The sequence below is a fragment of the Modestobacter caceresii genome (genome assembly GCF_000761485.1).
Classification (GTDB): domain Bacteria; phylum Actinomycetota; class Actinomycetes; order Mycobacteriales; family Geodermatophilaceae; genus Modestobacter; species Modestobacter caceresii.
This window is the reverse complement of the sequence record NZ_JPMX01000011.1, coordinates 1-57,671: the sequence shown is the minus strand read 5'-3', so window position 1 is coordinate 57,671 and position 57,671 is coordinate 1. Positions and strand designations below refer to the sequence as shown.

Sequence of the window (57,671 nt, the reverse complement as noted above, 5' to 3'; positions counted from 1 at the left end):
GAAACCGTCGGCCCGGTCCTCGGCGCCCAGCCAGCGGGGCACGGCCGGTCCGGCCCAGCCGGCCCCCGGACCCCAGGCCTGCACCCGGATCGCGGCGGGACCCCCGGTCAGCCGCACGGTGGCCGGGCCGTCGGGGGTGGTCGTCGTCCGCCAGACGCCGTCCTCGGCGTAGCGCAGCGTCGGGTCACCGGTACCGCGACGGTCCCGGGACAGCGTCCGGCGGACGTCCAGCGGCCAGTCCGGCGTCCAGACCTGGTCGTGGACCGGCGCGTCGACGACCAGCAGCCGCTCCCCCATGGCGTTCCCCCCAGCCTGCGCTGCCGTCAGCGGGGCGCCATCCGCAGCGCGCCGTCCATCCGGATGACCTCGCCGTTCAGGTAACCGTGCCGGACGACGTCCAGGGCCAGCTCGGCGAAGTCCTCGGGGCGGCCCAGCCGCTTGGGGAAGGGGATGCCGGCGGCGAGCGCCGTCCGGGCCTCCTCGGGCAGGGCGGCGAGCAGGGGCGTGTCGACCAGCCCCGGGGCGATGGTGCAGACCCGCACCCCCACCGAGGAGAGGTCGCGCGCCGCCGGCAGGGTCAGCCCGACGATGCCGCCCTTGGAGGCGGCGTAGGCGATCTGCCCGATCTGGCCGTCGTAGGCGGCGATCGAGGCCGTGTTGACGACCACGCCCCGCTCGCCGTCCTCGTCGGGCTCGGTACGCGCCATCGCAGCAGCCGCCAGGCGCAGCACGTTGAAGGTGCCGATCAGGTTGACGGTCACGGTGCGGCTGAACGGGGCCAGGTCGTGCGGGGAGCCGTCGCGGCCGAGCACCCGCTGCGCCCAGCCGATGCCGGCGCAGTTGACCGCGATCCGCAGCGGGCGGTCCTTGCCCGTCGCGTCCTCGATCGCCGCCTGCACCGACGCCTCGTCGGTGACGTCGGTGCGCACGAAGGTCGTGTGGCCACCCAGCTCGGCAGCCAGCGCCTGCCCGCGCTCCTCCTGCAGGTCCAGGACGGTGACCGCGACACCGGCCGCGGTCAGCGCACGGGTGGTGGCCTCACCGAGGCCGGAGGCCCCTCCGGTGACGACCGCGGCGACGTCGAGGTTCTTCATGCGCCCGAGGTTAACCAGGGTCGCCTGCCCGCGACTGCAGGAGCCGGGCCCACGAGCGTTCGGGAGGTCGGCGCCGTTCAGGCGGTCAGGCGGCCGAGCCCTGGGCTCGTGGCCCTGAGGGCTGTCTCCGGTCGGCGAGTCGCGCCTCCGCCTCGGTCAGGGCGACCGCACGGGCCAGCGTGACCATCCGCGCCTCCTGCTCCCGGAACCGGACGCCGGTACTGCCCACCAGGTAGATGAAGGCGAGCGCCAGTCCGTAGAGCATCAGGTCGGCACCGCGAGTGACACCCACGGCATCTGCCGCCCCCTGGAGGAGGTCGGGGAACAACACCGCGATCGCGCCGGCGACGACGGTCAACCCGGCCATGATCTTCCGCCGGGCCTGACCCCGCAGCGACGACCGCGCCCGCAACGACAGGACGACGGCCGCCACCAGCGCCGGGACGAGGAGCCACTTGATGATCACGTGCGCCGCCCGTGGCTGACCCGGTGGGCGAGGGTGTCGACCAGGATGTTGACGCTGTTGAGCAAGGGCTGGCCCTTCGAGCGCGAGTAGTCCGTGTAGAGGATGTGCACCGGGTACTCGATGATCTTGTTCTGCGGGCGGGTCAGGAAGTACTCGAGCTCCGACGCGTACGCCATGCCGGAGTGGGAGAGCTTGATCTGCGAGGCGATCTCCCGCGTGACGATGCGCAGCCCGTTGTGCGCGTCCGTCAGCCGCGTCCCGGCCCCACGGTTGAGGAGCTTCGTGGCCGTCCGCAGCATGATGCTGCGCAGCCAGCTCATCTCCGTCTTCCCGTCCAGGAAGCGGGAGCCGATGACGACGTCATGGCCTTCACGGATCAGCCGGATCATGCCCAGGAGGTCGTCGAGCTGGTGCTGACCGTCGGCGTCGAAGCAGGCCACGTAGCGGGCCTCCGTGAACCGGACCGCCGCCTCGTAACCGGTCTGGAGGGCGCCACCGGCGCCCAGGTTCACCGGGTGCGTCACGCGCAGCGCCCCGGTCTTGTCGATCTCGTCCGCGGACGCGTCCGTGGACGCGTCGTCGACGGCGATGACGGTGAGCCCGGCGGTGATCAGCTCGGCGATCACCCCGCCGACGACGGGCGCCTCGTTGAAGACGCGGACCACGACCACCGTGTCCGCCCACTCGGCGGAAGCGCCGTGCGGGGCCGCGAACTCCGCGACGGCCTCAGGACGCGCTTGGCTGGGGTTCATCGCCGCCGAATGTAGTACCGGGACGCGTCCGGACCGAAGACCCGCCACAGCACCCGCCTCGTGCACCACACCGTCAACTGAAGCCCCGGCCGCACCGCTCCTCCACCGTGGCCAGCAACTGCTTGACCCGCTCGGCGTCCCCGACCGGGCACACCATCGTCACGTCCGCGGTGTGCACGACCACGCTGTCCCGGACGCCGACCAGCGCGACCAGGTGGTCGGGGTCGTCACTGAGCACCACGTTGCCCGAGCTGTCCAGCAGGACGGTCAGCCCACGGGTCGCGTTGCCGGCGGCGTCGGTGCTGAGCGTGTGGGCCAAGGCCGGCCAGGAGCCGACGTCCAGCCAGTCGACGTCCAGGTCGACCACGGCCACCCGGCCCGGCTCGGCGGCCGCCGGCTCGAGGACGGCGTAGTCGACGCTGATCTTGGGCAGTGTCGGGAAGACCTCGGCGAGCACGGCCTCCCGCTCCGGGCCGGCCGGTGCGGCGACGATGCGCCCCAGGCCGGCGGCGGACTCCGGCAGGTGGTCGGCGAGCGCGTCCAGGACGGTCTGCGCCCGCCAGACGAACATCCCGGAGTTCCACACGTACTCGCCGCTGGCCAGGTACTGCTCGGCGGTGGCCCGGTCCGGCTTCTCCCGGAACGAGGCGGCCTCGCTCGCGCCGGCCACCTCGGTCGCCGCGCCCTTCTGCACGTACCCGAAGCCGGTGGCCGGCGACGTCGGGGTGACGCCCAGGGTCACCAGCGCCCGCGGCCGGACGGCGAGCAGGTCGTAGGCGGTGCGCAGCGCGTCGGCGAACCGCTCGACCGGCCGGATCACGTGGTCGGCGCTGACCACGGCCAGCTCGGCGTCCGGGTCGACGTCGGCGACGAGCGCCGCGGCCAGCCCGACGGCGTTGGCGGTGTCCCGGGCGACCGGCTCCAGCACCAGCCGGTCGGCGCGCAGCTCGGGCAGCGCAGCCCGGACCTGGTCGCCGTACCGGGCGGCGGTGCAGACCCATATCTGCTCGGCGGGCAGCACGGCCTGCAGCCGGGTGAACGCCTCGGCGAGCAGGCTGTGGGCCCCGGCGCCGTCGGCGACGACGTCGAGGAGCTGCTTGGGCCGGGCGGCCCGGGACAGCGGCCACAGCCGCGTGCCGGACCCGCCGGCCATGATCACCGCGTGCTGCACTGCTGACTCCAGTCCGTCGGGGAGGTCATCGTCTGCGCCACCGGCGGCGACCGGGCAGCTGCTCGGCGCGCTGCTGCGGCTGCGCGCCCGCACCGACCCGCGCACTGACGTAGGACGTCAGCATCCGGGCGCCGAGACCGCCGCGCAGCACCCAGCGCAGCGGCGCGTGCCGCCGGCGGGGGTACTGGCCGGACAGGTAGCGCAGGGCGCTGGTGTGGTGCACCCGCTGCATCCGGTGCGGCTCCCGGCGGGTGGCGTGGCCGCCCTCGTGCACCACCACCGCGGTGGGCACGTAGATGTGCAGGTAGCCGCGCCGGCCGAGCCGCTCGGCCAGGTCGACGTCCTCGAAGTACATGAAGTAGCCCGGGTCGAAACCGCCGACCGAGTGGAACGCCTCCAGGTCGACCAGCAGGCAGGACCCGGACAGCCAGCCCGCGGGGCGCTCCCGGGGCGCCTCCCGCTCGCGTCGGTAGCGGGCGGTCCACGGATTGCTGGGCCATGCCCAGCCCAGCAGGGCGTGACCGATCCCGGTCGAGAGCGAGGGCAGGTCCCGCGCCGAGGGGTACAGCGCCCCCTCCGGGGTGTGGATCGCCGGCCCCAGGGTCGCGGCCCGGGGCCAGCGGGCCGCCGCGGCGAGCAGCTCGTCGACCGCGCCGTCCTCGAAACGGACGTCGGGGTTGACCACCACCGCCCAGCCGGTGAGCAGGTCGGCCAACCCGGCGTTCGCGGCCGGGCCGTACCCGACGTTCCCGCCGATCGGCAGGAGCCGGACGTCGTCCGCACCGGCCGCGACCCGCTCGGGCCAGCCGTCGGTCGAGCCGTTGTCGGCGAGGACGACGTCCAGCGGTCGGGTCGTCGCCCGCCGCAGGCTGCTGAGGAGGCCCTCGATCGCCTCACCGGGCGAGTAGGTGACGGCGACGACGCGCAGCGGGCCGGTCACGCCGCGGCCGCCGCGGCGTAGGCAGTGAGGTGCGCCCGGGCACAGGCACGCCAGTCGAACGACGCCGCGCGGGCCCGGCCGGCGGCAGCCAGCTCGGCCCGGCGGACGGGGTCGGCCAGGAGGTCCCGGAGCGCCACGGTGATCGCCGGTGCGTCGGGCTCGGTGTAGGCCACGGCGTCGCCGCCGACCTCGGGGAGGGACAGCAGCCGGGTGGTCAGCACCGGCGCACCGGAGGCCATCGCCTCCAGCACCGGCAGGCCGAACCCCTCGCCCAGGCTGGGATAGGCGACCACCGTCGCCTCACCCAGGAAGCCGGCGAGCATCTCCAGCGGCAGGTAGCCCGGGCGCAGCAGCCGGTGCGTGTCCGGCACCTCGGCGGCCGCCCGGTCCACCTCCGCATCCCATCCCCGGCCCCCGGCCAGGACCAGGGCGGGCGGGTCGGTCAGCGCGCTCCACGCCCGGATGAGCGCCGGCACGTTCTTGCGCGGTTCCAGCGTGCCGAGGAAACCGACGTAGGGGCCGGGGAGGCCGAGGTGCTCCCGCACCGCCGCGCGTTCGGCGTCCGAGGGGACGTGGAACCGGGCAGCGTCCACCCCGAGGTGGGCGACGTCGACCCGGGCGGGGTCGGCACCGGCCACCCGCACCAGCTCCTGGCGCGTGGCGGCCGACGGCGTGATGCACCGGGCAGCCCGGGTCAGGGACACCCGGGTCCAGGTGGTGAAGAACCGGCGCTTGACCGCCAGGTGCAGCTCCGGGTGGGTGAAGAAGGTGGCGTCGTGCAGCGTCGTCACGACGGGCAGCCCTCCGGCCAGGGGCATCGTGTAGTGCGGGCAGTGCAGCACGTCGGCGCGGGCCCGCCGGGCCAGCAGCGGCAGGCCGACCTGCTCCCAGGCCAGCCGGGCCGGCCGCCGGCCGATCCCGGCGGGCGCGGCCAACAGCTCGACGCCGGGGAGCAGCCGCTGGTAGTGGGCGACGTCGTGCGCCTGACAGACGACGACCAGGTCCGCACCCTCGGTCTGCAGCGCCGGCAGCAGCTCGTCGACGTAGCGGCCCACCCCACCCCGGTCGGCGGGTACGGCGGTGGCGTCGACGAGCACGCGAGGTCGGTTGCTCAGGAGTGACTCCGGGGGCGGTCGAGGCGGGTGGGGGCTGTTCGAGACTACGAGAGGGCCGCTGCCGGACGTCGCCGATACGCTGACCCGATGCGAGGCATCATCCTGGCGGGCGGAAGTGGCACCCGGCTCTACCCGATCACCAAGGCCATCAGCAAGCAGCTGATGCCCATCTACGACAAGCCGATGATCTACTACCCCTTGTCGTTGCTGATGAACGCCGGGATCCGTGAGGTCCTGATCATCACCACCCCCGACGACCAGGCGCAGTTCCAGCGGCTGCTCGGCGACGGTTCCGACGTCGGCATCGAGATCAGCTACGCCGTCCAGCCGAAGCCCGAGGGGCTGGCCCAGGCCTTCGTCATCGGCGCGGAGTTCATCGGCGACCAGCCGGTGGCGCTCGTGCTCGGCGACAACATCTTCTACGGCACCGGCCTGGGCAAGAACCTCCGGGCCAACACCGACCCCATCGGTGGCCGCGTCTTCGCCTATCACGTGGCCAACCCCCGCGACTACGGCGTCGTGGAGTTCGACGCCGACGGCCGGGTCATCTCCATCGAGGAGAAGCCGGCCGTGCCCAAGAGCAACTACGCGGTGCCCGGCCTCTACTTCTACGACAACCGGGTCGTCGAGATCGCCTCGAAGATCACGCCCAGCGAGCGAGGCGAGCTGGAGATCACCGCGATCAACGACGAGTACCTGCGCCGCGGCGAGCTCACCGTCACCGTGCTGGAGCGTGGCACCGCGTGGCTGGACACCGGCACGCACGTCTCGATGATGCAGGCCTCGGAGTTCGTCCGGGTGGTCGAGGACCGGCAGGGCTGGAAGATCGGCTGCATCGAGGAGATCGCCTGGCGGCGGGGCTACATCGACGCCGGGCAGCTCGAGGCGCTCGCCAAGCCCCTGCAGAAGAGCGGCTACGGCGACTACCTCCTCAACCTCCTGGCCGAGCCCGGACTGGACTGAGGACGAGGTCCTCCCCGTCGACCCACCTCGGCCTCCGGCTCCGCAGGCCGAGGTGGGGACGGCGAGGGGCGCGGTCACGCGCCCCGGTCAGGCGGCCCGCACCCGGCAGACGAGGTCGTCGGTCCCGGTGTAGCCGACCTCCATGCCCTGCCCCTCGAGGACGGTCGCCAGTTCGACGAGTCCGGTGCGGTGGCACACCACGCCCACGTCCAACGTCGTCAGTGCCTCGGGAGCGCGCGCCAGGTCGGCGGGGTCCGTGCCTCCCTCGACCAGCCGCTGGAGCAGCAGACGCGTGGCGACCTGAGCTCCGGGCCGATCCGCGTACACCTCGAGGTACTCCCCGCGGGAGCTGACCGGACGGGCGTCGGGCTGGACCACCCCGAGCGCTGCGATCACGTCGACCGGCGCCAGCACACGCTCGCCGGACGCCTCGGCCGCCGCCCACCGCGCCGCGGCCAGCGGACCGGCCGGGAGCTCCCACGTGCCCGGCGCGGCGACGGTCGCCCCGTTCAGCGGGCTCCACAACGGGAGTCCTCCCACCAGCAGCGCGGCTGCCGCGCCCACGGCGACCACACCGCCCTTCACCAGGCCGGGCACCCCGCCGAGCAACGCGACGAGGGCCGGCACGGGGACGATCCAGGTCAGCCGCCACGCGATGGCATCGGTCCCCATCACCGTCCCGGCCAGGTCGTAGAGCGCCGGCACCGCGATGAGCAGGCCGGCGGCGACCGCCGCCAGCGCCGTCCAGCGAGCCCCGGGGGCGCAGGTCGCCCAGCGCTCCGGCAGGAGGCAGCCGGCAACGACGACGACGGCCGCCGCGAGGGCCACGACGGCCGGGAGACCGGTACCGAGCACCTTCTCCCAGGGGTCCTCACCGGCGGCGTTCGGGACGAAACCGCCCCGCCCGGTGCCCCCGGCGACGAGCATCACCACACCGGCGGCCAGTGCTGGGCCGGCGCCGATCGCCAGGAGCAGACCGACGTCGGCCCACCGGCGACGCAGTGCGCCGGGCACGCTGCCGGCCAGGACGACCCCGGGGACCACGAAGACGGCAGCCGGGGTGAGGCCGACGGCCGCCACGGACGCCAGCCCCACCACCGCGATCGCGGCCCGGCGCTCCCGCCCGGCCCTCGCGGCCCACAGCCAGGCGCACGCCGCGTAGAGCAACGGGACGACGATGGCGAGGAACAGGACCTTGCCCTGCCACATGCGGGCCAGGTGCAGGTTCCCCCACGACGCGTGCGTCGCACCCCCGAGCACGATGAAGAGGGTGGCGAGGAGCAGCCCGACCGCGGGGCGACGGACCCGCCACGCCCGGAGCAGCATCCAGAGCGCCCAGACCGCGCCCGCCGTGGCCAGCGGGGGCAGGAGGACGTAGGCCACGTCGCCCACGCTGAGACCGGTCACCCGGGAGACCCAGCCCAGGAGCGCCTCGATGGACGGGAGGTAGGGGGTCTGGGCCGGCAGTCCGGGCCACTGGCCACCGGAGAAGATGACGTCCCCGACCCGGACGTCGCCGTGCGCGGCGATCCACGTGGTGCGGACGACGTACGACGCGTCGTCCAGGTCAGGCCGGACGATGACGGCCGCGAGGCCCGCCAGGAGCGCCGACACCGCCAGCGGCACCCACGGCCCGGCCACCGGGGAGGCCGCGAGGGTGGGGGCCAGCGACCGCCGGACGGCGATCACGACCACCGGCACGAGGGCGACCCACCCCCAGAAGGCCCAGGCCGCCGGGATCGCACCGGCCAGGGCCAGGAGGTAGGCAGCGGTCCAGGCGGCGAAGAGGGCCAGCCCGGCCAGGACCGCGAGGTCGAGCGTGCGGGTGACCCGGCTCGCCGGACCGCCGGCTGCGAGACGCCCGGAGCCGGCCACGGCAGACGAGTCCGTGGCGGCGCGTTCCCGGACGGCGGAGTACGGCACGCGCGACGCTAACCCGCCGGCCACCGGCTCCCCGGCACGGTGCTGGCGAGTTCGCGACCGGCGCTGCACAGGCTGCCCACCCGCCCCAGGGTCCCCGACCTCAACCGCACAGCTCGGCGTACAGCTCCACCAGACGGTCGGCTGCCCGGTCCCAGGTCGCCGCGGCCGACACCTGTCGCCCGGCGGCCACCATCTCCGCCCGCGCCCCCGGCTCACCCACGACCTCGCCCAGCACCCGGGCCAACGCCGGCGCGTCGCCCACCGGCGCCGTCCGGGTCGCCCCGTCCCCCACCTCGAGCAACGCCGGGTCGTCGGAGGTGACCACCGGGACCCCGGCCGCCATCCCCTCCAGGACCGGCAGGCCGAACCCCTCGGCCCGGCTGGGCACCACCAGCACGGTCGCTCGGGCGAGGAGGACGGCCAGGTCCTCGTCGGTGACCCGCCCGAGGACCCGCACCCGGCCCGGGGGCAGCCCGAGCTCCGCAGCTCGCCGCAGCGGGTCGACGCCGCCCCATCCGGCCTGGCCGGCGACCAGGAGCGGCAGATCGGGGGCGCCGGGGAGGGCCAGCGCCGCCAGCAGCACGTCGAGCCCCTTGCGTGGCTCGAGGGTGGCGAGACTGAGCAGGTACCCGCCCGGGGGCAGCCCGAGCCGGTCGGCACGTGCCTCGGCGTCGGGGACGGGGCCGGTGAGGACGGCCGCGACGCCCTCACCCACGACCTCCACCCGGGGCAGCCGCACGTGCGGGCGCAGCGCCGCCTCCACCGCGCGGGTCGGGACGACGACGGCATCCGCCTGCTCTGCTGCGCGCTCGGCCATGGACCGGTGCCAGCGGACCCCCCGCGGGGTCAGAGTCTCGGGGTGCGTCCAGGGGACGGCGTCGTGGATGGTCACCACGAGCGGGCGACCGCGCCGCGGCGGGAACAGGAGGGTCGGCGCGTGGACCAGGTCCGCACGTCGCGGAGCGGGCCCGACGCCCCGCTCCCATGCCGCGACCAGGGGACGCCGGGCCAGGGGGAGCCGTCGCGGTCCCCGGACACCCGGGACCTGCGCAGCGGTGGTGTGCCGGTGCCAGGCGACCCAGCCACGGACGTCGATGCCCGGCGGGCGCACCAGCGAGCGGGCCAGTTCCGCGGAGTACCGGCCGGTTCCGCCGGGGACAGGGCTCAAGCACTGTTCCAGGACGACGGCCACCTCCACGGCCCCGACCCTAGGTCCCGGCACGGGAGCCGGCCGCCCCGGCCCGCGGGGCCCCGCCCCGTGAGACCATGTCGCCGGATGAAGATCGCCCTCGACGCCACCCCGCTGCTCGGCCGTAGCACCGGGGTCGGCACATACGTCCGCGGCCTCACGTCCGGGTTGGCGGAACTGCCCGGCCTGGACCTGCGGGCCGTGCCGTTCACGCTGCGTGGCGGGCGGCGTCCGGCCGAACTGCCCCCGGCGGTGCAGTGGCGGCATCTGCCGGTGCCCGCCCGAGCGCTGCAGGCCGCCTGGACGCGGGCTCCCCTCCCGCCGGTCGAGGCGTTCAGCGGCAGGGTCGACGTCTTCCACGCCACCAACTTCGTCGCGCCGCCGGCGCTGCGCACGGCGTCGGTCGTGACCGTGCACGACCTGACCTACCTCCGTTTCCCCGAGTGGGTGACCGACGCGGTGCTGCGCTACCGGGACCTGGTGCCCCGCGCGCTGGACCGGCTGGGCACCGTGGTCGTCACCCCGACCCGGGCGGTCGCCGACGAGGTGACCGCGGCCTACTCCCTGCCGGAGGACCGGGTCGTCGTGACCCCGCTCGGGGTGGACCCGGCCTGGTTCGGGGCCCACCCGGTCGACGATGCGTGGCTGGCGGCCCGGGGCCTGCCGGACGAGTTCCTGCTCTTCGTCGGGGCACGCGAGCCGCGGAAGAACCTCAGCACCCTGCTCGATGCACACCGGCGGGCGCGCGCGGAGGGCACGGTCCCCGACCTGGTGCTCGCCGGGCCGGCCGGCTGGGGGCCGGAGGCCGAGCAGGGCGCCGGAGTGCACGTGACCGGCTGGCTGAGCCAGTCCGAGCTGCACGGTGTGGTCGCCCGGGCCCGGGCCGTGCTCCTGCCGTCCCACTACGAGGGCTTCGGGTTGCCGCTGCTGGAGGCCATGGCCGCCGGCACCGCGGTGGTCGCCAGCGACGTCCCGGCACACCGGGAGGTCGCCGGCGGGCACGCCACCCTGGTCGCCCCGACGGACGTGGACGGCTGGGCCGAGGCGCTCACCACCGCTGCGCCCTCGGATGGACCACGCCGGGCCGAGGCTGCGGCCTGGGCACGACAGCACACGTGGCGGGCCTGCGCCGAGGCGACCGTCGACGCCTACCGACGGGCCGTCGGGTGAACGACACCCCGCGGCGTCCCGTGCTCACCGTCGTGATCGTCAGCTGGAACGGTCGGCACCTCCTCGACGACTGCCTCGCCGGCGTGGCCCGGCAGGATCTGGGTCGGCACCGTTTCGACGTGGTGGTGCTCGACAACGCCTCCACCGACGGGACCGTCGAGCACCTGGCCCGGCACCACCCCGACGTCCGGGTCCTGACCGCGCCGTACAACACCGGTTTCGCGGGAGGTGCGCACCGCGCCCTGGCGGAGGCGTCGACCCCGTACGCGGTGCTGCTGAACAACGACGCGGTCCCCGAGCCGGGCTTCCTGTCGGCGCTGCTGCGGGCGATCGAGGCGCCCGGGGCCGAGCGGGTGGCTGCCGTGACCGGCAAGGTGCTGCTCCGCCCGCGCTTCCGCCGGTTGCCGCCCGGCGCCCCGGCCGCCGAGGGCGACGTGGTGGCACCGACGGGCACCTACCGCCCGACCCCGGACGGCGACGTCGACCTGATCAACTCCACCGGCAACGAGGTGACCCGGTCGGGCTACGGCCGGGACCGCGGGTGGTTGCAGCCGGACGAGGGGCGGGAACCCCCTGCCGAGGTCTTCGCCTTCTGCGGGGCAGCGGTGTTGCTGCGCGCCGCCGCGCTGGCCGAGGTCGGCGACTTCGAGCCCCGGCTGTTCCTGTACTACGAGGACACCGACCTGTCGTGGCGGCTCCGCACGGCCGGGTGGACGATCCGGTACGAGCCGACGGCGGTCGTCCGGCACGAGCACGCTGCCAGCAGCGACGTCAGGTCGGCGCTGTTCCGCTTCCACGACGACCGGAACCGGCTCCTGGTGCTGACGCGGAACGCCCCCGGCCGGCTGGCCGTGCGGGCGGCCCTGCGGTACCCGGTGACCGTGCTGCACCTGACCCTGCGCCAAGGGCCCGCCGCGGCGATGACGGTCACCCGGCTGCGGGCGCTCGGCTCCTACCTGCGGTTGCTCCCCAGCGCCGTGCGGGTGCGCCGGGCGGCGGGCCGGTCCGCGCTCGTCCCGCGAGCGCAGACCGCGACCCACCTCGTCGCCGACTGAGGCCACCCGGCCGGCCAGGCGTCACCGGCAGCAGGCGTCACCGGAAGCGGGCGACCCCGTCGCGGACGTTCTTGCGGACCCGCCCGGCGACCCGACGACCCAGCTCACGCGGTCCGCCCTGCTGCAGGTACTCCCGGATCAACCCGAGGTCGCCACGCAGGTTCGGCTCGTACGACGTGTCGATGAGCCGCCCCTGGACGACCGCCTCGAGGTCCTTGCCGTTCGCGCCGGCGAGGTCGGGCGCCCGACGCGGGGCGCGGCAGAACTCCAGCAGCGGGCTGAGCGCCCGCTCCCACGCGTAGTCGTTGCGGACCCGGTCGACCGCGTCCCGGCAGGCAGCGGCGAACGGCTCGTCGTAGAGCGTCCGCTCCAGCCCGGCAGCCAGCGCGTCGACGTCCTGCTCGGGCACCGTCACACCGAGCCCCTGTGCCGAGATCAGATCGCCGAACGTGTCGCCGCCGGTGGCCACGATGGGCAGCTGTGCCCACAGGTAGTCCAGCATCCGGGTCCGGAAGGAGAACGTGGTCTCCACGTGCTCGAAGTGCGTGGACACGCCGACGTCCGCGTCCAGGAGGTAGTTCTCCCGGTCCCGGAAGTCGACCCACTCCTCGTTGAAGAACACGTGCTTGCCGGTGAGGCCCAGGGAGTCGGAGAGCTCTCGGGTCGCCGCGGCCATGCGCATCTCGGGCACGTGCGGGTTGGGGTTGCGCATGCCCAGGAAGAACATCCGCACATCGGGGTGGCGCTGGCGCAGCTGGTCGATCGCCCGGACCAGGGTCAGCGGGTCGAACCAGTTGTAGACGCCGCCGGCCCACAGCACGACCTTGTCGGTCTCGGCGATGCCGGGGACGACGCCCTTGATCGCCGGACGGGTGCGGCGAGGGGCCACCGAGCTCAGCCCGAAGGGGACGACGGCGAGCAGCTTGCTCATCGAGGAGTCCGCATCGTAGGTCGCCGGGTTGAGCCGGCCGACGGCGGCCATCTGCCCCAGCCAGAAGTGCCGCTGCTTCTCGCTCGCGCAGAGGAAGAAGTCACCGCGGCTGAGCTGCTGGTTCAGCACCGTGGTCGTGTTGGCGACGTCGCGCGTGCGCTGGCCGCCCTCCTGCCCGCGGGTCTGCTCCAGCTGCTCGAGGTGCATCGGGTCGTAGATGTCGCAGACGATGATCTTCTGCGAGCGGACCAGCCAGGGCGCCGCGGCCATGGCGAAGCCCTGGAAGACGATGATGTCGGCCCACGCCTCGTGCGGCTTGAGCTGGTCGGGCACCCCCACTGCGGAGACCTGGAAGCGCGGGTCGGAGATGCTCGCCCCGCTGGTCGAGACCAGGCGGACGTCGTGCTCGTCGGAGAGGTGCTCGGCGATCGCCCAGGCGCGCATCGCCGGGCCGGCCATCTTGGCCGCCAGCGGGTCGCCGGTGATCACCAGGATGCGCCGCCGGGTGGCGAAGAGGTCGGCGATGCCGAAGGACTCGACGAGCTCACCGTGCGCCTTGAGGTAGCGCGCCAGCGGGAACGCCGGCTCGATGGCCTGGCGGAACAGCGGCGCGAGCTCCAGGTCGTTGCGGGTGCGCTGCTCCTGCAGCCGCGCCCGGTCCGCCCACAGCCCGGCCACGTCCGTGGCGGCGTCGGCGATGGCCAGCACCCCGGCCATGGTGACCTTGGGGACGCTCATCTCGCCGATGTCGTCGCCGCCGGGTGAACGCTTCAGGTCCAGGGCGCCCGGGTCGATCTCGCCACGCTCAGCGGCCCGGCTGATGGCCAGCATGAGCGCCGGCGCCAACGTGCGCGACAGGGCGTCGTCCCCGTAGTTCTTGATCATGCTGAACAGCGCGTTGCGCTCCAGCAGGAACGTCTCCCGGTAGCTGCCGAACTTGTTCATCGACGCGTGGTGCTTGTGGAAGGCGATCGAGTCGGGCACGTAGCGCACCCGCCAGCCCAGCAGGTTCAGCCGCCAGCCCAGGTCGACGTCCTCGTAGAACATGAAGAAGCGCTCGTCGAAACCGCCGACGGTCTCGTAGACGTCCTTGCGGACGAACATCGCCGCGCCCGTGCCGAAGAGCACGTCCCGCGGGGTCTCCCACTCGCCGCTGTCGGGCCGTTCGACCTCGCGCTTGTAGCCCATGCCGAACCAGGTGAGGGACCCGTCGACGTAGTCGATGTGGGTGCCCTCCCAGTCCAGCACCTTGCTGGCGACCGAGGCGACCGAGCGGTCTCGCTGGAGGACGTCGACGGCGGCGCGCACCCACTGCGGGTCGGGGCGGGCGTCGTTGTTGATGAAACCGACGACCTCACCGCGGGCGTGGCGGACGCCGGTGTTGCACCCGCCGGCGAAGCCGCTGTTCTCACCCGCCTCGATGACGACGGCCCCGGGCACCTCGCGACGGATCCGGTCGACGTCGTCGCCCCCGGAGTCGTTGTCCACGACGATCAGCTCGAGCTGGTCCGCGGGCCAGTCCAGCTCGCCGAGGGACCGCAGGCAGGTGATGGTGTCCTCGGCGCCCTTGTAGTTGACGAGGACGACCGAGACCAGCGGTTCGGTGGGCATCAGACGGTGGCCTCCGAGGCGATTGAGGGAAGATCTGCGTTCCAACGACCACCGAGCGCGACCACTCCCCCGGACTCGCGCAGCTCACCGGTCTCGACGACGAACCGGTAGCAGTGGCGCAGGAAGTCGTAGGTGTGGGTGAGCGTGTGGTCCAGGATGCGGGCGCTGAGGTCGAACGTGTAGGGCTGCAGGGTGAGGCTGGGGATCGCGAGGTCGATGTGGCCCGACCCCTCGATGTAGGCGATGTCCAGCCCGCCGTCGCGGGTGTGGTGCGCCCAGATGCGCATGCCGTCGACGGTGTCCAGCGCCAGCGCGAAGGCCGGCCGCTCGACTCGCTCCGAGCACTCGTAGGAGATCCGGATGGTGGCCTGCTCGCCGGTCCGGAACCGGTTGGCCGGCAGTCCCTGGGCGTCCAGGACGGTGACGTCCGTCAGGATCGCCTCGCCGGACCCGATCCGCGTCTTGACCGGTGCGCCGTCGGGAGTGGCGCCGTCCGACGACGCCGGCGTGGCCGAGGACGAGGGGGCGACCTCCTTCTCGTGGCTCTTGTCGACGTAGCGGTCGACGATCTGGTCCGCCCGGCCGACCTCCACGAGAGAGCCGCGGTCGAGCCACGCGGCCTGGTCGCACAGCGTCCGCATGGACCCCATCGCGTGGCTGACGATGACCACCGTCTTGCCCGCGCGGCGGAAGTCGACGAACTTCTCCATGCACTTCTCCTGGAAGGCGGCGTCGCCGACGGCGAGCACCTCGTCGACCAGGAGCACGTCCGGGTCGACGTTGATCGCCACGGAGAAGCCCAGGCGCATGTACATGCCCGAGGAGTAGTTCTTGACCGGCTGGTCGATGAAGGCCTCGATGCCGGCGAAGTCGACGATCTCGTCGAACTTGCGCTCCAGCTCACGCTTGGTCATGCCCAGGATCGAGCCGTTGAGGAAGACGTTCTCCCGACCGGACAACTCGGGGTGGAAGCCCGACCCCAGCTCCAGCAGGGCGGCGACCGTGCCCTGGGTGCGGATGTCCCCCTTCTCCGGCTCCAGGATCCGGGCGATGCACTTGAGCAGGGTCGACTTGCCCGACCCGTTCTCGCCGATCAGCGCGAAGGTCGAGCCCTGCGGGATCTCGAAGGAGACGCCGCGCAGCGCCCAGTACTCGTCGTAGCTCGCCCGGCCCCCGCGCATGAGGGCCGCCTTGAGGGACTGGTTGCGCTCCTTGTACAGCCGGAACCGCTTCGAGACCTCGTCGACCACGACGGCCGGGGTGCTGCTCACAGTTCCTCCACGAGGCGGTGCTGACTCCGGTTGAACACCACGATGCCGATCACCAGGGAGCCGACTGCCGCCACGAGGCAGAAGAGCAGGTCTCCCCAGTACGGCATGACGTTGTCGTAGAGCATGGCCCGGAAGACGCTCACGAACCGCTCCAGCGGGTTGAGGCGGTAGATCGTCTCCAGCGGGAAGTCGTTCCCGGCCGCCCGCATGCGGGCGGCCTGGTCCTGGATGAGCTGGTACGGGTAGACGATCGGCGTCGCGTAGAACCACAGCTGCATGCCGATGGTGACGAAGTGCTGGGTGTCCCGGAAGTAGACGTTGGCGATCGACAGCAGCAGCGCGATGCCGAGGGCGAAGGCCGTCAGCAGGACGACGACGACGACCAGCAACGGGATCCACGGCAGCGGCATGCTGCCGAAGACCAGCAGCAGCACCACCAGCACGCCCAGCTCGATGGCGAAGGTGACGTTCAACGACAGGACCGTCGCGACCACCAGCGTCGGCCGCCAGAAGAAGACCTTGCGCAGCAGGTTGGCGTTGGCGATGAGCGAGCCCATGCCACTGCTCACCGCGTTGTTGAAGAAGTTCCACGGCAGCAGGGCACAGGCCAGGAAGAGGACGAACACCTGCAGGCCGCTGTCCTCGCCCACGGGCACCGGCACGCGGAGCACGAACCCGAAGACCAGGGTGTAGATCAGCAGGGTCGCGATCGGGTTGAGCAGCGACCACCCCTGACCGAGCAGGGTGCGCTTGTACTTGCCCCGGACCTCGCGGAGGGTCAGGTTGACCAGGAGCCCTCGGGAGTCCTTGAGGTCACTCACGACGCTCATGACTGTTGTTCTCGCATCGTGACGGAACCTTACCTCTCAGTACCTGGCGGAACGGCCGTCTCGAGCGACGCGCCGAGGGGAGCCGTCCCAGTGACCCCGGTGGTCACGGCCGGCCCCAGGGGTCACCGGACCCGGCGGCGGACGGCGTCCAGGACACCGCCGAGGACCGAGCGCCGGACCGAGCCACGGGGCACCACCCGGCCGGCGACGACCCGGCCACGAGACAGGGCGCGGTACCCGCCCGACTCCTTGATCCCGGTCAGCTCCTGCACCGTCACCTCGAGCGCGGCATGGGTGCGCGCCACCTCGTCGTGCAGCTGCGCCTCGAGCTGCCGGGCCTGCTCGGCCTCCGAACGCAGCTGCGCCACCTCGGCCCGCGCCTGGTCCCGCTCGGCGATGAGCGGGCCGAGCTTGGGGCGCAGCGGTGACATGGGGTGGTCCAGCAGCCCCTTGAGCTCACCCTCGGTGCGCTCGACCTCCGCTGCGAAGGCCTCGTCGTCGCGGCCACAGCGCAGGAGCTCGGTCTGCAGCACGGCCTCGCGGTGCAGGGTCCGGGACAGCCGCTCGTCGTCGAGGTGCACGTCGACCAGCGCGCCCAACTCGTCCAGCAGGGCCCGCCGGGACGGCCGGGTCTGCCACGGGGTCGGCACGGTGGACAGCCGCTCGCACAACCAGATGAGGCCTCGTGCGACGACGTCGTCGACAGTCCACTCCGTGCTGCGCCACTCGTCGTCGATGTGGACCAGCCCGCCGTCCTCGTCGACCAGCAGGTTGTGCGGGACGAGGTCGACGGCCACCCCGTCGGGCTCCGCGGCCGAGGCCTCCACCAGCTCGCGCCACTCGGTCAGCGCACGGCGGGTGAACTCCACGTCGCCCTTGGCGATCTCGTCGACGAGCGAGCTGCCGGGCAGGATCGGGCCGGAGTTGACGCGGTGCGCAGGTCCAGCCGATTCGCGTCGGTCCCCGAGCACGCTGCGCTCGAGCACCAGGCCCGTCCCGTCCTGACGGACGACGCTCTCGGTGGCCCGCCCGGGACGCCGCTCCGTCGTGTAGAAGGCGGCCCGCCGGTCGGTCGGCCAGAGGTCCTGCTGGCTGCCGTCAGGGGTGCCGACGACGACGAACGAGTTGCCGTGCTCCTTGCCCTGGCCGGCCGAGACCAGGGTGCGCCACAGCAGCTCCTCGCTCGGGCCGAAGTCCCGGGCGGTCTGCCAGTCGGGGCTCGGGAAACGCGGCAGGCGACCGGCCAGCCCCGAGGGGTGGACCATGAGCTCGTCGGCGATCACGGCGCGGGTGAGCTTGTAGTCGGGGAACGCACTGAAGAAGGTGGGGTCCATGCCGGCGCGCTGGAACAGGCTGCCCAGCGCCGCCCGGTCGAAGGTCCGCGCCGGGGAGCCGACCGGGTAGTCCTCCAGCGAGTCGTAGGCCCGGTCGCTGTGGTCCTCGGGTGAACCTGCCAGGTACTTGACACCGAGCTTGTTCTCGATGGCCAGCAGCAGCCGCCCTCCGGGCAGCAGCCGGCGACGGATCTCGTCGAGGAACGCCAGGTAGGGGGCCTCCTCGGCCGTTCCGCCGCCCACGTACTCCAGCACGCCGATGACGACCACCAGGTCGTAGGAGGGCTCGTCCGGCAGGTCCGCGAGCTCACCGGTGAAGACCCGGGCCCCGGGGCGGTCGGCCAGCCGCGCGGCGGCCACGGCCGCGCGCGCCGGCACCGGCTCGAGGGCGTCCACGACGGCGCACTCCTCGGCCAGGTAACGGCTCATGGCGCCGCACCCGGCACCCACCTCGAGCACCCGGGTGGCCGACCCGACCTCGAACGCCCGCAGCACGTTCGCCCGCTGGCGGTCCAGGTGGTAGCGCTCGGCCCAGCCGCCCGCCCGGGAGTGGAGCTCCTCGTTGAGGGACCCACGGTCCTCGCTGCCGCGCACCAGCTCCAGCAGCGCCTCCTCGGCGCCGTCCCGGTAGCCGGAACCGACGTCCCGGAGCAGCGTCGGGCTCCCCGACACCGCGTCCGGACGTGCCTGCCGGATCGGCGTGGCGGTCTCGACGGCTACGGAGGGAACGGTGGGGGGCATTGCGACCTCTGTCTTGAGGGAGGAGGGCTTGGAAGCGTCACTCACCGGGACGTGGCACACAGCCGCGACGACGGCGAGCAGGCTACCCGCTCTGGCGCCATCGACCGTCCGGCGGTCGAGGCAGGACCCGGGGGCAAGACCCTGAGGAAAGCGCACCCGGACCTCGGTGGCCAGCACCCGGTGCGGCCCGTGAGGTCACAGCGCCGCGCGAGACTGCTGTGGCGCCGGACGGCACGGTCCCGGGCTCGTGGCCCCAAATGCCCGGCCGGAGCTGATTACATTCGCCGGGCCGCAGCGACACCGCCGGCCTCGGCGCGCACGCCGGACCGCGCCCCTGCGCCACACCCCGCCGGACGATGGAAAAGGGTCATGACGAGCACTGAGATAGATGGCAGAGCCGAGGCGGGGCACCAGCACGACGTGCTCGCCGAAGGGACCGGCCCCGGCTCGACGACCTCGACCGGGTCCCACGCCGCCAGGACCGGGGGCCGGTTCCTCGCCCGCGCGAGGAACTCGATCGCCTGGTGGGGCGCGCTGGTGGTCACCTCCGCCCTGTTCGTCCTCCACATCGCGATCTACAACCCACTGTCGCCCGTGGACGAGATCCAGCACATCGACTACGTCCTGCACCTGCTGGACGGGAACGCCGTCGGAGCCGGGGACACCTTCACCGAGGAGGGACAGGACATCCTGGCCTGCCGGTGGATCGACACGGCGGCTCCCCTCGGCATGCCGTGCGGAGGTCCGTACGACCTGAGCCGGATGCCCGGCGGTGGTTACGACACCGCCTACATCCACGCGCCGTTCTACTACGTCACCCCGGCGGTCGCCGCGCTCGCGGGCAGCGCACTGGGCGTCGACGGCGACCTGGTCAACGTCATGCGCTTCTCCTCCGTCCTGTGGTGGGCACTGTTCGTGGGGATCGCGTGGCGGCTCTTCCGTGAGCTGGGCGTGCACAAGTGGGTCGGCGCGGCCGGCATCCTGGTCCTGGCCGCCTCGCCGGTGATCCTGCAGACCTTCACCATCGTCAACAACGACGTCACGGCCCTGCCGGCCGGCGCGGCGCTGACCCTGGCCGCGCTGAGATGGGACCGGGGCCTGCTCGGACTCCGGTGGCTGGTGCTGATCGCGGCCGTCGCCGTGGCCATCAAGTCGACCAACGTGACGATGGTCATCGCGGTCGCGTTGTTCGTGCTCGCCCGACACTGGCAGGGCACGAACCCCCGTTCCTGGAGGGAGTGGCTGCCGTCCCGCAGGCCCCTGCTGGCCATCGTCGCCCTCGGGGTCACCTCCGCCGTCGTGGGGCTGGCCTGGACCGTCGTCCAGGCCCAGCTGCAGACCATGGACCCGCTGCTGGTCCCGCAGAACCAGTCGTTCTTCGCCCCCAGTTTCGAGCCGATGTGGCTGATCAGCTCCATGGACGCGTTCTTCACGCCGATCAACCCGGAGTTCTACGACACGACCCTGACCGGGGACACGGCCCGGCTCGTCGCGGTGCTGACCGACTACGGGTTGATCACCCTGACGATCCTCGGCGCCGTGATGGCCGCACGGGGCAGCCAGGTCCGCGCGCTGGCGTTCGCCCTGGGCGGCACGGCGCTGTTCGTCCCGATGCTGCTGATCATCGTGAACTACGAAGCGGTCAACATCTTCGTCCTGATCACCTCCCGGTACGGCCTGTCGCTCGTCCCGGCCGCGCTCGCCATCGGGCTGACGATGATCCGCCCCAAGCCGGCTCGCGTGGCCTTCGCTGCCGTGGCCGTCGCGTCGGCCGCCGGGATGGCCCACACGATGCTCACCTGACGCCGACGGCAGGGTCCTGAGCCCTGTCCGCCAGCGACGGAGATCGGACGCCTGTCCCCTGCGGAGACCTCCGCGGAGCACCCAGCACGGGTGTTCCGCGGAGGTCTCTTCGCGTTCCGGACCGCCGTGCAGGACCGGGCGTCCCCCGTGCGGCGTCGGTCCGCAGCGTTGAGCCCGTCGTCAGCCTCGTGTGCAGCCTGGCGACCAGGGCACCGCCGGCGGTGGGTCACGGAGGTGTTCCCCGGAGGTGTTCCCCGGCACCAGGGCGCCGGCCCGCCGCCCGGCGCTCTCAGCGCCGGCCCGGTGGAACCAGGGCCCACCCCGGCCCGGACCGCGGTCTGCTGCGCCTGACCGTCGGGGACGAGCAGGAGGGGCGGGTCCCGGGAAGCGCGATGCCCGCCCCCCGCCGACGGCGGGGAGCGGGCATCGGGCACCTGCACGATCAGGACGAGCCGGGCGGACCTCCCCGGCGTGAGCCAGGTCCTCCGGCGCGCAGCTCGCGCGTCAGGCGGTCAACCGGACGCACCGGAGGACCGTGGGCGTCCCGCCCACCCCGGTGGAGTGTGCGGAGACACAGACCTCGTGCGGGCCGGCTGCCAGCGGCAGCCTGATCGCGAACCCGTGCGCAGCCCCGGCCTCGGGGTGCACCCGTCCCACGTCCGGGCGGGAGCCAGCGGCGGGGAACACCCCCTGGTCGACGCCGTCGATGGCCACCCGCACCTGCACGGTCTGGGTCGGCGCGTCCGGATCGAACGTCCAACCCTGGATCGCGACCTCACCGGGCGCGCCGACCGCGACGGAGTCCACCGATCCCATGGGCATGCGGTCGGTGACCGTCACCTCGGAGCAGTCGAGGAGGGGGTTGGTCCCGGCGAGACCGAGGTTGATGGCGAAGGTGCAGACCTTGTGCCGCCCCGTACCGATGTCGAGGTACGTGTTGAAGCCGTGCGCTGCCCCGACCCCGGGGAACGCTGCGGCGATGTCCGGCCGGTGCCCGTCGGCCGTGAACGCACCGTGGTAGCGGCCGTCGACGTAGATGTGGACGTTCGCCGGCGCGGTCGGGACGCTGGGGTCGAAGACCCAGCCCCCGACGCGGACCCGCCCGTCACCCACCGGGGCAACGGCGTCCACCACACCTTGCGGCGCCTTGTACTGCAGGTCGGTCGCGGTGCAACCGATCACCGGGTTGGTCCCGGCGACACCGATGTTGATCCCGAACACGCAGATCTGGTTGCGTCCCGGGGACGAGGGGAGCGTCGCGTCGAAGCCGTGCGCCTTCCCCGCTCCCGGGTACGCCCGACCGATGTCCTCCCGCGTCCCGGTGGCGTCGATGGCCACCCCCCGTCCGTTGACGTAGGCGTGCACCTGGATCGGCGCCTCGGGCATGCTCTCGTCCAGCGCCCACCCCTGGATGCGGATCTTCCCGTCCACGGTCTCGGCGATGGAGTCGACCGACCCGACGGGTGCGCGATAGGCGTAGTCCCGGCAGGCGGCGATGCGGTTGTTCCCCGGGGCGACGCCGTCCACGGCGAAGACGCACAGGTCCGTCTTGCCCGAGAGCGGACCCACGGTGATCCGGAACCCGGCGGCCGGTCCCGCCGCCGGGAACGCGGCCTGGACGTCCGGCCGGGGGACGTTCGGGGTGTGGGCCACGCCGCGCCCGTTCGTGTAGACGTGGACCTGAGGCGGGTTCCCGTCGGGGTCGTAGACCCACCCCGACAGCAGGACCGAGCCGTCGGGCTGCTCGGCCAGGACGTCCAGGGACATCTCCGGAGCGCGGTCGGTGAAGGTGACCGGACGGCAACCGAACTGGAAGTTCATCCCCTGACCGGCGAGGTTGTCCGCGATCAGGCAGACCTGGTGGGTGCCGTAGCTGAGCAGCCCGGACACCTCGAACCCGTGGTTCGGCCCCACGCCGTGCACCGAGCCCACGTCCGGGCGTGATCCACCGGCCGAGGTCGAGGCCACCGTCGCGCCGTCCACCGTCGCGCGCACCGTGACCGGCGAGTGGGGTGCGTCCGGGTCGAAGGCCCACCCCTTGGCGGTGAAGCCCGTGGCCGTGAGCGAGAGGGTGTCGGCGATCCCCTTGGGGGTCGCGGCGGCGATCGCGTCACTCTGGGTGGACCCGAACCAGTCGGTGAAGTACAGCCAGAAGTTGCGGTTGCCGTAGGCGGAGCAGCCGTCGCCGGTGCCGTACCCGGCACGCAGCGCGGCAGCGTTGGGCTGGTACGGGGTGTAGATGTAGAGGTTCGCCGTCGCCTGGTTGGCGATGGTGACCGGACCGGATCCGCAGTTGGTGTTCGGGCTCCACAGCACGTTCACCGTCCGACCGGCTCGGTAGGCGTAGTTGGCGGCGTTCGCCGTGTACCGCTGGTACTGCCGCGCGGCGCTGTACACCTGGTTGTGGAAGCCGAAGTAGGCCTCGTCGCACGGGGCCGTGTCCGGGCAGGCGAAGCCCATGGCCTTCTTGTAACGGGTGGCGGTGAGGCCCGAGCCGGAGCCGAGCACCAGCCCCTGCTCCTTCTGCAGCATGACGAGCAGCACCTTGGGGTTGATGCTGCAGGAGATCGCCGTCTTGGCGATGATCGTCGCCGCCGACTCCCCGGGCGCGCCGGCGTAGCCGTTGCAGTAGACGTCCGCCGGCCGGTTGTTCGTGTCCTGCCGGTAGTCCTTCAGGCACGGCGAGCCATCGGCTCCCGGCTTGCAGTCCCCGACCTTGGCGTTGAGGAAGGTCTGCACGTCCCCCGCCGACATCGCGTAGCCGGCGAAGAAGACCTCGTCGCTGATGATGTTGCCCGCGTCGAACTGGCTCAGGTCCGCCACCCGGTCGAACGGCCACAGGTCGTCCGGTCGCGTCCCCTGCAGCGTGAGCAGTGACCCTGCCGTCACCAGGACGGCGAGCGCCACCACGACCCGGCGCACCAGCCTGCTCATCGGGTCGGCACCTCGACCGGCATGGGCTCCGAGGAGCCGCGCGTGGTCTGCGACTCGTACGAGAGCGTGGCCTGCCACTCCCCTGCCTCGAGCCCGTCCCCGGGGATCGTGATGAGGCCACAGTTGGTCGTCGTCGCATCGGCCTCGCCGGTGCTCGTGCCGGTGACCTCCGCGGCGCCGCGGACGAGCTCCAGGGTGCACGTGCCACCGGACTCGATCACACCAGCGACGAACCCGGCGGCCTCCACCCGGCCTTCGGCGACGGCCCAGTCGGCGTAGGCCAGCCCGACCACGGCCGTCGTGAGCTCCGGCGCGTTGCTCGCCGGGGTGGTCGGAGTGGCACTGATCGGCGCCACTGGTGTCGTGCCGGCGTCCGCACCCGCGGCCGGGTCGGGGTCCTCCGTGGGTGCGGACGCCGTGGGTGCGGACTCCGTCGGGGCGGCGGCCGTCGGCCGGCTCGCGGCCGGGGCGGGGTCCGCCCTGCCTGCGGAGAGGGCCACGGCCACCACCGCGGCGGCCAGCACCGCACCCACCAGGAGGAACACGCCCCGTCGCCTCGTCGTCGTCGTCATCCCGATGCCCTTCGCCGCTCCGTGACGCGGCCGCCCGACGGACGACCGCAGTTGAGGGTGCAGGGCACCCCCGCTTCGGCACGAGCCGCCGCGCCGGGCGTTCGTACCTTCAGGTGTCTGATTGATTACTTGCAGTGAGTGACTGGGCCGATCACACGGTGACCTGCGCACACCGCATGAGGGTCGGGGTCGTCCTGATGTCCGTGGACCGGGCCGAGACGCAGACCTCGCGCAGGCCGGAGGGAACTGCCAGGTCGATCGAGAAGCCGTGCGCGGCGCCGGCCTCCGGGTACACCCGACCGACGTCGGGCCGGGACGCGTCGGCGGCGAAGCTGCCCTGGTCCACGCCGTCCACGGAGACCTGCACCGTCGTGCTCCTGGTCGGCGCATCCGGGTCGAACGCCCACCCGGACACCCGCAGCTGCCCTGCACCAGCGGCTCCGATGGAGTCCACCGATCCCACGGGCGACCGGTCGTGGACCGTCACCGTCCGGCAGCCCATCAGCGGGTTGGTGCCGGCGGTCCCCAGGTTGATCGCGAACACGCAGACCGAGTGCTGCCCGGGAGTGAGGTCGAAGATCTCGCTGAAGCCGTGCTGCGGACCCGCCCCGGGGAACGCCGAGGCGATGTCCGGGCGGGAGTTGGTGGCCTGCACCGCGCGCTGGTACTGCCCGTCGACGTAGAAGTGCACGCCGACCGGAGCCGACGGGACGCTGCGGTCCACGGCCCAGCCACTGACCCGCAGCCGCCCGTCGCCCACGGGGGCATAGGCGTCGACCACTCCGTCCGGGGCCACGTACTCCGTGGAGACCGTCCGGCATCCCAGCAGGGGGTTCACCCCGCCGATCCCGACGTTGATCGCGAAGGCGCACACCCGGTTCGAGCCTGCGCCGGCGGGGAGGGTGGCGTCGAAGCCGTGCGCGTCACCCGCGCCGGGGAACGCCCTCCCGATGTCCGGTCGGGAGCCGCCGGCACCGATCGCCGTCCCCCGGCCGTTCACGTAGACGTGGACGTCCAGCGCGGTCTGCGCCGAGCTCTCGTCCATCGCCCAGCCGGTCACCCGCAGCTCGCCGGTGGTGGTCTCCACCACGTTGTCCAGCGAGCCCAACGGCTCCCGGTACCTGACGTCACGGCAACCGTCGAAGACGTTGTTGCCCGCGGCCACGGTGTCGGCCACGAAGAGGCACAACCGGTGCCCCCCGGTCAGCGGTCCGACCGTGATCGCGAAACCCGCCGTCGGCCCGGCAGCCGGGAAGGCGGCGTGTACGTCCGGACGCGCGACCGTCGTCGCGTACGCGCGACCCCGGTCGTTGTCGTACAGCTGCAGCTCCGGAGGTGAGCCGTCGGGGTCGAAGGCCCACCCGCTGATCCGCACGGTGCCGTCTGCTTGCTCGGCGAACTGGTCCACCGAGAAGACGGGGGCCCGGTTGGTGAAGTTGACCTCTGCGCACCCGAGACGCACCGCCGACCCCGGCCCGGCACTGTTCTCCACGAACACGCACACGTCGTGCACGCCGTGGGCCAGCAGGGCGGACACCCGGAAGCCGTGGTCGGGACCCACCCCGAAGGCCGCATCGACGTCCGGCCTCGCCTCGGTGACCGAGGTACCGCTGACCTTGGCACCGTCGATGACCAAGCCGACCACGGCTCGGGAGGAGACCGCGTCCGGGTCGTAGGCCCAGCCTGCTGCGGTGACCCCGCTCGGCGTGACGGCCAACGAGTCCACCGAGCCCCGCGGGTCGTGTGCCATCGACGCAGCCACGGCCGCCGCGGCCCGCGTGCGGATGTCGCCCAGCTTGGCGTACCCGGCCTGCCCCGGACACGACGTGCTGCCCACGTCCCGGTGCCCGAAGACCGTCGGGACCCGGACACTCGTACCGGCGGCGTACTTGGCGGTGCCGCCACCCCCGGACACGAGGGTCGTGGTGCCGCGCGGGTCGACGCCGTAGAGGGAGAGCTTCCAGGCCACCAGCGCTGCCACCGTGTCCACCACCGCCTCGCTCGGCGTGGTGGTGGAGTAGTCACCGAGCATGGAGACGCCGAACGTGCCGGTGTTGAAGCCGCCGGCGTGGGCGCCGACAACCGGGCTGGCGATGCCGCGATCCCCGCTGTAGCGCCCCTCCCAGGCGCGGCCGAACTTGTCGACGATGACGTTGTAGCCGATGTCCCCCCAGCCCCGGCTGATGGCGTGGTAGGCGTAGATCGCCCGCATGATCCCCGGCACCGCGTCGGCGGTGTAGCTGTTCTTGTCCGCCGTGTGGTGGATGGTCGCCGCCTTGATCGACGGCGCGTAGCTCGGGTCCCAGGCGCGGATGGACTCATCCGCGCCCCACTGCGCGCGGGAGTAGATCGGGGGCATCGGCGTGGCGGCCTCGGCCTCGTCCAGCGCCCTGGACTCCGAGACCGCGGCGTCCGCGGGGCTGGTGCCCGGGTCGATCAGCTCGATCCGGACGTCCTGCGGGGAGCTCCCGTCCAGTGCCTGGACGATCACCTCCATCCCCGAGGCCGGCCCGGTGTAGTACGGCGCGGTGCCGTCCCGGACGCCGTCGCCGGGGTCGGTCTGCTCCGCGTCGTCCTTCTCCAGCCGGGTCCACGAGCCCCAGGACCCGCCCTCGGCCCGCACCCGCACCTGGGCGACGACCTCCTCGACCGAGTCGTCCCGCTCCCAGGTCACCCCCACCGCGGAGAAGGGGGCGGACTCCGGCCGCGAGACCGTCAGAGCGGGCAGCCCGGGGATCTCCTCCCCGGTGGCCGGCGGGGCGACCTCGTCCACGTCCTCGCCGTCCGCAGGCTGCCCGACCGCGGGGCGGCTGCCGGTGGGTTCGGCCGGTGCGGTGGGTGCGGCCGGTGCAGCGGGTGCGCCGCCGACGGTGTCCTCGGCGAGCTCTGTCGAGTCGGCCGACGCCTCGAACGACCCGAGAGCGATGGTGTCCACCGACGGTGCGACGGGCTCGGGAGCTGGTCCCGACGCGACATAGACCGGCAGCACGATGAACGCACCCGTCATGGCGATGAATGCAGTCAGGCCCGCGGTGGTGCGGCGCACGAGGGGTCCTCCGATGAGCGACAGCGGTGGTCGACCCAGGGGTCAGACCGGTTCTCTGTCCATCTCATCGGCAGGACCGCGCGTGTACCTGAAGCAGCAAGTGACGAAAAGTCACCACAACGTGATGTGCCGGGCTGCGGCGCGCGACCGCGAACCGCAGATCAGTCGCGGAACCCCTGCTGCATGGCCACGTGGAGCGCCTCACGCCAGGGACGGGTCGGGGTGAGCCCTGCCGCCCCCCACGCGGACCCGTCGAGGACCGAGTACGCCGGTCGCGGCGCCGGGCGGGGGAAGGCATCCGTGGTCGTCGGCTGCACCCGCTCCGGGTCGGCACCCAGCTCCTCGAACACGGCGCGAGCCAGGCCGAACCAGCTGACCTGCCCGCTGTTCGTGCAGTGCAGCACCGGTGGGACGGCGTCGACCCGCTCCCCCAGCTCGACGAGTCCCGCGGCGAGGTCGGCCGACCACGTCGGCGAGCCGACCTGGTCGTCGACGACCGAGAGGGTCTCGCGCTGGGCCTCCAGGTTGGTCATCGTGCGGACGAAGTTCCCACCGTGCCGGCCGTACACCCATGCGGTGCGGACCACGGTCGCGTCGTCCCCGACCGCGGCGATCGCCTGCTCGCCGGCCAGCTTGGTGCGGCCGTACGCCGACCGGGGAGCCGTGGGCGAGTCCACCCGGTAGGGCTCGGTGGCGGAGCCGTCGAAGACGTAGTCGGTGGAAACGTGCACCAGCCGCCCGCGGCCGGCCATCTCCTCGGCCAGCCACCCCGGCGCCGCGCCGTTGACGACCTGGGCGGTGGCCTCGTCGGTCTCGGCCGGGTCGACCGCCGTGTACGCGGCGGCGTTCAGCAGCACCGCCCGGGAACCGGCGGACCGGTCCAGCCAGTCGCGCACCGTGGCCCGGACGGAGGACTCGTCGGTGAGGTCGACCTCGGCCCGGCCGACCGCCGTCACCTGGTCGTCCGGCCGCCCGGAGAGCACCCCGAGCAGGTCGTGGCCCAGCTGCCCGCGGGCGCCGGTGACCAGCCAACTGATCGGCGAGGCGGTGCTCATGCGCGCGCGGTCGCCGCGGCGGCCTTGAGCGGCTCCCACCAGGCGCGGTTGTCCCGGTACCACTGCACGGTGAGCGCGAGCCCGTCCTCGAAGGACATCCGGGGGGCGTAACCGAGCGCGCCGGTCTTCGAGTAGTCGACCGAGTAGCGCAGGTCGTGCCCGCCACCGCGCGGGTCGACGATGTGCTCGACGTGGCTCCAGTCCCGCCCGGTCGCCTCCAGCAGCTTCTCGGTGAGCTCACGGTTGGACAGCTCGCGGCCGCCGCCGATGTTGTAGTACTCGCCGGGCGCGCCCTTCTCCAGCACCAGCTGGATGCCACGGCAGTGGTCGTCGACGAACAGCCAGTCGCGGACGTTCGCACCCTCGCCGTACAGCGGCACCGTGAGCCCGTCGAGCAGGTTGGTGACGAACAGCGGGATGACCTTCTCCGGGAAGTGGTACGGCCCGTAGTTGTTGCTGCACCGGGTGATGGAGATGTTCATCCCGTAGGTCTTGGCGTACGCCCGGGCGATGAGGTCGCTGCCGGCCTTGGACGCGGAGTACGGGGAGTTCGGCTCCAGGATGTGGTCCTCGGTCCAGGAGCCCTCGTCGATGGAGCCGTAGACCTCGTCGGTGGAGACGTGCACGACCCGGCCCACCTCCGCGCGGAGAGCCGACTCGAAGACCTGCTGCGACCCCAGCACGTTGGCCAGCACGAACCCGGCCGCACCGGTGATCGACCGGTCGACGTGCGACTCGGCGGCGAAGTGGACCACCGCGTCGTGCCCGGGCAGGACGGCGTCGAGGTCCTCGGCCGAGCAGATGTCGCCCTGCACGAACCGGTACCGCGGGTTCTCCGCCACCGGAGCGAGGTTCGCGAGGTTACCGGCGTAGGTCAGCTTGTCGAAGACCGTCACCTCGGCGTCCTCGAAGCCGGGGTAACCGCCGGAGAGCATGGTCCGCACGTAGTGCGAGCCGATGAAGCCGGCGCCGCCGGTGACCAGGATGCGCATCTGAGAAGAGCCCTTCGAGTGACTGGGCGGACAGGTGGTGTCGAGCAGTCTCGCAGAACTGCGTCGCTGCCCGGCGTGGACGTGTTCTGCACGTATCGTCGCCCGCACTCCGCCGCGAGACCTGAGGCGCGCTGAACGACCGAGGCCGGCGCCGCTACGTGAGGACATCTGTGAGCTACCACGACGACCGCACCGGGGCCTCCCGCCCGCTGCCGCCCCGGCTGGACCCGCGCGCCGGCCGTCCCTCGCGACCCGCTGCGCCCGGGGACCCGACCGGTCCCGGCCGCCGCCGACTCGCCGCCGGCGCCCGGGTGGTCGCCGGCCTGCTCTCCCTGGTCCTGCTGGGCACCAGCGGGTGGGGCTGGTACCTCGGCCGCGTCGCCGACGCCAGCGTCAACCGCACGAACGCCATCCCCACCTCGGGCAACGAGCAGACCGTGGACACCGGCGCGGCGATGAACCTGCTGCTCGTGGGCAACGACAGCCGCGCAGGCGCCACGGAGGAGGAGCTGGCCCTGCTCAACACCGAGGCCAACCCCGGGCTGAACACCGACACCATGATCCTGGCGCACGTCCCGGCCGACGGGTCCGCAGCGTCGTTCGTCTCCTTCCCGCGCGACTCCTACGTGGAGATCCCCGGCTACGGGTGGGACAAGCTCAACGCCGCCTACGCCTACGGCGGGATGGAGGCCCCGGACGGCGCTTCCGACGCCGCGGTGCAGGCAGCCGGTGCGCAGCTGCTGATCCAGACGATCAGCTCGCTGACCGGCCTGCGGATCGACCACTACGCCGAGGTCGACCTGCTGGGCTTCTTCAAGCTGTCCACCGTCGTCGGCGGCGTGGAGGTCAACCTCTGCGAACCGGCGAAGGACAGCTTCTCCGGCGTGGACCTGCCCGCCGGCGTGCAGACCATCAGCGGCGAGCAGGCGCTGGCCTTCGTGCGCCAGCGACACGGCCTGCCGCGGGGCGACTTCGACCGCATCGTCCGGCAGCAGACGTTCATCGGCGGCATGATCCGCAAGATGCTCAGCGACAACGTGCTGCTGGACCTGGGCAAGCAGCGCGAGCTGGTCCAGGCCGCCGCGGACGCCCTGACCGTCGACCAGAACCTCGACCTGCTCCGGCTGGCACAGCAGATGCAGTCGGTCACCCCGGGCAGCATCGACTTCCAGACCGTCCCCTACGTCGGGACCGACCGGGACGAGCAGGACCGGTCGATCATCCGACTGGAGGACGAGAAGACCCTGCACGCCTTCTTCGCCCAGCTCAACGCAGAGCCCGCGCCGGCGGAGGAGACGGCCGAGACCGAGGCACCCGCAGCGGTCAGCGCCGCCGACGTGGACGTGGAGGTCTACAACGGCTCCGGCATCTCCGGGCTGGCCGGCGACGCCGGCGAGGAGCTGACGGCGTCGGGCTTCCAGGTCACCGGGACGGCGAACGCCGACTCCATGGACTACGAGGTCACCGAGATCCGGCACGCCGCCGGGGACGAGGCGCTGGCGGCGGCGCTGGCCGCCCAGGTCCCCGGTGCGATCACCAAGGTCGTCGACGACGCGGCCAGCGGCACCGTCCAGCTGGTGCTCGGCTCCGACTTCAACGGCGTGGGACAGGCCGTGACCGCCGCACCGCCGGCCCCGGTGACGGAGGGCGCGGACGCCCGGACCGCCGCTGACACCGACTGCATCAACTGAGCCGACGCGGCATACACGGCACACACGAGGGAGGTCCCACCCGATCGGGTGGGACCTCCCTCGCGTACGTGGGGCGTGCGCGGCTCAGATGGGCAGGCGGCGGAACAGCGCGCGCGGGGTGTGCCGCAGCCCGCTCATGACCCAGCGCATCGCGCCGGGCACCCAGACCGTGTGCCGGTCCTTGCGGATGCCGGTGACGATCGCCTCGGCGACGGCCTCCGGGGTGGTCGCCAGCGGCGCGTCGTCCAGGCCCTCGGTCATCTTGGACCGCACGAAGCCCGGCCGGACGACGAGCACGGAGACGCCGGTGCCGACCAGCGAGTCGGCCAGCCCGGAGTAGAAGGCGTCCAGTCCGGCCTTGGTGGAGCCGTAGACGAAGTTGGACGCCCGCGGTCGCTCACCGGCCACCGAGGAGAGCGCGACGATGACGCCGTGCCCCTGCTGACGCATCTGGTTGGCCAGCTCGGTGCCCACCACCGTGGGCGCGACGTAGTTGACCTGGGCCAGCCGGGCCACGGCCGTCGCGTCCGTGCGCAGCTGGTCGGCCGACCCCAGCAGCCCGAAGGCGACCACCGCGATGTCGATGTCTCCCGCGGCAGCTGCCTCGGCGACCATCCGGCCCGGCGACGCCGGGTCGTCGGCGTCGAAGTCGACGACCTGGACCTTCGCGCCGGCGGCGGTGAGCTCCGCGGCGACGGCGCTGCGGCGTGGGGTGTCCCGCGCGGCGACGACCACCCGCAGCGGGCGCTCCGCGAGGTAGCGGTGCGCGGTGGCCACCGCGATGTCGGAGGTGCCGCCGACGAGCAGCAGCGAGCTGGGCGAACCGAGCGCGTCGATCACAGCCCGAGCCTCCTGGCCAGGTCGGAGGTGAAGACGCCGTCCGGGTCGACCTGCTTGCGCACGGCCCGGAAGTCGTCGAGGCGGTCGTACATCTTCTCGAAGGTCTCCGGGCGCACCCGGGAGTCCTTCGCCAGGTAGGTCCGACCCGTTGCTGCGATGACGACCTCGTCGAGGGAGTCCAGCAGGCCGGCCAGCCCCTTCATCACCGGGATGTCCAGCGCCAACGTCCAGCCGGGCGAGGGGTAGGACAGCATGCCGGGGTTGCCCGGCCCGAACCGCTTGAGGACGGCGAGGAAGGACGCCGTCCCGAAGGAGCTGAGGCGGTCCAGCACCTCGCGCATGGCCTCCTCCTGCCCGAAGGGCACGGTCACCTGGTACTGCACGAAGCCGCGGGGGCCGTAGATGCGGTTCCAGCCTCCCACGGCGTCCAGCGGGTGGAAGAACGTCGGGATGCTCTGCAGCTGGTCCCGCTTGAGCTTCGGGGCCTTGCGGTACCAGAGCTCGTTGAACGCCGCGACCGTGGCCAGGTTCAGCAGGCCGGGCGGGAAGACGTCGGGCACGGACGCCTTGACCGACCCGTGGTACCCCAGCGGGTCGGTCCGGCGCTTGGCCGGCAGCTCGTCCAGCTTCGCGAACCGGCCGCGGGTGACCACCGAGCGGCCCATCCGCCTGCCCTTGGCGAGGGTGTCGATCCAGGCCACCGAGTACTCGTAGAGGTGGTCGGTCTCGGCCAGCAGGGTCATCAGGGAGTCGAGGTCGGGCGTGCGGTCGGTGTCGACCAGGCAGCGCGAGGACTCGATCGCCTTCATCTGCACCTGCGCCCGGAGGACGACGCCGGTCAGGCCCATGCCGCCGACGGTGGCCCAGAACAGGTCGGGGTCGGACTCCGGGCTGACCCGGCGGACCTGGCCGTCGGCGGTGAGCAGGTCCAACCACCGGACGTGCTGGCCAAAGCTGCCGGCGACGTGGTGGTTCTTGCCGTGGATGTCGGCGGCGATGGCCCCGCCCACGGTCACCAGCCTGGTGCCCGGCGTCACCGGGACGAAGAAGCCCTGCGGCACGAACCGGTTCATCAGCTCGTCGAGGGAGATGCCGGCCTCGACGTCGACCAGGCCGGACTCCAGGTCCGCGTGCAGGACCCGGGCGGAGGTGGTCATGTCGAGGACGGTGCCGCCGGCGTTCTGCGCGGCGTCGCCGTAGCTGCGGGCCAGGCCACGGGCCACCACACCTCGACCGGTGGCGGCGAGCACGGCGGCGCGGACGTCGTCGTCACCGTGGACCGGGACCAGCGCGGCACGGGTGGGCGCGGTGCGGCCCCACCCGACCAGCGGGACGGCTCCCTGCAGGGGCCCGCCGCGAGCGTGCGAGGGGTGGGGGGCAGGGAGTGTTCCGTCAGACACCGAAGACCCCCAGGCCGACGGTCAGCACCCACAGGGCGCCGAGGACGAGCAGGACATGGTCGTGCAGGACGATCTCCTCCGGGGCACCGGCGGCGCCCTTGTCGACGTCCCGCGCGTACCGCAGGATCGCCATCACGAACGGTGCGATCGAGATGGTCGCCCACGGCACGCCGTCCTGGATCTCGGCCATCTCGAAGGCCCACAGGCAGTAGGCAGTGACGGCCACACCGGCCGACAGGCTCCAGACGAAGCGCAGGTAGCTGGCCGAGTACTCCTGCAGCGTCTTGCGCGTGGCTGCCTCGTCGCCCACGAGCACGAACTCGGAGTAGCGCTTGCCGGCGACCATGAAGAGCGAGCCGAAGGCGGCCACCAGCAGGAACCACTGGGAGAGCCACAGGCCCGCCGCGACACCGCCGGCGATGCCGCGCAGCAGGAAGCCGGAGGCCACCACGGCCAGGTCGATGACCGGCTGGTTCTTCAGGAACACGCAGTAGGCGAGCTGGATGACCACGTAGCTGCCCAGCACCCCCGCCAGCGCAGGCCGGGTCAGCAGCACCGCGGTCGTGAGGGCGACGGCGAAGAGCACCACGGCGAGCGCCACCGCGAGTGGCCGGGGCACCAGGCCCGCGGCGATCGGGCGGTACCGCTTCCGCGGGTGCCGGCGGTCCTCCTCGACGTCGATCGAGTCGTTGACCAGGTAGACCCCGGACGCCGACAGGCAGAACAGCAGGAAGGCCACCGCCGTCGGGCCCATGACGTCGGGGTCGAAGACCTCACCGGCAGCGAGAGGGGCGGCGAGCACCAGCCCGTTCTTGACCCACTGGCGGGGGCGCAGGGCACGAACCACCCCCCAGAGCCGGCCACCGCGGAAGCCGGCCGGTCGAGGCGCCTGTTCGACCGGGAGCGGGAGCACGGCGTTCGCCTCGAAGCCGTTCGGCAGACCGTGCACTGCTCCGGGCACCTGCGTGTGGTCGGGCCTGGCGGACATGATCACGCCTCCCTGACGACGGAACTGCGCATCCGCCGTCGGACGACGGTGGCGACGCTGGCACCCAGGACCGCGCCGGAGAGGACGTCCGACGGGTAGTGCACACCCAGCAGTACCCGAGACACGAGCATGGCACCTGTGACCCCGGTCATGAGCGGCCCGCCGAGCATCGGGCCGAACCCGACCGCCGCGGCCGCCGTCGACGTGCTGTGCGCGCTGGGGAAGGAGAGCCGGCTGGAGGTGGCGACCAGCGGCGGGACGTCCTCTAGCGCAGGCCGCACCCGGCGGACCAGCCGCTTCACGACGACGCCGGCAGCGTGTGCCGCCACCACGCCCATCACCCCTGCGGCCCAGTCGGATCGGCGCCGCCCGCTCAGCCACCCCGTCGCGCCCAGGGCGATCCAGCCGAGCGCGTGCTCCCCGAAGTGGGAGAGCCCCCGGGCCACGGGGACGGCCGGGCCCTGCCCCAGGACCTGCCGGGTACGGCGGAGCAGCGCGTGGTCGAGCCGGGTCAGCGCCATGCCCGAGGTTGCGCTCATCGAGGGTCGATCGTAGCGGGGGAGGACCCGCCGAGCCGGATGAGAAGGACAGCTCCGTCGCGCACCTGCGATCCTGGCCAGGTGCCCGCCAGCCGACCTGCCACCCCGACCGACCTGCTGAACGCAAACCTCCGCCGGGACCCCGCCGCCCCGCTGATCACCTTCTACGACGACGTGTCCGGCGAGCGGACCGAGCTCTCGGCCACCACCCTGGCCAACTGGGTCGCCAAGACCGCCAACCTGCTGCAGGAGGAGTTCGACGTCGGCCCGGGCAGCACCGTCGGCCTGGCGCTGCCGGTGCACTGGCAGACCGCCGCGGTGCTGCTCGGGGTCTGGAGCTGCGGGGCCGCGGTGTGGGAGACCGCCGCCGAGGACGACGACCGGCTCACCGACGCCGACGTCGTGCTGGCCGACGCCGACCGGCTGCCCGCCCTGGAGGAGCTGGGCCTCGACGAGCTGCTGGGCCTGTCCCTGCACCCACTCGGGATGGGCATGACCGGGTACACCGGCCCGGCCCGGGACTTCGCGCTCGAGGTGCGCGGCCACGGCGACGTCTTCTCCCCCTGGCAGCCGGTCGACCCCGCCGGGGTCGGCCTGGTGCTCGGCGGGGGGCAGCTGAGCCTGTCCGCCCTGGTCGAGACGGCGACCGAGCTGGCCGGCCGGCTGGGGATGACCGCCGGTGACCGGGTGCTGGTCGACCAGCAGGCAGCGACGGAGGCCGGGCCGGTCGCCTGGCTGCTGGCGCCGCTGGCGGCCGGGGCCTCGCTCGTGCTCTGCCGCGCGGCCGCACCGTCCGGCCTGCTCCGTCGGGCGGAGACCGAACGGGTCACCGCTACGCTCGGGCTGAAGCTCGACGGGATCCGCGAGCTGGGCCGCCCCGCCTGACGCACCGCCTGCCCAGCCCTCGAACGGACGGTGGTCAGCGCATGGACAAGGTCGTCGCGAGCGCACGGGAGGCCGTGGCCGACGTGCCCGACGGAGCGACCCTCTCGGTCGGTGGGTTCGGGTTGTGCGGGGTGCCGGTCGCGCTCATCGACGCGCTGCTGGAGCAGGGCGCGTCGGGCCTGACGACCATCTCGAACAACTGCGGGGTCGACGACCAGGCGCTCGGGGTGCTGCTCTACGCCGGGCGGATCGCGAAGACGATCAGCTCCTTCGTGGGCGGCAACAAGGAACTGGCGCGGCTGTACCTCTCCGGCGAGCTGGAGGTCGAGCTGACCCCGCAGGGGTCGCTGGCCGAGCGGCTGCGCGCCGGGGGCACCGGCATCCCCGCCTTCTACACGCCCACCGGGGTGGGCACCCTGGTGGCCGACGGCGGCATCCCGGTGCGCTACGACGCCGAGGGCAACGTGGTGGCCACCAGCGAGCCCAAGGAGGTCCGCCGGTTCGGCGACCAGGACTTCGTGCTGGAGACGGCACTGACCGCCGACTTCGGCCTGGTCCGCGCGGCGGTCGGTGACCGGCACGGCAACCTGGTCTTCCGCGAGTCGGCCCGCAACTTCAACCCGCTGTGCGGCATGGCCGCGGCGGTCACCATCGCCGAGGTCGAGCGGCTGGTGGAGCCCGGGCAGATCCCGCCCGAGGCCGTGCACCTGCCCGGGGTGTTCGTGCAACGGGTGGTCGTCGTCGGCGACGAGGGGAAGCGGATCGAGAAGCGCACCACCCGCCCCCGCCCCGGCGCGGCTGCACCCGCGGCCGCCGGCACCGAGACCACGGAGGCCTGAGATGGCACTGTCCCGCGACGAGCTCGCCGCCCGGGTCGCCCTGGACCTGCAGGACGGCCAGTACGTGAACCTCGGCATCGGCATGCCCACCCTGGTGCCCAACCACATCCCCGACGGGGTGCACGTGGTGCTGCAGAGCGAGAACGGCGTGCTCGGCGTCGGCCCCTACCCCTTCGAGGGCGAGGAGGACGCCGATCTGATCAACGCCGGCAAGGAGACGATCACGATCCTGCCCGGGGCCAGCTTCTTCGACTCCTCGCTGTCCTTCGGCATGATCCGCGGCCACCACATCGACGTCGCCGTCCTCGGGGCCATGCAGGTCAACACCCGCGGCGACCTGGCCAACTGGCTGATCCCCGGCAAGATGGTCAACGGGATGGGCGGGGCGATGGACCTCGTCCACGGTGCCCGCGAGGTGATCGTGATGATGGAGCACGTCGCCCGCGACGGCTCCCCCAAGATCGTCGAGGAGTGCTCCCTGCCGCTGACCGGCAAGGGCTGCGTCGACCGCATCATCACCGACCTGGCCGTCATCGACGTCACCGACACCGGGCTGGTGCTCCGCGAGACCGCTCCCGGCGTCACCGTCGCCGACGTCGTCGCCGCCACCGGCGCCCCGCTGCAGGTCGACGGCGAGGTGCCCACCATGGCGCTGCCGGCCACCGTGTGAAGAAGGACCCCCCTGCCCCCCACGCCTCGCACGCTCGGCGCGGGCCCCTGCAGGGGGGCCGTACGCGGTCCGGGAACGAGAGTCGATGACCTTCTCCGTCATCGCCCGGGACGCCGCGACGGGCGACCTGGGCATCGCGGTCTCCTCCTGCATCCTGGCCGTCGGCCGGGCCGTCCCCACGGTCCGGCCCGGGGTGGGGGTGATCGCGGTCCAGGCGCGCAGCCGGCGAGGGCTGGGCACCTCCCTGCTGGCCGGCCTGGCCGACGGCGCCTCGCCGCAGGACCTGGTGCGCCGGGCCGCGCACGCCGCCGACGACGCCGACCGCCAGATCGCCGTCCTGGACGCCACCGGCCGGGTGGCCGCCGACACCGGGCCGGGGTCCCTGCCCACCAGCGGGCACGTGCTGGGTGAGGGTTTCAGCGTGCAGGGCAACATGCTCGCCTCCCCCGACGTCCTGCCGGCCATGGCCCAGGCCCTGGGCGCCACCGGCGGCGCGCTGGCCGATCGGCTCATCGCGGCACTGACCGCCGGGCAGGACGCCGGCGGCGACCTCCGCGGCCGCCAGTCCGCCGCGCTGCAGGTGGTCAGCGGGACCCCCGACACCGAGGACGACGACGGCGTTCGGGTGGACCTGCGGGTCGACGACTCCGGAGACCCCGTCGCCCAGCTGCGGATGCTGCGCAACCTGCAGCGCGCCTACGACGAGCGCGACTACGAGACCCTCGCGGTCTTCGCGCCGGAGGGAGCCCGGGACCTGTACGCGGCACTGGCCGCCTCCCGCCGCGGCGACCGGGCCGCAGCCCGTAGCGCCCTGGAGGCCGTGCGCGCCCGCCCGGGCTGGTCGACGTGGCTGACGTCGATGGCCGGCGACTCCCGGCTGGCTGGGGTCTCCCGGCTGCTGGAATGACCCCCGCCCCCGAGCGAGCCGCCGGTTAGAGTCCGTCCAGGACGAGGTCGAGAGCATGCGACTCGGTGAGGGCGGGAGCACTGCGTGGTCAACCGAGACCAACCCGTTGCGACCGAGCGCACGGGTTCCTCGAGCGGCCGCACCAGCTCGCCCACCGCGCGGCGCCGCCTGGGTGACTGGCTCTACCGCCCCACTCCCCGAACCCCCTGGTACGAGGGCGCCGTCGTCCTCCTGCTGTCCGCTGCGGTGGCGCTGTTCCGGCTCCCCCCGGGCCGGCTGGACACGATCTGGGCAGAGGACGGCGTCGTCTTCCTGCGCCAGGCCGAGGAGAGCATGGGACTGGGTCCCCTCTTCCGGCCGTACTCCGGCTACCTGCACCTGCTCCCCCGGCTGGTCGCCGAGGTCGCCAGCTGGTTGCCGCTGCACCTGGCCGGCCTCGTCTTCAGCATCTCCGCGGCGCTGGTCGTCGGGACCGCCTCCTGGTCGGTGTGGGTGTTCGGGCGGGCCCACCTGCCCTCTCCCTGGCTGCGTGGTGGCCTTGCGGCCGCCGTCGCACTGGTGCCCGCCGGTGGCCTGGAGGCCGCCGACAACGTCGCGAACAGCCACTGGTTCCTGATCTTCGCCGCCTTCTGGGCGCTCATCGGCCGACGCCGGTCGGCCTGGGGCCACGTCCTGCCCGCCCTCATCGTGATGCTGGCCGCACTGAGCGACCCCCTCGCCGTCGTGCTCCTCCCGCTGGCGCTCGGCCGCCTGGTCCTGCTGCCCCGCCGTGAGTGGTGGGTGGCCGGGACGTACCTCATCGCGATGACCGTCCAGCTGATCGTCGTCCTGTCCGCCGAGCGGACGACCGGCGCACGCCCGGCTGCGATGGAGATCGCCTTCGGCTACGCGCTCCGCGTGGTGTCGACCTCGATCGTGGGCAACGGGGGAACCCAGCGGCTGGTCGGCGCGGGCGGTCGTGAGCTCGTCTGGACGGTCGGGGTGGTGGTCGCGGCCGCACTGCTCGTCGCCCTCCTCTTCTCCCGGCCCGAACGCCGTCCGCTCATCGTCACGGCGGCCGTCGCCTCGGTCGGGCTGTTCTGCGTGGAGAGCCTCTTCGCCCTCAACGTCGAGTACCCCCCGGCCGGGGCACTGGCGAACGACCTCCACCTGAGCGCGCGCTACACCATCGTGCCGTCGCTGCTGCTCTTGTCGGCGCTCGCTGTGGCTGCCCAGGGCGTCGCCGAGCGGCTGTCGGGCAGCTGGCGTGCACTCGTCCTGGTGACCGCGCTCGTCCCCGTCGCCCTGATGGCCGGGTTCGACTACCGCAGCGAACCCGACCCGCGCGCCACCGCCCCGGAGTGGTCGGACTCAGTGGAGGGCGCGGAGCAGGAGTGCGCGGCCGGCGGCCCCGACCAGGTGGTGGTGCTCCCCATCGCCCCCACCGAGCCCTGGGCCGTCGAGCTCACCTGCGGGATCGTGACCGGCGGCTGACGGACGGCCGGACCAGCGATCGCGCTGGCGATCAGCGGAGCAGGCTGCGGGCGATCACCATGCGCTGCACCTCCCGGCTGCTGGACTGAGGAGGCCGTCGCCCGGTCGCGCACCAGGTCGCCCGGCCCTGCCCCGGGCGCAGAGCAGCCGGTCCGGTGCCCGGGATTGCCGGTGACCGGCAACCCCACCGCGATCGGGATGGCCGGTCACCGACCTGTCCCCCCTCCCCGTGTGCGGGCAGGCTGACTCCAGGTCCCCAGGTGCTGGGCGCTGTCCGTGACAGCCGGCGTCTGGACCTGCCGGCGACGAGGAGGTGACCGGGGTGTCCGCACCACACAGCGGCACGGCTGCGCTGCCCGTGCCACCCGGACGTCATCGGTCGCCGGTCACCGGAGCCGAGCGGCTGGCCCTGGCGACGAACCTGCGGGCGCGCGGCCTGCGTGGCCTGGACGTGCTGCGCCGCAGCCAGGACCGGGCGCCCCCTCGGCGCACCTGACCCGCTGCGGGTCCCTCGTTCCTCCTCGCGCGCCCCGATCCGATGGCGCGTGCTCTCCGCCGTCCCCAGGAGCAGTCCATGCGCACCACCGCCACCGCCACCGCCACAGCCACCGCCACACCCTCCGCGACTCCGGGGACGGACTGGACGTCCTCCCGGGCGCTGCTGGAGGCCCAGCGCGCCGACTGCCTCCGTCAGCGCGAACTCGCCCTGGCCGAGACGGTCACGTCGGTGCCCGACCCGGTCGCCCTCCGCCGGGCCGACAGCCTGCTGCGCACCATCCAGGAGATCGACGCGGCGCTGGACCGGATCGCGACCGGCACGTACGGCTCCTGCGCGCACTGCGGATCGGCCATCCCCCCGGAGCGACTCGAGTTCCGCCCGTTCGCAGCGAACTGCGTCTCCTGCCTGTGACCACACTGACCGCGAGGAGCCGCCCCGTGTCCGCTCCGTCCGCCGCTCGTGCCGTCCCCGACGACCAACTGCTGTCCGTCACCACCGTGCGCGGGGACCGGCCGGGTCGTGTCCTCGTCGACGTCACCGGCGAGGTGGACAACGCCACCGCCCCGCTGCTCCGGCTGTGCCTGGACAGCCAGACCGCCCAGCGGGAGCTCCGTGAGCTCGTCGTCGACCTCGCCGAGGTCACCGTCCTGGGCCCCGCCGGCGTCACCGCGCTCACCCGGGCGCACCGTCGGTGCCGGCGGCGCGGTGCCCGGCTGGTCCTGCGGTGCGCCGGCCGGCGCACCGTCCTGGACCAGCTGCAGCCGACCCGCCTGGGCTCGCTGGTGGGCGATGCGCCCACCCCCCGACCGGACCGCTGAGACGCCGATCGGCCCGACGCCGCGGTCAGCCGGGGCATGCTGGCGTCCCCGATGTCCGGCAACGCCGGTCCGGGACGCCGGCGAGACGGAGGCCTGCCGATGACCGACGACCGGCAGTCCGGCGACGGGCCGGCGGGCGAGGACTGGCTGGACGCCGTGGCGGCGTCGGCAGCCGCCGCCTGTTCCGCCCCGGTGGACCTGCTCGGCGACTACCTGCCGATGCTGGCCGACGCGGCCATCCACGGGCGCCGTCCGGAGCCGAGGGAGCTGGCTGCGGTCCGTGAGCTGGGACGGCGAGCGGCGGCGCAGGGTGTCAGTGCCCGGGGCGCGGTGGACCTCTACCTGTCCGCGTCCTGGCGGCTCTGGCGGCAGCTGCCGGCGGTGGTGCGCTCCAGTGACCCGGAGAAGGTGCGCCAGGCCGGCGAGGCGGTGCTGCGGGTCCTCGACGACGCCGTCGGGGTGCTCGTCGACGGCCACCAGTCCGAGCGGCGGGAGATGATCCGCCACGAGGAGGCGCTGCGGCGCGGGTTCGTCGACGACCTGCTCCGCGGCGACGCCGACGTCGCCCGGATGGTCCAGCGCGCCGAGCCCTTCGGCATCGACCTGGGCAAGGCCCACCACGTGGCCCTCGCCGCGGCGCGGGAGCCCGAAGGGCCGGTCGACCGTGCGGCCATCGCACTGGAGCGGGCCGTCGTGGACCGGTTCGGCGACCGGGACGTGCTGGTCGCCACCAAGGACGCGCGGGTGGTGGTCGTCGTGCCGGCGGGGAGCGCGACCGTGACCTCCCGGGCGGTGGACCTCGGTGCGCTGATCCGTGCCCAGCTCGACCAGGTCGACGGCGGCCGGCGCTGGCGGGTGGCCGCAGGGCGCGCGTTCCCCGGCGCCTACGGCGTCGCCCGGTCCTACGAGGAGGCCCGGGAGGCCCTCGTGTTCGCCGACCGGCTCGGGCTGGACACCGACGTCGTGCACGCCCGCGACCTGCTGGTCTACCGGGTGCTGGGCCGGGACCAGGCGGCGATCGCGGACCTGGTCGGCGACGTGCTCGGCCCGCTGCAGCGCAGCCGCAACGGCGCGGGCGTGCTGCTGGAGACCCTGCTGGCGTACTTCGAGGCCGGGAACGTCGCCACCGAGGCCGCCCAGCGGTTGCACGTCTCGGTGCGCACCGTCACCTACCGGCTGGCCCGGGTCGCCGAGCTCAGCGGCTACAGCGTCGGGCGGCCCGACCAGCGGCTGTCCCTGCACGCCGCCGTGCTGGGCGCCCGCCTGCTGGAGTGGCCGGCCAGGCCGCTGCCGCTGGACACCTGACCCGGACCCGGCCGACCTCGACCGGCCGGCGACCTACCTCAGGAGGCTCCGGGCGATGACCATGCGCTGCACCTGGTTGGTGCCCTCGTAGATCTGGGTGATCTTGGCGTCGCGCATCATCCGCTCGACCGGGAAGTCCTGGGTGTAACCGGCCCCGCCGAAGAGCTGGACGGCGTCGGTGGTCACCTGCATGGCGGTGTCGGAGGCGAAGGCCTTGGCCGCAGCGGAGACCCGGGTGACGTCGGGGCGCCCCTGCTCACCGGCGGCAGCTGCCACGTACACCAGGTGCCGGGCTGCCTGGATCCTCATGTCCATGTCGGCGAGCATGAACTGGACGCCCTGGAAGTCGCTGACCGCGGAGCCGAACTGGCGGCGGTCCTTGGTGTAGGCGATCGCGGCGTCCAGTGCGCCCTGGGCGACCCCGACCGCCTGGGCCCCGATGGTCGGCCGGGTGAAGTCCAGCGTCCGCAGCGCCGTCTTGAACCCGGTGCCGGGCTCTCCCACGATCCGGTCGGCGGGGATGGTGCAGTCGGTGAAGTAGAGCTCGCAGGTGGGCGAGCCCTTGATGCCCATCTTCTTCTCCTTGGGGCCCACGGCGAAGCCGGGGTCGTCGCGGTGCACGACGAAGGCGGAGATCCCGTTGGCGCCCTTCTCCGGGTCGGTGACGGCCATGACCGTGAACCACTCCGAGACGCTCGCGTTGGTGATCCACGCCTTGGTCCCGTTGAGCACCCAGCTGTCGCCCTCGAGCCGGGCCCGGGTCCGCATCGCCGCGGCGTCGGAGCCGGCCTCGCGCTCGGAGAGCCCGTAGCTGATCATCGCGTCGCCGGCGGCGATCGAGGGCAGCACCCGCTGCTTGAGGTCCTCGGACGCCGACAGGATCACCGGCACCGAGCCGAGCTTGTTCACCGCGGGGATCAGCGAGGCGCTGACGTCGACCCGGGCGACCTCCTCGATCACGATGCAGGTGGCGATCGCGTCGGCGCCCTCACCGCCGTAGGCCTCCGGGACGTGCGTGGCGTGGAAGCCCGCCGCGGTGAGCGCCTTCTGCGCCTCCACCGGGTAGCGGGACTCGGCGTCCACCTCCGCGGCGAAGGGGGCGATCTCCCGTTCGGCGATCTCGCGGACCGCCTCCCGGATCGCCTCGTGCTCCTCGGTCAGCGCGTACAGCCCGGCGTTGTTACCCACCGGTAGATGCTAAGCCCGGCCGGGCTGCCCAGGGAAGCGACTCACCCCACGGCGGGGTGGTGACCGGTCAGGGTGCGATCCGCTGCTGCAGCGCGTCGTCCCGGGCGACGACGGACGCCGCCAGGTCCGCCTGGAACCGCTCCACGGCGGCGCGCAACCGGTCGTCGCCGGCCGCCAGGATGCGCACCGCGAGCAGGCCGGCGTTGCGCCCGCCGCCGATCGACACCGTCGCCACCGGGACGCCGGCCGGCATCTGCACGATCGACAGCAGGCTGTCCAGCCCGTCCAACCGGTCCAACGGCCGGGGCACGCCGATCACCGGCAGCGGCGTCGCTGCGGCGACCATCCCGGGCAGGTGCGCTGCTCCCCCGGCTCCGGCGATCACCACCCGCAGCCCCCGGCCCGCAGCGGACTCGGCGTAGTCGAGCATCCGCCGCGGGGTGCGGTGCGCGGAGACGACGTGCGCCTCCCACGGGACGTCGAACTCGGCCAGCGCCTGGGCGGCGGGCTCCATCATCGGCCAGTCGGAGTCGCTGCCCATGACGATGCCGACGATCGGGTCGCTCACGGCCACTCCTCAGTGCTCGGTGTCGAAGGCGAACGCGGGGTCGACGACGCCGTCGGCCAGGTAGCGGGCGGCAGCCACCGCGCGGGCCCGCACCTCGGCCAGGTCGTCGCCCAGCGCGGTGACGTGGCCGAGCTTGCGACCGCGGCGCTGGCCCTTGCCGTACCAGTGCAGCTTCACGTCGGGCCAGTGCGCCATCAGGTGGTGGACCCGCTCGTCCAGACCGGGCCCGTCCCAGCTCTCGTCCGCGGTGGCGCCGCCGAGCACGTTGGCCATGACGACCACCGGCGCGGTCATCGCCGTCGACCCCAGCGGGTAGTCCAGGACGGCGCGCAGGTGCTGCTCGAACTGGCTGGTGCGGGCGCCCTCGATGGTCCAGTGCCCGGAGTTGTGCGGGCGCATCGCCAGCTCGTTGACCAGGACCCCGTCGGCGGTCTCGAACAGCTCCACGGCCAGCATGCCCACCACCCCGAGCCGGTCGGCGATCCGGACGGCGAGCTCCTGGGCGGCGGTGGCCAGCTCCTCGGACAGGCCGGGGGCCGGCGCCAGCACCTCGTTGCAGACGCCGTCCCGCTGGATCGTCTCGACCACCGGCCACACCGCGACCTGGCCGAACGGGGACCGGGCGACCTGCGCCGACAGCTCGCGGACCATGCCCACCCGCTCCTCGGCGAGCAGGGTGCCGTGCCGCTCGAGGAGGTCGGCGACCTGGTCGGGGCCGGAGACGACGAACACGCCCTTGCCGTCGTAGCCGCCGCGGGGGGTCTTCAGCACCACCGGCCAGCCGACGCCGTCGGCGAAGGCGGTCACGTCGTGCACCGTGCGGACCTCGGCCCAGGCCGGCTGCGGCTCCCCCGCCTCGGCCAGTGCCCGGCGGAGCACCAGCTTGTCCTGGGCGTGCACCAGGGCGGCGGGGCCGGGGGCGACCCGGTGGCCGTCGGCCTCCAGCGCGCGCAGGTGCTCGGTCGGGACGTGCTCGTGGTCGAAGGTGACCACGGTGGCGCCCGCGGCGAGGCGGCGGAGGTCGGCGAGCTCGTTGTGGTCGCCGAGCTGGACGTCGGCGGCCACGAGGGCCGCGGACTCGGCCGGGTCGGCGGCCAGCACCCGGAGCGACTGGCCCAGCGCGATCGCCGCCTGGTGCGTCATCCGGGACAACTGGCCCCCGCCGACCATGGCTACGACCGGGAGTCCGGTGCGGCGGTCTGTGGGAGTGCCCATGGTGCCCGGAAGGCTAGATCGCTCGTCCACCCGGCACGCCTCCGGGGTCGCCGGCCGGGTCATCCGGGCCGCCAGCTGCCCCGGGGCTCCGCCGGGTCCACGGAACCGGCGTCCCGGCCACTCAGGAACGGAAGACCCAGTGGCGGTAGGCGAAGAAGTTCAACCCGGTGAGCAGCGCCACCGCGATCACCTTGGCCAGCACCGCCGGGAGGCCGACCGCCACCAGGCCGGTCACGATCCCCAGGTTGGCGAGGTAGTTGAGCACCACCAGCAGGCCGTACCGGAGCAGTTGGCGAGTGCCGTCGGTGCGTACCCCGAAGGTGAAGTACTTGTTGGCCATGAAGTTGACCGCGAAGCTCAGCCAGAAGCCCGCCGTCGTGGCCAGCCACAGCGACCGTCCCACGACGTCGTAGAGGAGCCACAGGGTCCCGGCGTCCACGACGAGGCTCAGCACCCCGACGCCGACGTACCGGACCATCGTGGGCGAGATCCGCGGGAGCCGGGCTGGGGGTGGGACGGTCACGTGGGCACGCTAGTGCAGCGCGGTGCTGCCACCCGTCGGGCCGCAGGCGGCCCGGCGCACCAGCGCGCCGGCGCAGCACAGGCCCCGACTCCGCGGGCCTCCTAGGCTGGAGGCATGTCCTTCGACCCACCGGGTGGCCGCCTGCGCAGAGGGTGGCGGCTGCTGCTGAAGGAGTTCAGCGCCTTCGGCGTCGTGGGCGGGATCTGCTTCTTCATCGACATCGGCTTGTTCCAGCTGCTCTACGCGCACGTGGGCACGGGCGCCGTCACGGCCAAGCTGGGGTCGACCCTGGTCTCGATGACGGTGGCCTACCTCGGGCACCGTTACTGGTCGTTCGCCCATCGGGCGCGCACCGGGGTCGGGCGGGAGTACGCGCTCTTCGCCATGATCAACGGCGCGACGCTGCTGCTCGGGCTGGGCATCGTCGCCGCGGTCCGGTACGGCCTGGACCAGGAGAGCGCCCTGGTGATGCAGGCCGCGAACATCGCCTCCATCGTCCTCGGCACCGCCATCCGGTACCTGTCCTACCGTCGCTGGGTCTTCCCGGCCCTCGACTCCGTCCACGCCCGCACCGGCCCACGTCAGCCGGTGCTCAGCGACGGCACCGCCTGACCGGTCCACCCAGAGCCGGTCCACCCAGAGCCGGTCAGCTCGCGAGCCGGGAGCCCTCCCGGCTCGCGATCACCTCCAGGCGGCTGCTGATCCTGGTCCGCAGCTCCTCGACGTGACTGATCACGCCGACGGTCCGGCCGCCCCGGCGGAGCTCGTCCAGGACGGTCATCACCGCGTCCAGCGACTGCGGGTCCAGGGTGCCGAAGCCCTCGTCGACGAAGAGCGTGTCGATCCGGACCCCACCGCTCTCGGCCGTGACGACGTCGGCCAGGCCCAGGGCGAGGGCCAGGGAGGCCATGAAGCTCTCCCCGCCGGAGAGCGTCTTGGTCGGCCGCCGGACGCCGGTGTACTCGTCGAGGACGTCCAGGCCCAGCCCGCCGCGGGCCCCGTGCCGCCCCTGGGCGTCGCTGTGCAGGAACGTGTACCGGCCGCCGGACATGTCCCGCAGCCGCCGACTGGCGACGGCCGCGACCTGCTCCAGCCGGGCGGCGAGCACGAACGACTGCAGCCGCATCCGCAGGGTGTTGGCCCCGCGGCCGTTGACCAGGTCGGCGAGCGCGGTGACCTGCTCGGCGTGGGCCCGGCGCTCGTCCAGCTCCACCTCGATCTCGGTGAGGTCGGCGGTGAGGGACTCCAGGTCGTCCGCGCAGCGGCGCACCTCGGCCAGCGCGCCCACAGCGGCCTCCCGGGTGCGGGTCGCGCCGCGGCAGCTGGCGGTGAGCGCGTCCAGGTCCGGCCGGGGTGCGAGGTCGGCGAGCTCCGGTTCGGCGAGCGTCGCGGTGACCACCGACCACCGCTGGTCGTGCTCGGCCACCCGCCGGCCGGTCGACGCGGCGGTGGCCCGGTCCAGCAGGGCGTCCGCGGCGGCCAGCAGATCGGGGAACCCGGCGTCGGCGACGCGTTCCTCGGCGAGCCGACGAGCTGCGTCGGCCGCCGTGCGGGCGCGCAGTTCGGCGCCCTCGGCCTCCACGAGCGCCTCGCACCGTTCGGCCTCGGTGGTGAGGCGGCTGATCCGGGGGGCGATGCCGGGGTCCTCCCCCTGTGCGGCGCGCAGCCGCTGCTGCACCGTGGCGAGCGTCTCCTGCGCCGCGGCGCGCTCGGCGGTCAGCCGCGCCAGCTCCTCGCGGGCAGTGGCGGCGGCCGCCAGCGCGGCGTCCCGCTGGGCCACCAGCGCGGTCAGCGCCTGGCGTGCGCCGTCCAGGGTCCCGGCCGCGGTGCGCGCCTGCGCCTCCTGGTGAGCGGCCTCGGCGAGGGCGGCCTCCTTGTCGGCCAACGGCTCCGGACCGGCCTGGGCACGGAGCACCGCGAGCTCCCGGTCGGTCTCCTCGAGGGCGGTGCGCAGGACGCTGAGCCGGGCCTCGCGCTCCTCTGCGGCCGTGCGGGCGGCGTCCTCGTCGGCCTGGGTCACCAGTGGGCCGTCGTGCTGGGCGAGCCGCGGGTGCTCCAGCGCACCGCACACCGGGCAGTCCTGGCCGTCGGCCAGGCCGGTGGCCAGCTCGGCGGCCATCCCGTCCAGCCGCCGGGTGCGCAGGTCACCCCACTTCTCCCGGGCGTCCAGCCAGGCCTCCCGGGCGGCGTCGACGTCGTCGCGCTGCTGCTCCCGGCGGCCGGCCAGCGAGTCGGCGGCCCGGGCCGCGGCGAGGGCGGTGCGCCGGCCCTCGAGCGCGGCGGTCAGCCCGGGCAGGCTCGACGCCGCCTCCGCGGCCTCGCCGACCCCGGCCTCCTGCTCGGCCAGCCGCGTCGGCCACTCCTGCGCGGCCGCCTCGTCCTGGGCGCAGCGCGTCTGCAGCGCCTCGACCCGGCGAGTGGCCTCGCCGACCACGCGGGCCAGTTCGGCGGCGCGGTCGACGTCGGGCAGCAGTGCGCGGAGCGCAGCGACCTCGTCGCGCAGCGCCCGCGCCAGCACGGTGTCGGCCGGGCGGCCGGCGGCCACCTCCGTCCAGCGGCGGCGGACCGACTCCAGGTGCCCCGCGGCGCCCTCGGCGTCCAGCGCCGCCCGACCGGCCGCCTCCAGCACGTCGCGCACCGGCTCTGCCCGGCCACCGGCGTCCAGCGCCCCACGCAGGGGCACCAGCTCCGCCTCCTCGGCCTGCAGCCGGCCGAGCTCGGCACGGGCCCGGTCACGCCGGGTGTGCCGGTCGAGCTCGGCCCGGGCGTCGGCCAGCACGGCGTCGACCCGCTCGACCTCGGCGGCCGCCCGCTCGGCCTCGATCACCTGGTCGGCGAGCCGGCCGGCGACCTCCGCCCGGACGCGCTGCACCCATGCACCGGCCGAGGCGTGCGGCGTGGCACCGACCAGCTCCGGGGCCAGCTCCTCGGGAACGTCGACGTCGGCCACCTGCGCCACCCGGGCGAGCAGCGTGCTGGCCCGCAGCCGCGCCTCGTCCCACTGCCCGCGGGCGACGGACCGCTGGTCGGCGAGCCACTCCTCGACCCGGGCGAAGCGGCCGACGTCGAAGAGGGTGCGGAGCAGCCGGCCGCGGTCCTCCGGCTCGGCCCGCAGGAAGCGTGCGAAGTCGCCCTGCGGGAGCAGCACCACCTGGCAGAACTGCTCGGCCGAGAGACCCAGCCGGCTGCGCAGGTGCTCGGAGCCCTCGTCGATCCGGGTGCTGACCGGCTCCCAGCCGGCCGCCGTCCAGCGCTGCACGGTGAGCTTGGCCTGCTCCGTCGTCCAGCCGGTGCCGCGCCGCTTGGGCCGCTGCTGCTCGGGCCGGCGGGTGACCAGCAAGCGCTCCCCGCCGAGGGTGACCTCGCACTCCACCTCGGTGCGGACCTGCTCGGCGGCGTGGTCGCTGCGCAACCGCTTCTCCTCGCCCCGGGCTCCCGGGACGGTGCCGTAGAGGGCGTACACCACCGCGTCGAGCAGCGTCGTCTTGCCGGCGCCGGTCGGGCCCCAGAGCAGGAACAGCCCGTCCCGGCCCACGTCGTCCAGGTCGACCTCGACCCGGTCGGCGAACGGTCCGAAGGCGCTCAGCGCGAGGGTGTGGACCCTCATGCCAGCGCCTCCTCGTGCGCAGCCGCGGCCAGCGCGCGGCCCAGCAGCTCGAGCTCGGCCGGGGTGGCGCCCACCGTGCGGACGTGGGAGACGAACTCGCCGGCGACCTCCAGGTCACTGCGGCCGGCCAGCCGCTCGGTGTAGCTGCGCTGATCGCCGGCCGGGCCCGTGCCGGCCCACTCCAGGTGCACGGCGTGCGGGAAGCGGCCCTGCAGTTGGCGCATCGGGTCGGCCGGCCGGATCGCATCGGTGAGCTGGGCGGAGACGAAGTGCTCGGTCACCGACGCCAGCTCCGGGTCGGCGAGCAGCTCGGCGAGCTCGCCGCGCAGCACGGTCAGCGGCCGGGGCGTCGGGAGCGGGACCGGCCGCACCTCGGACAGCCCGGAGGCGTCGAGGTCGACCAGCCAGGCCTGCTTCTGCTGACCGGCCTCGCCGAAGGAGTAGGCGAGCGGCGAACCGCTGTAGCGGATCCGGTCGCTGAGCGACTGCGGCCGGTGCAGGTGCCCCAGCGCGACGTAGTCGATGCCGTCGAAGACCGCGGCGGAGACCAGGTCGACCCCACCCACGCAGATGTCCCGCTCGCTCTCGCTGGGGAGCCCGCCGCCGACGAAGGCGTGCGCCAGCACGACCGACCGGGTGCGCGGGCGGAGGAACAGGTCGGCCCGGACCCGGTCCATCGCCGCGCCCACGACCGCCTCGTGGCCGCGGGCGTCGGGGAGCCCCAGCTCGTGCCGGGCCACCTCCGGCTCGAGGTAGGGCAGGCCGTACACCGCGACGTCACCGTGCTCGTCGTCCAGCATCACCGGCTCGTCGAGCGCCGGGGTCATCGCCCGGACGTGCACCCCGGACCGGGCCAGCAGCCCGGCGCCGAACCCCAGCCGGCGGGCCGAGTCGTGGTTGCCGGGGGTGAGGACCACCTGGGCGCCCGCGCTCCGCAGCCGCATCAGCACCCGGTCCAGCACACCGGTGGCGTCCGCCGAGGGGACGGCGCGGTCGTAGACGTCGCCGGCGACCAGGACCACGTCGACGGACTCCGCGCGGACGACGTCGGCCAGCCCGCCCAGCACCTGCTCCTGCTCGGCGAGCAGGTCGGTGCCGTGCAGAGAGCGGCCGATGTGCCAGTCCGAGGTGTGCAGCAGCCGCATGCCCGGGACGTTAGGTGGCCCCTCCGACAGAACCGTCCAGGCACGCCGTGACGGACCGGTCCGGCGGCGCCGGAGGCGCTCCTACGGCCCAGGACTTCCTACGGCTCAGAACTGCTGGGTCGGGTGCGTGTCCCCGCGGTGGTACTCGCCCAGGTACGCGGCGCTCTCCCGGGCCCGCCGGTCGGCGTCCTCCTCGACGAGCTGGTTGAGCAGCTGCTGCACCCCCTCGCTGTCCGGGATCGCCCGGAACACGGTCGGGCCGCCCTCCCCCGCCGTCTCGATCGAGACCGTGCCCGAGTTGACCAGCCGCTCCCCCAGCGTCTGCCGGTAGGAGACGTCGGTGATCCGGGACAGGCCGATGTCGCGGCCGTGCCGGGAGAGGATGCCGGCCCGGTACAGCAACCGGTGGGTGGTGACCACGTAGTGCGTGGTGCGCCAGCGCAGCAGCGGGGCGACGACCAGGAACACCGTGAGGACGACGGCGACGCCGACGACGACCAGCCGGTACGTCCCCTGCTGGTCCCCCGCGGGGACGACGGCGGCGCCGAAGGAGGCCAGGCCGACCAGCGCCAGGAACGCCACGATCGGCCAGAAGACGGTCAGCCAGTGCGGGTGCAGGTGGCGGACGACCTCCTCGTCGCCGGCCAGGACCTTGTCCGGATAGGCCATGACGACAGGATGGTGCACCAGCCCTCGCCGTCACCGCTCTGCGCACGCGTGTCGGGCCGACGCCCTCCGCCGACGGGCCGAGGATCAGGTGCCGACCTGGGCCGGCAGCCAGTCGGTCTGCGACTCCACCGGGACCGCCCGGCGGGGGTGCGGCACCGACGGCACGGCCGCCGAGACCGAGGTCCGGGGCGCCTGCGGCCGGCTCGGGTCGCCCGGCGCGGCGACGGTGTGCAGCCCCGTGCGTGGGACCACGGGCAACACGTGCACCGACGCCCCGACCCGGACCGGCCCCTTGGCCGCCGGCCGCTGGGCCGGCCGGAGCAGACCCACCAGGGCCCGGCGCGCCGGCTCCTCCACGAGGTGGTACAGCGCCGCACTGACCGGCAGCGTGGCGAGCAGCAGGAATGGCATGCCCAGGGTGATCGCCGGGGTCAACACCCATCGCTGGGCGGGGTCCTGCCACAGCACGGTGCACATCACGTCGAGGAGCAGGTAGTGCGTCAGGTACAGGCAGTAGGAGATCCTGCCGCCGTAGACGAGGGCCGGGGTCGCGAGCAGCCGGGCCGGTCCCCGGGTGGTCAGGGCGAGCCCGGCGATGAGCCCGGGGAAGGCCAGCACGGCCACCTGCGAGTAGTCGGCCAGCTCGCCGCCCCGCCGCCAGGTGGCCCAGAAGCAGAGCATGACGAGCAGGAAGATGCTGGCGACCGAGAGGGCCAGGCCGATCGACTCCGTGCGCGCGCTCGGCCGCACGTCCCGCAGGGCGAGCGCCACGAACACCCCGGCGAGGAAGCCGCAGGCGATCCGGAGGACCCAGCTCGAGTCGGCGTCCATCGGCCCGGTCCGGTAGGCGACGAGGGCCAGCGGCACGACCGCCGCGTGCGCCAGCCCGAGGTTGACCACCGGGTGCAGGTGGCGCAGCGGGCGCAGCAGCACGGCGAGCACGGGGAACGCGAGGTAGGCGGTCCACTCGGCACTGATGGACCATCCGGGCGCCACGAAGCTGGCGCCCACCATGTTCGGCATGCCCCACATCTGGGTCATGCTCAGCTGGCGGGCGATCGCCTCCACCGTCACCTCGGGGTGGACCGTGTAGACGTCCGCGGTCCGGCCGCTGGCCCGCACCAGGAACAGCCAGCCGCCCATCAGCACCGTCACCAGCGCCCAGGCGGGCCAGACCCGCGCGAACCGGTTGAACAGGAACCGACCGACCGTGCGCGGGGTCGGACGACGGCCGCACTCGTCGAGGTAACCGCGGGTCAGCAGGAAGCCGCTGAGGATGAAGAAGAGCTCCACCCCGATCCAGCCCGCCCCGAGGACCGCCCGCACGAACACGAACTGGTCGGTGTACGGGGCCAGGAAGGCGCCGAAGTGGACCAGCACCACCCAGCCGGCCGCGATGATGCGCAGACCGGTCAGGGCACGGATTTCACTCTGTCCGGTGCGGGGTGCGGCCGGGGAGGCATGCGCTGGAGTTGGCACTGGAGTCCTTCGTTCATGGTCGACCTCAGCTGGGAAGCCCGTGAACGGAAAGTTATCGGCCGATGACGCCGAGTTGAGTCGACGACACCACCAAGTGCCCTGCACCTGTTGTGCGAAGCCGACAAGTCGGCACACCTGTCACACCAGCCCCGGACCCGGCGGACCGGGTCCGGCGCCGTCACCGCCCGCGCACGTGCCGCACGTCGCCGGACGCGAGCTCCAAGAGCCCCGCGTCGGTGCGGACCACGAGCCGACCGTCCCAGTCCACCGCCTCGGCGACCCCGTCGAGGGTCGAGCCGTCGGGCATCGTCACGGCGACGGCGGCCCCCACGGTGCTGCACCAGGCCAGGTAGTCCTGGGCGAGGCCGGAGGAGACCGGGTCGCCGAGCACCTGCGACCAGCGGGCGTAGCGCTGCTCCAGCGCCCGCAGGAAGGCCAGCAGCACCGCCGTCCGGTCGACCGGCTGCTGACCCACCACCTCCAGGGAGGTGCCGGTGTCGGGCAGCTCGTCGGTGCGGGTCGAGACGTTGAGCCCGACGCCCACCACCACGGCGTTGCCCGAGCTCTCGGCCAGGATGCCGGCCAGCTTCCGGCCGTCGGCGGCGAGCAGGTCGTTGGGCCACTTCAGCGATGTGCGGACGCCGGCCACCTCCCCGACCGCCTCGGCCAGCGCCACCCCGGTCAGCAGCGAGAGCCAGGCCCGCCGGGCCGCCGGGACGTCGGGCCGCAGCAGCACCGAGACCGTCAGCCCTGCCCGCGGCGGGGAGACCCAGGTGCGGTCCAGCCGTCCGCGGCCGGCCTCCTGGTGCTCGGCCACCAGCACCAGCCCCTCGGCGGCGCCGTCGGCCGCACGGGCGACCAGCTCGGCGTTCGTCGACCCGATCGCCTCGACCACCTCGACCGCCCGCCACAGACCGCTGCCGGGGGTGAGGGCGGCGGTCAGCGCGGCGGCGTCGAGGCCCGGCCGGTCGGCGGGAGGAGCTGCGGTGCGGGGGCTGTCGGGCACGTCACCTACGCTACGGCGCTGTGAGTGCCGCCGAACTGGAGAGCGCGGGAGAGCACGTCCCCGCCGACCTCGACCTGCACACCACCGCCGGCAAGCTGGCCGACTTCGAGCGGCGGGTGGAGGAAGCCACGCACGCCGGGTCGCAGCGCGCGGTGGACAAGCAGCACGCCGCCGGGAAGATGACCGCCCGGGAGCGGATCGAGGCGCTGCTGGACCCGGGCTCGTTCACCGAGCTCGACGAGTTCGCCCGGCACCGGTCCACCAACTTCGGCATGGACGCCAAGCGGCCCTTCGGGGACGGCGTCGTCACCGGGTACGGCACGGTCGACGGCCGGCCGGTCTGCGTCTTCTCCCAGGACGTCACCGTGTTCGGCGGCAGCCTCGGCGAGGTCTACGGCGAGAAGATCGTCAAGGTGCTGGACCTGGCCATGCGCAACGGCTGCCCGGTCATCGGGATCAACGAGGGCGGTGGCGCGCGGATCCAGGAGGGCGTGGTCTCCCTCGGCCTCTACGCCGAGATCTTCCGGCGCAACGTGCACGCCTCCGGGGTCATCCCGCAGATCTCCCTGGTGATGGGCGCCGCCGCCGGTGGCCACGTCTACTCCCCCGCGCTCACCGACTTCATCGTCATGGTCGACAAGACCAGCCAGATGTTCATCACCGGCCCCGACGTGGTGAAGACGGTGACCGGGGAGGACGTCACCCTCGAGGAGCTCGGCGGTGCCCGCACCCACAACACCAAGTCCGGCGTCGCGCACTACCTGGCCGAGGACGAGGCCGACGCGCTGGACTACGTTAAGGCCCTGCTGTCGCACCTGCCCAGCAACAACCTCGACCCCCTGCCGGCGATCGAGGTCGCCCCGGTCGACATCGCCCTCCCCGAGGCGCTCACCGACGACGACCGCGAGCTGGACATCTTCATCCCGGACTCGCCCAACACGCCCTACGACATGCACACCGTCATCGAGCACGTGCTCGACGACGGGGAGTTCCTCGAGGTCCAGGCGCTGTTCGGCCCCAACATCCTCACCGGCTTCGGCCGGGTCGAGGGCCGCCCGGTCGGCGTCGTGGCCAACCAGCCCACCCAGCTCGCCGGCACGCTGGACATCGACGCCAGCGAGAAGGCCGCTCGCTTCGTGCGCACCTGCGACGCCTTCAACATCCCGGTGCTCACCTTCGTCGACGTCCCCGGGTTCCTGCCGGGCACCTCGCAGGAGTGGGACGGGATCATCCGCCGGGGCGCCAAGCTGATCTACGCCTACGCGGAGGCGACCGTCCCGAAGATCACCGTGATCACCCGCAAGGCCTACGGCGGCGCGTACGACGTGATGGGCTCCAAGCACCTCGGCGCCGACGTCAACCTGGCCTGGCCGACCGCGCAGATCGCGGTGATCGGTGCGCAGGGGGCCGTCGGCATCCTCTACCGCAAGGAGCTGGCCGCGGCCGAGGACCCGGAGTCGCTGCGCGCCGAGCTGGTCACCGACTACGAGGACACGCTGGCCAACCCCTACATCGCCGCCGACCGCGGGTACGTCGACGCGGTGATCCCGCCCTCGCACACCCGCGTCCACGTCGTCCGCGCGCTGCGGCTGCTGGCGAACAAGCGCCAGACCCTGCCCGCCAAGAAGCACGGGAACATCCCCCTCTGATGACCGAACAGACCCAGCCCCCACTGCTGCAGGTGGTCCGCGGCGAGCCGAGCGCCGAGGAGCTCGCCGCGCTGACCGTCGTCGTCGCGGCCCTGTCCCAGCGGCGTCCGCGGCGCCGTCCCGCGCCGGTCGGTGCGTGGCGCGAGCGGGCCGACCTGCTGCGCCGGCCGCTCCCGGCCGGCCCCGGTGGCTGGCGCGCCTCGGGGCGGGCGTCATGAGCCGCCGCCTCGTGCTCGCCTCCCAGTCCCCGGCCCGGTTGCAGCTGATGCGCCAGGCGGGGCTGAACCCCGAGGTGGTGGTCAGCGGCGTCGACGAGACGGCGGTGACCGCGCCACGGGTCGGCGAGCTGGTCGCCCTGCTGGCCGCGGCCAAGGCCGCAGTCGTCGCCAAGGACCAGACCGACGCGGTGGTGATCGGCGCCGACTCGGTGCTCGAGTTCCGCGGCCAGTCGCTCGGCAAGCCGGCCGACACCGCCGATGCGCGGAGCCGCTGGCAGCGGATGGGCGGGCGCAGCGGCGTCCTGCACACCGGGCAGGCGGTCTTCGACGTGCGGGACGGCGGCGTGGCCCAGCGCGACGTCGGCGTCTCCTCCACCGTGGTGCACTTCGCCGCGCCGTCACCGGCGGAGCTGGAGGCCTACCTGGCCACCGGTGAACCGCTGGGCGTGGCCGGCGCGTTCACCCTCGACGGGCTGGGCGCACCGTTCGTCCGCCGGATCGAGGGCGACCCCTCCGCGGTGCTCGGCCTCTCACTGCCGCTGCTGCGCACCCAGCTCGCCAAGCTCGGCCTGGCGATCACCGACCTCTGGCGACGCTGACCACCCGGCACCCGTCAGCCCGCCCCGCCACTGAAGGAGAACCAACGTGCAGAAGGTCCTGATCGCCAACCGCGGGGAGATCGCGGTGCGGGTGGCCCGCGCCTGCCGGGACGCCGGGCTGACCAGCGTCGCGGTGTACGCCGAGCCCGACCGGGACGCCCTGCACGTGCGCACCGCGGACGAGGCCTTCGCCCTCGGCGGGAACACCCCGGGTGAGTCCTACCTGGTGATCGACAAGATCATCGACGCTGCCCGCCGGTCCGGCGCGGACGCCGTGCACCCCGGCTACGGCTTCCTGTCGGAGAACGCCGACTTCGCCCAGGCAGTCCTCGACGCGGGGCTCACCTGGATCGGCCCCTCACCGCAGGCGATCATCGACCTCGGCGACAAGGTCGCCGCCCGGCACATCGCCACCCGCGCCGGCGCCCCGCTGGTGCCCGGCACCAAGGACCCGGTGGCGGACGCCGACGAGGTGGTCGCCTTCGCCCAGGAGCACGGCCTGCCGGTGGCCATCAAGGCCGCCTTCGGCGGCGGCGGTCGCGGCCTGAAGGTCGCCCGCACCCTCGAGGAGATCCCCGAGCTGTTCGACTCCGCGGTGCGCGAGGCCGTCTCGGCGTTCGGCCGCGGCGAGTGCTTCGTCGAGCGGTTCCTGGACGAGCCCCGGCACGTGGAGGCCCAGGTGCTGGCCGACACGCACGGCACGGTGGTCGTCGTCGGCACCCGGGACTGCTCGCTGCAGCGGCGCAACCAGAAGCTGGTCGAGGAGGCGCCCGCGCCGTTCCTCACCGACGAGCAGCGGGAGCGGATCCACTCCTCGGCCAAGGCCATCTGCGCCGAGGCCGGCTACGTCGGCGCCGGGACCGTCGAGTACCTGGTCGGCACCGACGGCTCGATCTCCTTCCTGGAGGTCAACACCCGGCTGCAGGTCGAGCACCCGGTCAGCGAGGAGACGTCCGGCATCGACCTGGTCCGCCAGCAGTTCCGGATCGCCGAGGGCCTGCCGCTGGAGATCACCGAGGACCCCACCCCGCGCGGGCACAGCATCGAGTTCCGGATCAACGCCGAGGACGCCGGCCGCAACTTCATGCCCGCCCCCGGCCCGGTGACCCGGCTGGAGATCCCCCAGGGCCCGGGTGTGCGCTGGGACTCCGGGGTCGAGACCGGCGGCGAGGTGGCCGGTGCGTTCGACTCGATGCTTGCCAAGCTCATCGTCACCGGCGCCACCCGCACCGAGGCCCTGCAGCGGGCCCGCCGCGCGCTGGACGAACTGGTCGTGGAGGGCATGCCGACCGTCGTCCCGTTCCACCGCGCGGTGGTCGCCGACGAGGCCTTCACCAGCGAGCCGTTCACCGTGCACACCCGCTGGATCGAGACCGAGTGGGACAACCAGGTGCAGCCCCACGGCCCCGCCGCGGAGACCGACGAGGCCGAGCCGCGGCAGACCGTCGTGGTGGAGGTCGGCGGCCGCCGCCTGGAGGTGTCGCTGCCCGCCGGGCTGGCCGCGGGCGGGCCGGCGCCGGCCGCCGGTGCGGCCAAGCCGCGCAAGCGCAGCGGGGGTGGCGGGTCAGCCGCGTCGGGTGACTCCCTGACCGCGCCGATGCAGGGCACGATCGTCAAGGTCGCGGTGACCGACGGCGCCACCGTCGCCGCCGGTGACCTGGTGGTCGTGCTGGAGGCGATGAAGATGGAGCAGCCGATCGTGGCGCACCAGGCCGGCACGGTGTCCGGGCTGGCCGCCGAGGTCGGCGCCAGCGTGACCAGCGGCGCCGTCCTCTGCACGATCAGCGCCGACGGCTGATCCCGGCCGGCACGCTCGCCGATCCGACCGGGCTCCCAGCTCGGGTCGATCAGGTCGTGGTGATCGTCCGGCAGCCGAGGAGCGAGTTCTGGGACGGGACGTCCACGTCGATCGCGAACACGCACACCCGGTGCTCGCCCGGCGCCACCGTCGTCGACCACGCGAACCCGTGCGCGGACCCCGCACCGGGGAACG

General features: G+C 73.4%; 50 protein-coding genes (1 of these 50 running past the window's edge). 19 read left to right on the top strand and 31 right to left on the bottom strand.

All coding sequences use genetic code 11. The features are described from left to right. The 7 genes from IN07_RS03920 to IN07_RS03890 all read right to left on the bottom strand — a co-directional run. Positions 1–297, bottom strand: partial view of a DNA-3-methyladenine glycosylase family protein gene (locus tag IN07_RS03920; protein WP_052090716.1) — the start only. The gene continues 639 nt to the left of window position 1, outside the view; 297 of the gene's 936 nt are visible here — the first part of the coding sequence; its start codon is at positions 295–297; its stop codon lies beyond the left edge, outside the window. A gap of 26 nt (positions 298–323) precedes the next feature. Continuing rightward, positions 324–1,094 carry an SDR family NAD(P)-dependent oxidoreductase gene (locus IN07_RS03915; RefSeq protein ID WP_036333824.1) on the bottom strand — a complete coding sequence of 257 codons (771 nt, stop codon included), beginning with the start codon at positions 1,092–1,094 and terminating at the stop codon, positions 324–326. A gap of 85 nt (positions 1,095–1,179) precedes the next feature. Next, positions 1,180–1,560, bottom strand: coding sequence for a DUF2304 domain-containing protein (locus IN07_RS03910; protein WP_052090714.1), 381 nt, complete (start codon positions 1,558–1,560; stop codon positions 1,180–1,182). Then, positions 1,557–2,312 carry a glycosyltransferase family 2 protein gene (locus IN07_RS03905; protein ID WP_036333823.1) on the bottom strand — a complete coding sequence of 252 codons (756 nt, stop codon included), beginning with the start codon at positions 2,310–2,312 and terminating at the stop codon, positions 1,557–1,559. The genes IN07_RS03910 and IN07_RS03905 overlap by 4 nt, the downstream gene beginning before the upstream one ends. A gap of 73 nt (positions 2,313–2,385) precedes the next feature. Beyond that, positions 2,386–3,483 carry a mannose-1-phosphate guanylyltransferase gene (locus IN07_RS03900; RefSeq protein ID WP_036333845.1) on the bottom strand — a complete coding sequence of 366 codons (1,098 nt, stop codon included), beginning with the start codon at positions 3,481–3,483 and terminating at the stop codon, positions 2,386–2,388. Positions 3,484–3,508: 25 nt separating this feature from the next. Next, complete coding sequence (locus tag IN07_RS03895) at positions 3,509–4,423, bottom strand: glycosyltransferase family 2 protein (protein ID WP_036333821.1); 915 nt, start codon at positions 4,421–4,423, stop codon at positions 3,509–3,511. Beyond that, the gene (locus IN07_RS03890) at positions 4,420–5,520 is read right to left on the bottom strand and encodes a glycosyltransferase family 4 protein (RefSeq protein WP_036333819.1); all 1,101 of its coding nucleotides are present in this window, start codon (positions 5,518–5,520) and stop codon (positions 4,420–4,422) included. The genes IN07_RS03895 and IN07_RS03890 overlap by 4 nt, the downstream gene beginning before the upstream one ends. Positions 5,521–5,625: 105 nt before the next feature. Here IN07_RS03890 and rfbA point away from each other — a divergent pair, with 105 nt between their 5' ends. Continuing rightward, positions 5,626–6,501 carry a glucose-1-phosphate thymidylyltransferase RfbA gene (rfbA, locus tag IN07_RS03885; RefSeq protein WP_036333817.1) on the top strand — a complete coding sequence of 292 codons (876 nt, stop codon included), beginning with the start codon at positions 5,626–5,628 and terminating at the stop codon, positions 6,499–6,501. Positions 6,502–6,588: 87 nt separating this feature from the next. On the opposite strand, the gene IN07_RS03880 is transcribed toward rfbA, so the two are convergent. Both IN07_RS03880 and IN07_RS03875 read right to left on the bottom strand, forming a co-directional pair. After that, a complete protein-coding gene (locus tag IN07_RS03880; protein WP_036333815.1) occupies positions 6,589–8,424 on the bottom strand; it encodes a DUF6077 domain-containing protein in 1,836 nt (611 codons plus the stop codon). Between the two features lie 100 nt (positions 8,425–8,524). Then, positions 8,525–9,592 carry a glycosyltransferase family 4 protein gene (locus tag IN07_RS03875; RefSeq protein ID WP_231557980.1) on the bottom strand — a complete coding sequence of 356 codons (1,068 nt, stop codon included), beginning with the start codon at positions 9,590–9,592 and terminating at the stop codon, positions 8,525–8,527. Between the two features lie 108 nt (positions 9,593–9,700). On the opposite strand from IN07_RS03875, the gene IN07_RS03870 reads away from it, so the two are divergent. Both IN07_RS03870 and IN07_RS03865 read left to right on the top strand, forming a co-directional pair. Continuing rightward, a complete protein-coding gene (locus IN07_RS03870; protein ID WP_036333812.1) occupies positions 9,701–10,783 on the top strand; it encodes a glycosyltransferase family 4 protein in 1,083 nt (360 codons plus the stop codon). Further along, positions 10,780–11,838: a glycosyltransferase family 2 protein gene (locus tag IN07_RS03865; RefSeq protein WP_036333810.1), complete on the top strand. Its 1,059-nt coding sequence runs from the start codon at positions 10,780–10,782 to the stop codon at positions 11,836–11,838. Before IN07_RS03870 ends, IN07_RS03865 begins: the two co-directional genes overlap by 4 nt. 37 nt (positions 11,839–11,875) lie before the next feature. Here IN07_RS03865 and IN07_RS03860 read toward each other — a convergent pair whose 3' ends face one another. The 4 genes from IN07_RS03860 to IN07_RS03845 form a co-directional block, all read right to left on the bottom strand. Then, positions 11,876–14,380, bottom strand: a complete 2,505-nt coding sequence (locus tag IN07_RS03860) for a glycosyltransferase (RefSeq protein ID WP_081975162.1) — start codon at positions 14,378–14,380, stop codon at positions 11,876–11,878. After that, the gene (locus IN07_RS03855; RefSeq protein WP_036333808.1) at positions 14,380–15,651 is read right to left on the bottom strand and encodes an ABC transporter ATP-binding protein; all 1,272 of its coding nucleotides are present in this window, start codon (positions 15,649–15,651) and stop codon (positions 14,380–14,382) included. Before IN07_RS03855 ends, IN07_RS03860 begins: the two co-directional genes overlap by 1 nt. Further along, complete coding sequence (locus tag IN07_RS03850) at positions 15,648–16,481, bottom strand: ABC transporter permease (RefSeq protein ID WP_036333806.1); 834 nt, start codon at positions 16,479–16,481, stop codon at positions 15,648–15,650. The genes IN07_RS03855 and IN07_RS03850 overlap by 4 nt, the downstream gene beginning before the upstream one ends. A gap of 122 nt (positions 16,482–16,603) precedes the next feature. After that, the gene (locus tag IN07_RS03845; RefSeq protein WP_036333804.1) at positions 16,604–18,556 is read right to left on the bottom strand and encodes a methyltransferase; all 1,953 of its coding nucleotides are present in this window, start codon (positions 18,554–18,556) and stop codon (positions 16,604–16,606) included. A gap of 369 nt (positions 18,557–18,925) precedes the next feature. Between IN07_RS03845 and IN07_RS03840 the strand changes: the two genes are divergently transcribed. Further along, entirely contained in the window at positions 18,926–20,359 is a 1,434-nt protein-coding gene (locus tag IN07_RS03840) for a glycosyltransferase family 39 protein (RefSeq protein WP_081975161.1), read from the top strand. 504 nt (positions 20,360–20,863) lie between these two features. Here IN07_RS03840 and IN07_RS23775 read toward each other — a convergent pair. The 5 genes from IN07_RS23775 to rfbB all read right to left on the bottom strand — a co-directional run bounded on the left by IN07_RS23775 (position 20,864) and on the right by rfbB (position 28,958). Continuing rightward, the gene (locus tag IN07_RS23775) at positions 20,864–23,293 is read right to left on the bottom strand and encodes a hypothetical protein (protein WP_052090713.1); all 2,430 of its coding nucleotides are present in this window, start codon (positions 23,291–23,293) and stop codon (positions 20,864–20,866) included. After that, positions 23,290–23,838, bottom strand: coding sequence for a hypothetical protein (locus IN07_RS23770; protein WP_052090710.1), 549 nt, complete (start codon positions 23,836–23,838; stop codon positions 23,290–23,292). Before IN07_RS23770 ends, IN07_RS23775 begins: the two co-directional genes overlap by 4 nt. A 178-nt stretch (positions 23,839–24,016) precedes the next feature. Continuing rightward, complete coding sequence (locus IN07_RS23765) at positions 24,017–26,911, bottom strand: N-acetylmuramoyl-L-alanine amidase (RefSeq protein ID WP_052090709.1); 2,895 nt, start codon at positions 26,909–26,911, stop codon at positions 24,017–24,019. Positions 26,912–27,072: 161 nt separating this feature from the next. Then, positions 27,073–27,966 carry a dTDP-4-dehydrorhamnose reductase gene (gene rfbD / locus IN07_RS03820; protein ID WP_036333801.1) on the bottom strand — a complete coding sequence of 298 codons (894 nt, stop codon included), beginning with the start codon at positions 27,964–27,966 and terminating at the stop codon, positions 27,073–27,075. Continuing rightward, positions 27,963–28,958 carry a dTDP-glucose 4,6-dehydratase gene (gene rfbB, locus IN07_RS03815; protein WP_036333799.1) on the bottom strand — a complete coding sequence of 332 codons (996 nt, stop codon included), beginning with the start codon at positions 28,956–28,958 and terminating at the stop codon, positions 27,963–27,965. The genes rfbD and rfbB overlap by 4 nt, the downstream gene beginning before the upstream one ends. A gap of 170 nt (positions 28,959–29,128) precedes the next feature. Here rfbB and IN07_RS03810 point away from each other — a divergent pair, with 170 nt between their 5' ends. Then, positions 29,129–30,649 carry an LCP family protein gene (locus IN07_RS03810; RefSeq protein WP_036333797.1) on the top strand — a complete coding sequence of 507 codons (1,521 nt, stop codon included), beginning with the start codon at positions 29,129–29,131 and terminating at the stop codon, positions 30,647–30,649. 84 nt (positions 30,650–30,733) lie between these two features. On the opposite strand, the gene IN07_RS03805 is transcribed toward IN07_RS03810, so the two are convergent. Genes IN07_RS03805 through IN07_RS03790 form a run of 4 tightly spaced genes read right to left on the bottom strand, consistent with a single transcriptional unit; the run spans position 30,734 to position 34,416 of the window. Next, positions 30,734–31,489 carry a decaprenylphospho-beta-D-erythro-pentofuranosid-2-ulose 2-reductase gene (locus IN07_RS03805; protein ID WP_036333795.1) on the bottom strand — a complete coding sequence of 252 codons (756 nt, stop codon included), beginning with the start codon at positions 31,487–31,489 and terminating at the stop codon, positions 30,734–30,736. After that, complete coding sequence (locus tag IN07_RS03800) at positions 31,486–32,889, bottom strand: FAD-binding oxidoreductase (RefSeq protein WP_231557979.1); 1,404 nt, start codon at positions 32,887–32,889, stop codon at positions 31,486–31,488. Before IN07_RS03800 ends, IN07_RS03805 begins: the two co-directional genes overlap by 4 nt. After that, positions 32,882–33,877: a decaprenyl-phosphate phosphoribosyltransferase gene (locus IN07_RS03795; protein WP_081975164.1), complete on the bottom strand. Its 996-nt coding sequence runs from the start codon at positions 33,875–33,877 to the stop codon at positions 32,882–32,884. Before IN07_RS03795 ends, IN07_RS03800 begins: the two co-directional genes overlap by 8 nt. Before the next feature lie 2 nt (positions 33,878–33,879). After that, complete coding sequence (locus tag IN07_RS03790) at positions 33,880–34,416, bottom strand: phosphatase PAP2 family protein (RefSeq protein WP_156119023.1); 537 nt, start codon at positions 34,414–34,416, stop codon at positions 33,880–33,882. Positions 34,417–34,497: 81 nt separating this feature from the next. Between IN07_RS03790 and IN07_RS03785 the strand changes: the two genes are divergently transcribed. From IN07_RS03785 to IN07_RS03745, 9 genes are all read left to right on the top strand, one after another. Continuing rightward, positions 34,498–35,301, top strand: coding sequence for a TIGR03089 family protein (locus IN07_RS03785; protein WP_036333791.1), 804 nt, complete (start codon positions 34,498–34,500; stop codon positions 35,299–35,301). A 41-nt stretch (positions 35,302–35,342) separates the two neighbouring features. Further along, the gene (locus IN07_RS03780) at positions 35,343–36,140 is read left to right on the top strand and encodes a CoA transferase subunit A (protein ID WP_036333789.1); all 798 of its coding nucleotides are present in this window, start codon (positions 35,343–35,345) and stop codon (positions 36,138–36,140) included. Position 36,141: 1 nt separating this feature from the next. Beyond that, positions 36,142–36,810 (top strand): CoA transferase subunit B, encoded by a 669-nt coding sequence (locus IN07_RS03775; RefSeq protein ID WP_036333787.1) that lies wholly within the window; start codon positions 36,142–36,144, stop codon positions 36,808–36,810. An 85-nt stretch (positions 36,811–36,895) separates the two neighbouring features. Then, positions 36,896–37,717 carry a DUF1028 domain-containing protein gene (locus IN07_RS03770; protein WP_036333785.1) on the top strand — a complete coding sequence of 274 codons (822 nt, stop codon included), beginning with the start codon at positions 36,896–36,898 and terminating at the stop codon, positions 37,715–37,717. A gap of 84 nt (positions 37,718–37,801) precedes the next feature. Next, positions 37,802–39,190 (top strand): hypothetical protein, encoded by a 1,389-nt coding sequence (locus tag IN07_RS03765; protein ID WP_036333783.1) that lies wholly within the window; start codon positions 37,802–37,804, stop codon positions 39,188–39,190. A gap of 322 nt (positions 39,191–39,512) precedes the next feature. Continuing rightward, positions 39,513–39,686, top strand: coding sequence for a hypothetical protein (locus IN07_RS03760; protein ID WP_156119022.1), 174 nt, complete (start codon positions 39,513–39,515; stop codon positions 39,684–39,686). A gap of 78 nt (positions 39,687–39,764) precedes the next feature. Beyond that, on the top strand, positions 39,765–40,100 hold the full coding sequence (locus tag IN07_RS03755) for a TraR/DksA family transcriptional regulator (RefSeq protein WP_036333778.1): 336 nt from the start codon (positions 39,765–39,767) through the stop codon (positions 40,098–40,100). A gap of 26 nt (positions 40,101–40,126) precedes the next feature. Next, the gene (locus IN07_RS23760; RefSeq protein WP_052090704.1) at positions 40,127–40,507 is read left to right on the top strand and encodes an STAS domain-containing protein; all 381 of its coding nucleotides are present in this window, start codon (positions 40,127–40,129) and stop codon (positions 40,505–40,507) included. A gap of 99 nt (positions 40,508–40,606) precedes the next feature. Next, on the top strand, positions 40,607–41,812 hold the full coding sequence (locus IN07_RS03745; RefSeq protein WP_036333837.1) for a PucR family transcriptional regulator: 1,206 nt from the start codon (positions 40,607–40,609) through the stop codon (positions 41,810–41,812). Positions 41,813–41,845: 33 nt separating this feature from the next. On the opposite strand, the gene IN07_RS03740 is transcribed toward IN07_RS03745, so the two are convergent. From IN07_RS03740 to IN07_RS03725, 4 genes are all read right to left on the bottom strand, one after another. Next, complete coding sequence (locus IN07_RS03740) at positions 41,846–43,000, bottom strand: acyl-CoA dehydrogenase family protein (RefSeq protein WP_036333776.1); 1,155 nt, start codon at positions 42,998–43,000, stop codon at positions 41,846–41,848. A gap of 67 nt (positions 43,001–43,067) precedes the next feature. Then, positions 43,068–43,568 (bottom strand): 5-(carboxyamino)imidazole ribonucleotide mutase, encoded by a 501-nt coding sequence (gene purE / locus IN07_RS03735; RefSeq protein ID WP_036333774.1) that lies wholly within the window; start codon positions 43,566–43,568, stop codon positions 43,068–43,070. A 9-nt stretch (positions 43,569–43,577) separates the two neighbouring features. Then, positions 43,578–44,783 (bottom strand): 5-(carboxyamino)imidazole ribonucleotide synthase, encoded by a 1,206-nt coding sequence (locus IN07_RS03730; protein ID WP_036333772.1) that lies wholly within the window; start codon positions 44,781–44,783, stop codon positions 43,578–43,580. Between the two features lie 121 nt (positions 44,784–44,904). Next, positions 44,905–45,306: a GtrA family protein gene (locus IN07_RS03725; protein WP_156119021.1), complete on the bottom strand. Its 402-nt coding sequence runs from the start codon at positions 45,304–45,306 to the stop codon at positions 44,905–44,907. 114 nt (positions 45,307–45,420) lie between these two features. Between IN07_RS03725 and IN07_RS03720 the strand changes: the two genes are divergently transcribed. Next, entirely contained in the window at positions 45,421–45,918 is a 498-nt protein-coding gene (locus IN07_RS03720) for a GtrA family protein (RefSeq protein ID WP_052090702.1), read from the top strand. Between the two features lie 34 nt (positions 45,919–45,952). Here the strand turns inward: IN07_RS03720 and IN07_RS03715 are convergent, their stop codons facing one another. The 5 genes from IN07_RS03715 to IN07_RS03695 form a co-directional block, all read right to left on the bottom strand. Further along, positions 45,953–48,913 (bottom strand): AAA family ATPase, encoded by a 2,961-nt coding sequence (locus tag IN07_RS03715; RefSeq protein ID WP_036333768.1) that lies wholly within the window; start codon positions 48,911–48,913, stop codon positions 45,953–45,955. Next, positions 48,910–50,058 carry an exonuclease SbcCD subunit D gene (locus IN07_RS03710; protein WP_036333766.1) on the bottom strand — a complete coding sequence of 383 codons (1,149 nt, stop codon included), beginning with the start codon at positions 50,056–50,058 and terminating at the stop codon, positions 48,910–48,912. Before IN07_RS03710 ends, IN07_RS03715 begins: the two co-directional genes overlap by 4 nt. Positions 50,059–50,163: 105 nt before the next feature. Next, positions 50,164–50,727, bottom strand: a complete 564-nt coding sequence (locus IN07_RS03705; RefSeq protein ID WP_036333764.1) for a PH domain-containing protein — start codon at positions 50,725–50,727, stop codon at positions 50,164–50,166. Positions 50,728–50,811: 84 nt separating this feature from the next. After that, a complete protein-coding gene (locus IN07_RS03700) occupies positions 50,812–52,206 on the bottom strand; it encodes an acyltransferase family protein (RefSeq protein WP_197058346.1) in 1,395 nt (464 codons plus the stop codon). A gap of 178 nt (positions 52,207–52,384) precedes the next feature. After that, a complete protein-coding gene (locus tag IN07_RS03695) occupies positions 52,385–53,212 on the bottom strand; it encodes a biotin--[acetyl-CoA-carboxylase] ligase (RefSeq protein ID WP_036333760.1) in 828 nt (275 codons plus the stop codon). Between the two features lie 20 nt (positions 53,213–53,232). Here IN07_RS03695 and IN07_RS03690 point away from each other — a divergent pair, with 20 nt between their 5' ends. From IN07_RS03690 to IN07_RS03675, 4 genes are read left to right on the top strand one after another with little or no spacing between them, the layout of a single operon-like run. Next, the gene (locus IN07_RS03690) at positions 53,233–54,861 is read left to right on the top strand and encodes an acyl-CoA carboxylase subunit beta (protein ID WP_052090700.1); all 1,629 of its coding nucleotides are present in this window, start codon (positions 53,233–53,235) and stop codon (positions 54,859–54,861) included. After that, positions 54,861–55,079, top strand: a complete 219-nt coding sequence (locus IN07_RS03685) for an acyl-CoA carboxylase subunit epsilon (RefSeq protein ID WP_036333758.1) — start codon at positions 54,861–54,863, stop codon at positions 55,077–55,079. Before IN07_RS03690 ends, IN07_RS03685 begins: the two co-directional genes overlap by 1 nt. After that, on the top strand, positions 55,076–55,678 hold the full coding sequence (locus IN07_RS03680) for a Maf family protein (protein ID WP_081975158.1): 603 nt from the start codon (positions 55,076–55,078) through the stop codon (positions 55,676–55,678). The genes IN07_RS03685 and IN07_RS03680 overlap by 4 nt, the downstream gene beginning before the upstream one ends. A gap of 46 nt (positions 55,679–55,724) precedes the next feature. Then, a complete protein-coding gene (locus IN07_RS03675; protein WP_036333754.1) occupies positions 55,725–57,476 on the top strand; it encodes an acetyl/propionyl/methylcrotonyl-CoA carboxylase subunit alpha in 1,752 nt (583 codons plus the stop codon). Positions 57,477–57,671 lie beyond the last annotated feature (195 nt).

What these genes read in the sequence shown, in the direction of transcription:
- IN07_RS03790 (WP_156119023.1), bottom strand. Translation starts at nt 34,416, where the DNA reads ATGAGCGCAACCTCGGGCATGGCGCTGACCCGGCTCGACCACGCGCTG.
- rfbA (WP_036333817.1), top strand. Translation starts at nt 5,626, where the DNA reads ATGCGAGGCATCATCCTGGCGGGCGGAAGTGGCACCCGGCTCTACCCG.
- IN07_RS03795 (WP_081975164.1), bottom strand. Translation starts at nt 33,877, where the DNA reads ATGTCCGCCAGGCCCGACCACACGCAGGTGCCCGGAGCAGTGCACGGT.
- IN07_RS03685 (WP_036333758.1), top strand. Translation starts at nt 54,861, where the DNA reads ATGACCGAACAGACCCAGCCCCCACTGCTGCAGGTGGTCCGCGGCGAG.
- IN07_RS03775 (WP_036333787.1), top strand. Translation starts at nt 36,142, where the DNA reads ATGGCACTGTCCCGCGACGAGCTCGCCGCCCGGGTCGCCCTGGACCTG.
- IN07_RS03770 (WP_036333785.1), top strand. Translation starts at nt 36,896, where the DNA reads ATGACCTTCTCCGTCATCGCCCGGGACGCCGCGACGGGCGACCTGGGC.
- IN07_RS03860 (WP_081975162.1), bottom strand. Translation starts at nt 14,380, where the DNA reads ATGCCCACCGAACCGCTGGTCTCGGTCGTCCTCGTCAACTACAAGGGC.
- IN07_RS03705 (WP_036333764.1), bottom strand. Translation starts at nt 50,727, where the DNA reads ATGGCCTATCCGGACAAGGTCCTGGCCGGCGACGAGGAGGTCGTCCGC.
- IN07_RS03905 (WP_036333823.1), bottom strand. Translation starts at nt 2,312, where the DNA reads ATGAACCCCAGCCAAGCGCGTCCTGAGGCCGTCGCGGAGTTCGCGGCC.
- IN07_RS03845 (WP_036333804.1), bottom strand. Translation starts at nt 18,556, where the DNA reads ATGCCCCCCACCGTTCCCTCCGTAGCCGTCGAGACCGCCACGCCGATC.
- IN07_RS03745 (WP_036333837.1), top strand. Translation starts at nt 40,607, where the DNA reads ATGACCGACGACCGGCAGTCCGGCGACGGGCCGGCGGGCGAGGACTGG.
- IN07_RS03715 (WP_036333768.1), bottom strand. Translation starts at nt 48,913, where the DNA reads ATGAGGGTCCACACCCTCGCGCTGAGCGCCTTCGGACCGTTCGCCGAC.
- IN07_RS23775 (WP_052090713.1), bottom strand. Translation starts at nt 23,293, where the DNA reads ATGAGCAGGCTGGTGCGCCGGGTCGTGGTGGCGCTCGCCGTCCTGGTG.
- IN07_RS03755 (WP_036333778.1), top strand. Translation starts at nt 39,765, where the DNA reads ATGCGCACCACCGCCACCGCCACCGCCACAGCCACCGCCACACCCTCC.
- rfbB (WP_036333799.1), bottom strand. Translation starts at nt 28,958, where the DNA reads ATGCGCATCCTGGTCACCGGCGGCGCCGGCTTCATCGGCTCGCACTAC.
- IN07_RS03840 (WP_081975161.1), top strand. Translation starts at nt 18,926, where the DNA reads ATGACGAGCACTGAGATAGATGGCAGAGCCGAGGCGGGGCACCAGCAC.
- rfbD (WP_036333801.1), bottom strand. Translation starts at nt 27,966, where the DNA reads ATGAGCACCGCCTCGCCGATCAGTTGGCTGGTCACCGGCGCCCGCGGG.
- IN07_RS03915 (WP_036333824.1), bottom strand. Translation starts at nt 1,094, where the DNA reads ATGAAGAACCTCGACGTCGCCGCGGTCGTCACCGGAGGGGCCTCCGGC.
- IN07_RS03850 (WP_036333806.1), bottom strand. Translation starts at nt 16,481, where the DNA reads ATGAGCGTCGTGAGTGACCTCAAGGACTCCCGAGGGCTCCTGGTCAAC.
- IN07_RS03730 (WP_036333772.1), bottom strand. Translation starts at nt 44,783, where the DNA reads ATGGGCACTCCCACAGACCGCCGCACCGGACTCCCGGTCGTAGCCATG.
- IN07_RS03680 (WP_081975158.1), top strand. Translation starts at nt 55,076, where the DNA reads ATGAGCCGCCGCCTCGTGCTCGCCTCCCAGTCCCCGGCCCGGTTGCAG.
- IN07_RS03870 (WP_036333812.1), top strand. Translation starts at nt 9,701, where the DNA reads ATGAAGATCGCCCTCGACGCCACCCCGCTGCTCGGCCGTAGCACCGGG.
- IN07_RS03720 (WP_052090702.1), top strand. Translation starts at nt 45,421, where the DNA reads ATGTCCTTCGACCCACCGGGTGGCCGCCTGCGCAGAGGGTGGCGGCTG.
- IN07_RS03710 (WP_036333766.1), bottom strand. Translation starts at nt 50,058, where the DNA reads ATGCGGCTGCTGCACACCTCGGACTGGCACATCGGCCGCTCTCTGCAC.
- IN07_RS03780 (WP_036333789.1), top strand. Translation starts at nt 35,343, where the DNA reads ATGGACAAGGTCGTCGCGAGCGCACGGGAGGCCGTGGCCGACGTGCCC.